Origin of the sequence: Nocardioides sp. YIM 152588 (assembly GCF_040191335.1) — a bacterium.
Lineage (GTDB): Bacteria > Actinomycetota > Actinomycetes > Propionibacteriales > Nocardioidaceae > Nocardioides.
In genome coordinates, this window is sequence record NZ_JBEGDJ010000026.1 from 1 (window position 1) to 57671 (window position 57671).

Here is a 57671-nt window from a genome sequence, read left to right on the forward strand (position 1 = left end):
GAGGTCCTTGCCGTCGGCGGCCTCGGTCCAGATGCGGGAGGCGTCGCCGCCGTGGCGCGCAGCCAGGCGCAGCGTCACCCACTCCGGCTCGGTCAGCCCCGATCCGGCCAGCTCGTGGCGCAGCAGGGCGCTCAGCGTCTTCTCGGTCGCTCCGATCAGCTGCGGTCCGAATGCGGTCATCGTGATCCTCTCCTATCATTGGGACTACCAACGATAGGTCGATCCATTGGGAATCCCAACGAGTTTCGGAGGCGCCCCGTGCCGCTGCGACTGGCCGACGCACCCTCCTGGCTGCTGAGCCGCGCCCACCTGCGCGCGCAGCGCCTCCTGTCCGACGGCTTCGCCGAGCACGACCTGCGGCCCGCGCACTACCGGGCGCTGGCGGCGCTCGCCGAGGGCGGACTCAGCCAGGCCGAGCTCGGGCGCCGCCTCATGCTCGACCGCAAGGACGTCACGCTGGCGGTCGACCACCTCGCGGAGCGGGGGCTGGTCGACCGCAGCGCCGACCCGGCGGACCGGCGGCGCAACGTCGTCACCCTCACCGACGCCGGGCGGGCGCTCCTCCCCCGGCTCGAGCACACCCTGGAGTCCGTGCAGCGCGAGGTGCTGGCGCCGCTGACGGAGGAGGAGGCGCGCACGCTGACCCATCTCCTGCGCCGCCTGGCGCCGGCCGACGAGGCCGCCGGGGTCACCGGGCCGCGGCCGCGAGGCCGGTCTCGATCCTGATCCTCGGCCCCGTCGACTCGCGGAGCGCGGCGAACTCCGCCCCGGAACCGGCCCGTCCGCCGGGGTCGGTCGGTGGCTCGGTGAGGTGCAGCGCACCGGGGTGGACGTGGAACTCGACCGAGGCCAGCGACGCTCCGCGGCCCGGGGGCACCTCGAACAGGCCCAGCATCAGGTCCGGCGAGAGCACCTCCACGCGGACCACGTCGGCCGGCGCCCCGTCCGTGCCGAGGGCGTCGACCAGGAGCCCCGGCCACTCGGAGACGATCGAGGAGCGCAGCAGGAAGCCCGCGCGTGCGGGCGGCGACAGGACGTCGGCCAGCCGCTCGTTCCGGTGGCGCTCGTCCGCCGCCGCGTCCCGGGCCAGGACCCGCCCGATGCTGAGCGCACCGTCGAGCAGGCCGTCGACCCACTGCCGGTCGAGGTGGAAGAAGCGCACCGCCTCCACCGGCAGCATCCGCTCGTCCGGGACCAGGTGGTTGAACGGCAGGTCCTCCAGGCGCGCGAGCGCGGCGAGCCAGTCGGCGACCGGCGCGGGCAGCGCCGGCTCAACGTCGGGCCACCGCGGGTGGGGGTCGAGCGCCGGGTGGAACGACGCACCCTCCGTGTCGCGCGCGAGCCGGCGCTCCTCCTCGCCGCGCTCCGCCCGCCGGTGCGCCTGGCGCCACTCGTGCAGCGCCACCGCCACGCGCTCGTTGCGCAGCGTGAGCAGCCGTCCGAGCTCCCAGGCCGAGGCGTAGGAGACGTCGAGGAGCCCGGTGCGGGGGTCGATCCGGAGCAGGTGGTCGCTGTGCCGCGCCGGCAGCCGGGGGTCCGGAGCGTCGACACCGTCGACCGCCGAGGGCATCAGCGGCCCCCGGTACCAGGAGTACGTGCTGCCGCCGTCCCGCAACAGGTGCGCCAGGGCGACGTGGCCGTGGGCGACGGGCTCGGTCCCGGGCGCCGGCTCGGCGGGCGCGGGCATCCGGAGCCCGCCACGGTCCAGGTCGCCTATCCGCTGCTCGAGGGAGAGGCCCTCGGTGCCGAACCCCCACGTGGCCAGCGACACCAGCTCGACGACGTCGTCCCCGCTCCCGAGGCCGCCCCCGGCGTCGTACAGCCCCTCGACCGAGACCAGGTGGGCGACCCAGTCGCCGGGCTCCAGCGGGCGCTCGCCGACGACGAAGGCGTGCTCCTCGGCGACGGACCCGCCACCACGGACGTGGCACCGCTCGCGCAGCACCTCCGTCGTCGCGGGGAGGAGGGAGCGCCGGACGCGGACCAGTAGGGTCGGCTGGTCGAGCGCCCCGTCCCCCGCCGGCTGCGGATGGGCCACGGCGTCGGTCCCGGGCGGGAGCGGCGTACCCGCCCCCGAGGGGGCACCGTGGTCGGCGACCGTCACCCTGCCCGCGTCGAGGACGAGCAGCGCGAGCCACGGGACGGCCGGATCGGCGTCCGGCACGGCGGACCGCTCCCACGGCAGAGTCGCCCTCCCGACCTCCACGTGGGCGTAGCAGCGGGTGTGGTGCCCCTCGGCGTGCGGCGCCGGGAAGCGAGCCACCACGTCCTCGGGGGCGAGCCGGAAGCGGGGCCCGCGCACCTCGAACGTGGTCGTCGACGCGGGGCCGACCTCGGTGTCGGCCGCCAGCCCGTGCGGTCCGCTCACGGTCTGCCGGACGACCAGGGAGTACCGGCCGGCCTGCAGCACCGGCACCCGGGCGTCGTGGAACGTCAGGGTGGTCGTCGCGGGGTCCACGGTCATCGCACGGTCCCCCTCGGTCGCAGCCCGGCGTCCGGCAGCGTGCCGACCCGGACGAAGGTCGGATCGAGGCCGAGCGCGGCGAGCGCCCGGTTGCGGGCCGGCGCGCGCGACGCCGCCCGGCCGAGCTCGTCGTCGGTGACGGCCACGAGGTCGGCGGGGGCGGCGGTCTCCGGCGCGCTCGGCAGGGCGACCCCGGCGGACGCCGCGCCACGGCCGCCGGGCACGCCCGCGTCGACGACCGGGGGCTTGGCGACGATCCGCAGACCCACGACGGCGTCGCCGACCAGTCGGCCCGACGGGTCGAGGCGGGGCCGCCCGCCCGTCGGCTCACCCCACAGGGCGGCCGGCACGCTCTTCGTGACCGGCTCCAGGTCGAACATCGTCGGCAGGTCGACCTCCGAGCCGACGGGTTCACCGGTGGCGGCGTCGAGGACCACCTCCCCCGAGGTCGGGTCGACCTCCAGCAGCATCAGGCTGACCCGGTGCGTCGAGGTGAGGTCGCCGACGGCCAGGCCGCAGGGCCCCACCCCGAGCGCCGGGTAGCTCACCTCGACGCCGGGCACGTCGCCCAGCTCCGTGCCGTTGACCGTGATCGCCGAGCACGGCACGGCGGTGCGGGTGGCGAGGCGCAGCTGGGACGGGCTCAGCACCCCGAGGTCGAGGGCGCCGCCGCCGGCGCTCACCAGCCCGCGTTCGACGGTCACGCCGTGCCGGTCGTGCGCCGGCAGGAACGAGTCCGTGAACTGCTGCCAGCCGAGGTCGCCCGGCGGCGTGGTCGCGGGGCCGAACCGGACCGAGACCTTGGCCACCGACAGGTCGAGCTCGGCATGACCGGAGAACTCCGGCCCGTGGATCGCCACCGCGGCGGCCAGGTCCACCGTGATCGTGTGGGTGCCCAGGAAGTGGAACGTGTAGCTGCCGCCGACGTGGACGCTGGCGGACGCCTCGTAGTGGAACGGCCGCCACGCGAGCAGCAGGTCGAGCGTGAGCTGGAACCAGGCGGCGAGACGGCCGTTGTGGTACGTCGCCTCCAGGTGCCCGCCGGCCATCGCGGCGTGGGGGGTCAGCGCGTAGTAGCCGGAGCCCTTGATCGTGACGTGCGGATCCACCCGCCAGTTGAAGCCCACCCGCGGTACGACGGGGTAGCCGGTCGGCGGCGAGAAGGCGGGGTGGTAGCCCCCGACGCTGACGACGAAGTCCCCGGCACGCTCCCCGGCGAACCACGTGCTGAAGGCGAACCCACCGGTGAGCCGGCAGGCGCTGGCGAGCACGTAGGAGGTCGGGGTCAGCCGCCCCTCGATGCCGAGCACCTCGCCCGGCACGAACCGCCCGCGCAGCGCGATCTCGATGTCGGCCAGCGGCGGGCTCGTCACGCCGTCCACGGGCGCGGGCGCGACGAGGTGCGACACCCCGAGCAGGTCGATCTCGGTGCGCCGACCGAACTGGACCGCCAGCAGGACGTAGGAGTCGATCTGCTGGAACGAGGTGAACGACAGCCCCACGGAGAGGAACGACTCCCCCGGCGTGACGGGGATGGCGCCGGCCAGGTGCGCGATCTCGGCGTCGAGGTCGACCGGCGCGCCGGCGCCCTGGAGCGCCTGCTCCACGAGCGGGAACTCCAGCACGCCCTCGACCGGCGGCATCCGGAGCGACCGGTTGTACCCGAACGCGGCGGACAGACCGGTCACGTACAGGAACGCCGGCCCGCCGATGGGCGCGTCGAGGACGGCCGACACGAACAGCGACGGCTGTCCGGCGACCTTCGCGTAGGCGCCGAGCGCCGACAGCGTCAGCTGCGGCGTGGTGATGGTGGCCGCGCCGGCGTAGTCGTCGGGGGCCCGCCGGAGCAGCGCGCCGCCGATCGCGATGTCGCCGTTGGCGTAGTCGATCCCGATCCCGCGGAACCGGAACGTGGGGTCGAACCGGTCGACCGGGGTCGTCACGGAGAGACCGTCGAGGCCGAGCCTGAGCCCGGCCACGTCGACGGCCGCGTCGAGGGCCAGGGTGAGGTCGCCGCCGTCGAGCGCGGCGCCGATGCGGGCGAAGTGGACCGGCCCGAAGTGCCGTTGCACCTTGATCCAGTGCACCGAGTCGGTCGGCACCGGGACGGCCGAGGGCGGCGGTGGCGGCCCGGTCGCCTCCGACGGCGCGACGACCGCACCGGAGTCGTCGAGCGGCAGGGCCAGGTCGACCTGCTCCCGCCCGACGCGCATCGAGGCGAGCAGCGAGACCCCGCGGTGCAGCGCGACCGAGGTGGCGTCGGCGCCCGCGGGCAGCTGGCGGATCTCGGGCGGCAGCACGGCGTTCACCCGGGCCACCGCGTCACCGTCGAGGTCCGCCGACGCCCCGATCGCCCGCAGGTCGAGGCCGATCGAGCCGGCGACCGGGAGCGCCTTCCCGATCATGGGCAGGTGCGACAGGTCCAGGCGCCCGCGCAGGTCCGCCCCGACGACCTCCCACCCGGTCCCGTGGGCGAAGAACGCGTCCGCGACCGCGACGTCGAGGCGCACGCGGCCGTCGTCCGCCGCCGGCGCGACGGCGGCGAGGATCTCCGCGAGGTCGATCGGCTGCCGGTCGGTGTCGACGTAGGTGCCGGCGACGATGGGTTCGTCGGCGCCTCGTTCGAGCACGAGGGAGAAGTCGTGGGCGCCGATCTCGACGCTCCCGGCGATCGCCGTGTTGGCCTTCTCGCCGTGGTGGTCGACCTGCACCGACAGGCGCAGCCCGAGCCGTTCGAGGAGGCCTCCGGTGGCGTTGGCCGGGGCGTCGAGCTCGAGCCCGAGAGCATCCAACCGGGGCGGCTCGAGCACGTAGTCCAGCGACAGGTCGGTCAGGGTGAAGGTCCGGTCGGCCAGGGCCTGCGGCACCTCGTCGCGCCAGTCCGGGCCACCGGCGACCGCGGCGACGCTGTCGGCCACGTCCCCGATCGTGCCGAGCTCGACCTGGGTAGCGCCGACCGAGACCGCCCATGGGTCGGACTCGGCGAGCCGGTGCACGGCGAGGCGGACGGCGCCCGGACCGAGGTCCAGGGTGCCGACGATGGAGCCGGTCACGACCGGCTTCGCGAGGGGGTGGTCGACCGTCAGATCGACCTCCACGGCGTCGAGGACCACGCGGGGCTCCACGGCGCCGCCGACCAGCGGCAGCGGGCTCGCCAGGCGCAGCGTCGCCGCGGTCCGCGTCAGGCCCAGCGGCGTCGGCGTCACCACGAGCCCGAGGTGCGGGACGCGGATCGCCCCGGCCAGCGCCGCGAGCGGGCCGGGCAGCGGTGCGCGCAGGAGTCCGGCGAGCGCGGCGGACCCGTGCCGGGCGTCGCCGGAGACGAGGTCGAGGTGCCAGTCGTCGCTGGTCGGCGGGAGCGGCAGGTGCACGGTGGCCGCCCCGTCGGCGAGCGCCACCTCGCCCGCGACCCCGCCGTAGGACGAGACCGCCCAGCGGCCGTCGTGCCGCGACGCGTCGAGCGTCAGCCAGCAGCTGACCTCGGTGAGCTCCAGCGCGCCGGGGACCACCTCCCAGTCCTCCACCTGCGCCGCCACGTCGGCCCGGAGCGCGGGGGACGCGCCGAACGGGTCGGCCACGGCGAGGTCGACCCGCAGGCGGCCCGCCGCGGGGACGGGGACGCCTCCCCCACCGGGCGCCCACCGGCGGTCGACGTCGAACGAGGCACCGGCGCTGCGGACCAGGCCCGAGGTCGCGCGGTCGAGCTCGAGCCGGACCGACCGCACCTCCAGCGCGGCCAGCGAGGTCAGCGGCTCGTGCAGGTGCGCCTGCACCTCGCCCATCCCCGGGCCGAGCAGTACGCCGAGGGCCGAGAGCCCGGAGACGGGCGGCCCGTCCACGGTGCCGGCGAGCCGGACGCGGGCCGGGTCGCCCGTGACCTCGCCGACCACCTCCACGGTCCGGGTGGCGGTCAGCGGGACGCCGAGCGTGAGGCCGGCGTACAGCTCGGAGCGGTCGGCGGCGCCGGGCACCTCCCGGGTGCGGAGGGCGACGACGAGCGTCACCTCTCCCAGGCCCGGCCACGTGATCACCACCGGCGCGCTCGCGCAGTCGACGCCGATGGGCGACCCGTCCGGGTGGGTGACCGCGCCCGCGATGGCGATCCGCGTGGACGCGAGGGCACCGGCCGGCAGCGGCAGGAGGGACGCGAGGTCCACCGTCGCCCGGACGTCGCTCACCTCGGGGTCGGCGGCGCGCGCCTCGACGGCGAGGTCCCCCACGTCCATCGCCGCCACCAGGTCGGCCGCGTCCTGCAGGGGCGGCGTGACCCAGCACGACGCCAGGGAGGGGAAGGCGTCGAGCAGGGGCGAGCTCGGGGTGGTGGTCGGCATCAGGATCCCTTGCTCCCGCGCGAGAGGACCATCGTGGAGTGGTTGACCAGCACCCGGTCGTGCTGGCGGGGCTCGACCGCCTGGACCGGCGTGCCGTCGTCCCCCACCGGCGCCTCGGTCGGCGGCTGGCCCGTCGGCACCAGGGTCGCCGTCCACTGCGCGTGCCAGGTCTGGGGGTAGGTCGGGTGGGCCGGGGTGATTCGACGGTCCGGGATCCCGTACATCTGGAAGAAGGACAGGCTGTTGTCGTCGCCGCCCTGGCCCTCGTGGCTGCGGCCGTAGGCCTGGATCGTCATGGCGTCCGCACCGTCCCGAGCGACCACGAGGGCCACGTGGTCCCCCCAGGTGGCGCGGCACTCGTAGGGCTGCCGGAACCGGAACTTGGGAAGCTGGCGGACCACACCGGGCCCCGACAGGTCGAAGAGGACGTCCGCATTGGCAGGATTCGATGCGCCCGGCGCGCCGTAGCCGTAGACCGAGCCCGAGTAGTACTCCTCGCCGACCGCCGGGTCCGCGTAGTGGTCGAACTTCGCCTTCCACAGCAGCCGCTCGGTGCGCAGCCGACCTCCCGCGTGCAGCCGGGCCAGCCGCGTGTACTCCGCGCGGTCCCAGGTGGCGTCCAGGGGGCGCAGCCCGTGCCGGGCGGCCAGGACCGACAGCACGCCGCCGGAGGCCTGGTGCACCAGCCCGCAGCGGTGGACCAGCGCCCGGCAGTCGGCCGGGACGCTGAGCATGAGCCCGGCGGAGGTGCTCTGGTCGGTGGCCCCCGGCTCGGGCAGCAGCGCCCCGGCCACCCTGCTGTACGTCGTCCCGGTCGCCGTGCTGAGGACCGGGACCGGGTCGATGTAGACCAACCGGACGAGCAGGTTGCGCTTGCGCAGCGCCGCGTTGGCGCGGTCGAAGGCCTTCCGCGTGGCGTAGAAGACCTTCGGCTGCCGCGTCAGCAGGTCGCAGTCCTCGATCAGCAGGCCGCCGGAGTCCGACAGCCGGAACCGGGCGGTCGTGGGGTCGGCACCCGGCGGCAGGGGGCCGCCGGGCGGCACGGCCCACGTGAACCTGCCGTAGTGCGCGACCTGAGCCAGCGGGGCGGCGCGTGCCTGGTCCGTCACCTGGAGGCCGAGCTGGGCGAGGGTCCCGACCCGGTAGCCGCGCGGCACCGCCGGCACGGGGAGCCGGGCTTCCGCCGGGCCCGCGCCGATGGGGCCGGGCGCCCGCTCGGCCCGGATCGCCTGCGCCTCGAACTCGCCCGGCCGTGCCTCGGCGCCGCCGGACCGGTGCTGGAGGACGTGGGTGAGCTCGTGGGCCAGCACCCGCTCAGCCTCGAGCGACCACCCCTCGACGGCGCCCGGCGCGAACCGGATCTGCTCGCCCTGGGCGACGGCGATCGTCCCGTGGTCGAGGGGCAGGCGGCTCTCGGCGATGTGTACCGCGGAGAGGTCGGCGCCGAGCAGGCGCTCCATCTTGTCCCGCTGGATGCTCGGCAGGGGCTCGCGGCGCTCCTGGCCGACGATGCTCCGACGTGGGCTCGGATGCGTGCTCGGCTGTGTGCTCGGCTGGGTCACGACGGCCTCCTCATCGCGGGTCGATCGTCCAGATCCGGGTGAACGTCACGCCCTCGCGCGTGACGACCTCGTAGCCGCCCAGCCGGTAGGCGTCGAGGGTCCGCCCCGAGGCCTGCTGGGTGATCGTGACCGGAGCCCCCTTGCGCAGCATCGACCGGGACAGGTCGTCCAGGCGCCGCGCCACGTCCGCGAGGGCCCGCTCGAGCGCCAGGTCCTGGCCGTCGCTGCGCTGGGCCAGGCGCTCGGCGGCCTCCCGGAGTGCCGCCAGCTCGCGAGCGAGGGCCTCGATGTCGCGGGCGGCCTCCGCGATCCGCGACTCGGTGTGGTCGAAGGCCCGCCGCAGCTCAGCGTCGAGGTGCGCCAGGGCCTCCCGGTGACCGTCGACGACCGACGCCAGCGCGGCCGCCCGCTCGGGCAGCCCGGCGCGGACGGCGGCGACGTCGTCGGCGCCCCAGACCCACGGCCTCTTCTCGATGCGCACCGTGCACCGGCCGTCCTGGAAGCCCGGCACGTTCTCGTGCTCCACGTGCAGCTCGCCGGTCCCCTCGGCCATCGTCGTGCGGAGTCCGTCCAGCTCCAGCAGGATCTCGCCGCCGGGCGCGAGCGTCACGTCCTCGTCGAGCGGGCGGAGGGTCCAGATCGTCGCGGGACCGAGCTCGTCCTTGTCGCAGAACAGGTCGGCTCGCCCCGTGGAGATCTCGGTGGCCGCGACCTCGTCGTGGGTCGCGACGGCCCACGTGAGCGGCGTCGCCCGATCGGGCGCCTCGTCGAACCGGAGCAGGAACCGGCTCACCGGGGCCGCGCCCGCAGGCCCGCGGAGCAGGACCGGCTCGGTCGGCGACGTGTTGGAGAGCACCAGGACCAGCCGGTTCGGCCGGCCGTCGTTGGTGATCGTGCCGGGGCCGACGAAGGCGACGCGCAGCGGTGGCTCGGACAGACCCCGGCGGTCGACGACCTCCAGCCGCTCGAGGCGCGAGCCGACCAGCGGGGTCCGGTCGTCGGCGTACCGCAGCGAGCCGTAGCGCAGCAACACGCGGGTGCTGCGCGCACCGCCCCCGGGGTCGGCGTCGACGTGGGCGAGCGTGATCACGTGGCGCTCCCCCGGCCTCAGGGTGAGCCCCGTGGGGAGCAGTGCGTACAGCGACTGCGTCCCGTCGTCGCCGATCCGGTGGGCGATCCGCCAGCCGGCGCTGAGCACCGCGATCGAGCTCAGCGCATCCGCGCTGAGCGTGAACGGCCGGAAGCGGAGCTCCAGGTGGTGGTGGTCCGGGCCCGGCGCCCCGTCGTGGCTCGCGGGGAACTCGATCGGCACGACGTTGTCGTTGCGCACGGCGACGTGGCACACCCGGCCGAGCGCGCCCTCCTCGACGATCGAGAGCGTGCTCCCGCCGCCGTCGTCGAAGATCCGGAGCGAGATCGGGTAGTTGAGGTCGAACGCGGCACCCGCCGCGACCCGGTCCGCGTGCAGGTCGGCGGCCACCTCCTCGCGGGAGAGCGCGCGGTCGTAGAGGCGGAGCCCGGCCAGCCGTCCGGCGTAGTGCGACGGTGTCCCGCGTGCCCCGATCCGGAGCGGAGGCTCGTCGAGGTAGGTGATCCGCGCGCTGGGCGTCCGGCCGTCGCCCTCGACCGGCACCGGCACGCCGTCGACGAGCAGGGTCACCTCCCGCACGTCGCCGTCCCAGGTGACGGCGACGTGGTGCCACGACCGGCTGGTCAGCCGCGCGGTGGCGACCGCGACGTTGTCGCCGTCGACGTACGCGCGCAGGTGTCCGCGCTCGAGGTGCAACCCGTAGCGCGGGGGGCGCCGGCCGACCGGCTCGGTCGGCAGCTCCACGATCGCGTCGACCTCGCTGACGCCCACCGGGTGCACCCACGCCTCGATCGTGAGCGCCTGCACCGGCCGCAGGTCCGCGGCGGCCGCCACCTCGAAGGAGTCGGCGTGCCCGTCGAGCTCGGTGCTGCGCCCGAGGAAGCCGTCGGCCACGGCGCGCGGCGCGCCCCGGGCGGCGGCGTGGTGCGCGTTGCCCGACTCGTCGGGCGAGAGGCCGTCGGCGCCGACGACGTGGAACGGGAGGTGCACGAGCGGGCGGGGTACGCCGGGGTCCGGCCGGACCGCGCGGTCCCGGTGCAGTCCCTCGACGATCTCGCCGGCGCCGCGCAGACGGTCGTAGACGCGCAGGCTCCCGACGCTTCCGGTGAGCCGGCGCCCGCCGTCGGCGTCGGTCCCGATCCACAGCTCCGACCACGAGGGGTCGATCGGCGGCAGCGGCGCGGGGAACGTGCCGGCCGCGACGCCGTCGAGGTAGACCAGGAACTGGCGCGCTCCCTCGTCCGCGGTGACGGCGACGTGCCGCCACCCCTCCGCCGGTGCCAGCGGCGGCGTTGTCGTGTCCCCGACCCGCACCCGCAGGCCGTCCGCCGAGACCTCGGCCTCGACGAGCGGCAGGGTCTCCTCCGAGCCGCGGCGGCGCACCCGGTGCTGCCACAGCACCCCGGCCGTCGGTGTCGGGTCCGCGGCGAACCACAGCTCGAACGAGAAGGAGCCACCGATCTCCAGCGCGGGCGCGTCGCCGTACCGGACGCCGCCGGAGCCGTCCAGGCGCAGGCACCGACCGAACCGGTCGTCCGGAACGACGACGCCACCGCCGAGCAGCACCGGCGCCCGTCCGGCGCCGGACCCGTCGGGGAAGCGGCCACCGGCGCTGAGCCGGTCGAACCTCACGCGGGCCAGCGGGCCCCTTCCGAGCGCGGTCATGGCGCGGGCTCCTGCCCCGGGGGCGCCGGCTCCAGGACGAGCCAGCCCTCGTACAGCTGCTGCGCCGTGAGGAAGGCCGGGGCGGCGGAGGGCTGCGTCACCTCGCCGGCGGGCGTGGACCGCCAGCCGCGGCCCGCCCGCTGGAGCCAGGTCCAGGCGAATCCCGGCTCGCTCGGCAGGGGAAGCTCCACGGCGTCGGCGGGCATCAGCACCGGCGAGGTCTCGAACGTGACCCGCAGGTGGCGCAGCGCGTCGTCGTACTGCTCGTGCGGGATCGTGAGGGTCCCGGTCGGCACGATGCCGCACTGGACGTTCACCGCGCCGCGCGGGTCGAGCAGCATCGTGACCCGCGCCGGCGCACCGTCCGGCACCAGCCGGAGCGGCGGTACGGCGTGGGCGCCGGCCGCGCTGTGGAACCGATCGTCGACGAAGCCGCCGGTCTCCGCGTCCTCGAGCCAGTACCCGACCGTGGCGTCGTTGACCTGGGCGTGGTCCCCGATCCGCACCGGCACGCGCAGGTGGCCGATCCCGCCGTCCGTGGACGCGGTGCCGGTGGCGACCTCGGCCGAGAAGGCCTCCCAGCTGGGGTCGACGACCGGACGGTCCCGCAGCTCGAGCGCGACCTCGGCCCGGACCACCGCGACGGGGCGGGCCATCAGCAGCGACAGCGCCTGGTGCTGCCGCGACGACTCGGGGTCGATCTCCTCCAGCGACGCCACGATCCGGGCGTGGGTCTCGGCGAGGTCCTCGACCGACCTGCTCCGCAGCCAGGCGAGCACCCGCTGGAGGTGGGGGTTGAGCCGGTCGCCGGGCCCGGGCGGGTCCAGGCCGGGCGGCACGCTCCAGCCGCCGCGGTCGTCGATGATGCCCAGCGCCCGACCGCCCTCGTCGTAGAGGACGAGCGAGGAGTCCAGCTCGTTCGGGAGGACCCACCCGCAGATCGGCGAGGTCCGGCCGCCACCCGTCGCCGGCTCGCCCTCGTGTCCGGCGGAGAGCCAGCGCAGGTCCAACCGGCTCGGCTGCAGCAGTCGCGGGCTGAGGTAGGCGTCGCCGCTGAGGTGCTCGCGCATCGACTCCGCGACGACCGGTCGTGGCTGAGCGACCTCGGTGGCACGACCGAACCGGTCCACGAGGCGCAGCCCGGAGAGCACGAGCGAGCCGGCGCGCACGGGCGTGAACGGGTCGAGCGGAAGGGGCGCCGACGACGTCTGGGTGCCGACCGCGGCGCGGACCCGCGCAACCAGGTCGTCGTAGCCGTCGACGGCCAACGGGTCCATCACCGGGAGCTGGTAGGTGCGGCGGCGGGCGAGCAGCGCGTCGTTGAACCCGCCGAGGACGGTGGAGATCGTCGGGGTGCCGGCGACCAGCGCGAGGCCGTCGACCAGCGTCGCCCACGCCTCCTCGCCGCCCCGGTCGTGGCCGCCGCTCCGGGCGACCCGCTCCTGTTCCCACACCACGAACTCCGCCAGCCCGCCCGGGTCGGAGAGGAACCGGCGGACCCGCGCCGACGCCTCCGCAGGGTCCGGGCCCTCGCCCGTCGCGCCGTCCGCCGGGGGGCCGCGGCGCGAGCGCCGCTCCGCCTCGAACAGCGCGAACAGCCCGCCCAGCTTGTCGACGAGCTCGCGGGCGACGATCTGGCCCGCGGACGTGGAGATGATCGAGCGCCCCACGTGGCGCGTCGTCCGCACCGCCCGCTCGGCGGCATCGGTCAGATAGAGGTCCGGCTCGGTGTGGCGGGCGTCGCCGGGGAGCCGGGACGGGCCAAGGAAGTACCGGTCCGCGAGATCCGTGTCGGAGGTGACCTCCGGGTCGAGGTCGGCCGCCCACTCGAGCAGCAGCGGATGGGTGGCCGGCCGGCGGTCGCGCGGGGGTGCCGGCTTGGTGTCGTGGGCGAGCACCGCGTCGATGGCGCTCCGGATGCCCGGCAGGGCGGCGGCCCTCCGGCCGCCCGCGGCCGGGACCGGGACCACCACGGCGTCCAGCGGCTCGTCGGCGGGGAGCAGCGCGCCCGGCGACGCACCGGTGACGCCCAGCACGACCGCCGGTTCGCGGGGCTGCCAGTAGCGGGCGGCCTGCACCGGCGCGAGGGAGAGGCGGCGCGCCGGGGCTGGCCCGCCGGTGGCGGCGGGGGCGCCGTCGTGGGCCAGCAGCAGCGCGGCCAGCTCGTCCCGGGCCCGGTCGCGCCGCGCCTCGGCGGCGGCGACCTCGTCGTCGCAGCCCTGGACGTCGACCAGGGAGCGCTCCTCCAGGTGGTTCCGGGCCCGGTCCGCGTCCACGACCCCGTCGCCCGAGCCGGCCGGCGGGTAGGACGCGATCAGGTAGCGGCACCAGTCGTCGAACAGGCGGCGCCCCGCCGAGTCGCGCGCCGCCCGCGCGTCGTGCAGTCGACGCTCGGCTCCGTTGAGCCTGCCCAGGGCGAGGTACAGCGCGGCCGGCACGTCGGCGTGCAGGGTCCCTGCCGCGGCGGTCGCGTCCGCCGGAGCGGTCGCGTCGGCCTCGGCCCGGATCTCCCAGCGCTGCTCCCCCGGCGCCGCGACGAAACCGCGCCGGTGGCGGGCCTGGTGGAAGCGGGCGCCGGCGTCGAGGTCGCGATGGGCGAGCTCGTCGGCCAGCAGGGCGGCCTCGATCCGCCGCTCGGCGACGTCGCGGGTGGGGTCGGCGAGCCGGTCGCCCAGGTAGGCGGCGGTCGCCTCCGGACCGCTGTGCCCCAGCGCCAGCGACGTCACCCGGACCGGGTCGGCCGGGCGCTGCTCCGCCGCGGGGAGGTCGACGCGCCCGTAGCAGACCAGCCGGGGACGGTCGGTGGCGTCCGTTCGACCGTCGAGGTGCGCCGCGACCAGGTCCAAGGCGTCGCCGTCGGGGTCGAGGTCGGGGACGAGCGCCTCCCACGGCTCGGTGTCGGCGTCGTCGTACCAGCCGAGCACCTCGTAGGAGAGGTCGGTCCCGGCGTGCTCGGCCGCGGCCTGCCGGTCGTGGTAGCCGAACACCGAGCGGCAGTGGGGGTAGAAGGCGGCGAACAGCGGGTCGCCGTGCCCCAGCGCCGTCAGGCCGTCGAGGCGCTCGACGGGTCCGACGGACCCGCCGGCATCGGTGGTCGCGTCCGCCTCACCGTCCCAGCCGTCGGGGTCCACCACCCGGCCCAGCCGGCGGACCTCGACCCGCCCGGCGGTCGTCTCGACCGGGAACGCGACGCCACGCCCCCCGGCCGTGTCGTCCGAGCCGCCGGGGCCGCCCACCGGGTCCCCCAGGAAGTCGCTCTCCACGATGGCCACCCGCTCCGGCGGCCGGTCGCCGACGCGGCGGACGACCAGCCACCGGTTGGGCGCGGGAGGGATCGTCGGTGTCGCCGAGGCGCCGGGGTCGCTCGCGGCGAAGCGGGCGTGCGAGAGCCGCGTCAGCGAGCGCGGCAGCAGCCAGTGCAGGTGCGCACCGGGCTCGAGCCGGAGTCCCGGATGCGCGAAAGGCGCCGCGACGAGCTCCTCGCCGAGCGGGGCCCGGGAGGGGTGGACGTCGCCGTGCGGCCCCGGTCTCGGCAGGCGTCCGAAGTCGAGCAGCGCGTCGAGCACGAGCGTCGGCGGGGCCGGAGGCGGGCCGGACCAGAGGACGTCCAGCTCGATCGGGACGACGACGACGGCGGTCACGGTGCCGTCTCAGGACCCGGTGCAGTGGCCATGCCCAAGCCCCCTCGGCGTTGGATCAGCGGTGGCGCAGCGGTGGTCGACGGATCGTCGGATGTGATCGAGCCGACAAAGTAGCACCGATCACAGGGCCCGACGGGGTGCGATCTCCGCCGCCTGTCACGCCGCCTCACCCACCCGCGAAATGTGACGTCCGTCACTCCTGGAGGTCTAGAGGTTTGCCCCTCACGCGGATGGGAACGAGGTCCCTCATATGCCCAGGCGGTCTAGACCAACGGAGACCGTCCGTGGCATAGCGCGGCGTCGCTCCCGACCGTGAGGGGGTCCCGGCCGGACGGGCGGCCGCGCATCACCGGGCAAGGACGCCCCGTCAGATGCACCCGAGACCTGGAGAGGTCACCCGTATGAAGAGATTGCTTGCTGCCCCTCGCACCCTTGCCCTGACCATGGGCACCGTCGTGGGGCTGAGCATCCCTGCCATCGCAGCGGGCGCCGCCGCCGGCGCCGCCGCGCCGCAGGCGGTTACCCCGCTCGCGGCGGCCCGACTCGCAGCGCCGGCCCCCACGAACGTCCGCGCGGTGGACACCACCACCAGCAGCGTCACCGTCGCCTGGACGCCTCCCGCCGGGGCCACGCGCTACCGGGTCCTGATCGCCGACAACGCGAAGATGACCGATCGACGCCGGGTGGCGACCAGGAACACCCGACACACCCTCACCGGCCTGAGTGCCGGCGCCAACAGGTGGGTGCGCGTCCGAGTCATCGAGATGTCCGGTGAACCGGCGGCGGGCACCCGGTCCCCGATCCTCAAGGTCACGGCCGCCTCCGGCGGCACCGCCACCGCACCGCTCCCCGGCAGCGGGGAGACGCTGTTCGGCGCGAACTACACCTCGACCGCCGACGTGGACGAGACCGTGTACGGAGGCCGGGCCGAGGCCGCCCGCGTCTTCTTCCAGCAGCTCGACGGGAAGAGCTTCTCCAAGAACGGACCCGTGAAGGAGGCGCTCGCCGACGGCATCGACACGTTCGTCGTGTCCTGGAGGGAGACCGACCTGGCCGCGATCAGGACCTTCCTCGCCGGCATCCCGGACGGCCTGACGGTCTACACCTCGTTCAACCACGAGCCGGAGAACGACGCAGGCGCCGCCGGCACCGCGTCGTACGACGCCTGGGCGACCGAGTTCCGGCGCCAGTGGAAGCTCCAGTCCCCGCTGATGCGCGCCGAGGGATTCATCCCGACGACCATCCTCATGCAGTACACGCTCGCGCCCAGCTCGGGCCGGGACATCGCCGACTGGACCCCGCCCCAGGGCACGGTCGACGTCTTCGCGTTCGACTCCTACCTCACCGGCGACGTCGACCCGGCCAAGATGGTCGACCGGATGACCGAGGCCGCCAGGGCCGCGGGCGTGCCCCGCACCGGCATCGCCGAGACCGGTTCGCCCGCCGACGACCCCGACCGCGTCGCGAGGACCAGGGCGCTGCGGAACGAGGTCATCGCGGCCGGCGGCTTCGACTTCGCGCTCTACTGGAACGCCGTCGACCGGTACGACCACCGGATGGACAAGAAGGTCTCGGACGCCTGGTTCGGGTGACCCTGACCCCGCACTGAACCCGCCCGTTCGCTCCCCGGAGGGGCGGGGCGGGTCAGCGCGGGTCGAGCTCGGCCACGGGAACGGCCAGCTCGGGCAGCGGGTCCCACTTCCGGCACACCACGTGCACCGCGTAGGAGGTGCCGACCTGCCGGATCACGAAGCTGCCGCGGTCCCCGGTCACCTCCCACCCGAAGGTCGGCCACGGGGGCCCCGACCTCTGGGTGAGCGTGGCGTTCTCGGCCACCTCCATGTGTGAGGCGTGGGGGACCTGCTGCGCGGCGTCGTCGAGGAGCGTGCGCGCGGCGGGCGTCACGGCGTGCTGCGCGATCGCGGTCGCCATCGTCGCGTGGTCCTGCGTGCCCGGGCTGAGCTCCACGGCGAAGAACGGGACGAGGAACGAGACGTGCGAGTCCCTGGTGTCGTTGACCGGGTACTCGCCGAGCCGGCTCGGGATCGGCGTCGACGGCGCAATCCACAGCTGGACCGTGGCCGTGTCGCCGGGGTCGAGCTCGGGCAGCCCGAAACGGGCGTGCCGGTGTCCTGCCCCACCGTCGAGGGGCGCCGTCGACGTGCGCAGGATCTGCAGCGGGTCCACCAGGACCTCCAGCAACTCGACCCCGACGGCGGTGTGGCTGTAGTTGTTCTTCACCTCGAGCGTGACGATGCGGTCCTCCGGCTCCCAGGTCTTCTTCACCGGCAGCGCGCACGGGTTCACGGCGATCTGGAGGTTGGGGACCGCCACGGTGAACGTGCCGAACCCCGGCACCGAGTAGGTGAGGTGCGCGGTCGGGTCGTCGACCCAGTGCAGGGTGGTGCCGCTCTCGCTGCACTCGTCGACCGTGACCTCGAGGTCGACCGAGTACTCGGCGCGCGCACCCGAGGGGTCGATGTCCAGCCGGTCGATCGCCGGTAGGGTCGCGGCCCCGTTCGTGACGAGCTTCGCCCACGCGGTCCCGGCGGCAGTGGTGTACGCGGCCGGGTCGGCCTGGTTCGGCGGGACCGACGGCTGGGCGGCCGCGGTCACGGTGAGCGCCGGGTTCGCGACCTCGGTGAGGACGATGTCCGAGGGCGCGACGATCTGGAGCGCGTCCTGGAAGAACGCCGTCACCGCCGAGGTGATCGCGCCCTGGAGCGATCCGGCGAACGGCGCCGCCTCGATGTCGAGGTAGGTCCCGCCCGAGCCCGTCGCCAGGTCCTGGAGCCTCTTCTTGTCCTGGTTGCCGACGCCGAGGAAGGTGTACTTCCAGCCGTTGAGCTTCGCCTGCTCCAGCAGCGATGTCGACGGGGCGCCCGCCTGGCCGTCGGTCACGATCAGCGCCGCCCTGCACTGCGGCGTCCCGGGGAGGCTCGCCATCAGCCCGTTCGCGCCCTGGATGGCTGCTGTCAGGCTCGTCGAGCCCCCCGACGACAGCTGGGCCAGGGCCTTCACGACGTCGGAGGTCGACGTCGTCCAACCCTGCAGCAGGGTGAAGCTGCCGGCGAACGATCCCACCGACATCCGGTCCGCGCCCTGGCTGAGCAGCGGCAACGACGCGGTCACCGCCGCCTTCACCTCCCCGTGCCAGAGGCCCAGGCTGCCCGAGACGTCGAGGACGACGGCGATGCCGGCGGACGAGCACAGCTTGCGCTGGTCGCCCTTCAGCTGGATCGTGACGGGAACCGGCTCGCCCCGGTCGACGACGGTCTTGCCGACGAGCTTCTTCACACCGAGGACCGGCGCTTGTCCTGGGTTCGGCATGGCTACCTCCTCGAGGAGATCACTTCCACGCTAGGTCCGGGTCGCCGGCTCGGGCAGGACCGGAAGGCTCTTCTGACCGGTCCGTCAGCCCCTACTTCCCGCTGTAGACGGGGAAGAAGCTGTGCTCCCCGTAGTCGCGGAACTCCGTGGCCCGCAGCGTGTCCATGTCCTCGTCGGAGATGACGAAGTCGACGCCGGCGTTGTCGCGCATGTGGTCCGGGTTGCCCGTCTTGGCCAGCGAGACCGTGCCGAGCTGGATCGTGTAGCGGATGCACAGCTGCGGGATGGAGACCCCGTACCGCTCCGCCATCGACGCGACCTCGGCGCTCTTCAGGATCTCCCCGTGCGCGATCGGCGAGTACGCCTCCACGAGGATGCCCTTGCTCTCGCAGAACGCGATCAGCTCGGCCGGGGTGTTGCCGATGTGCACCAGCAGCTGGTTGACCTGCGGGGCCACTGTGGCGGTCTCGAGCAGGCTCTCCAGGTCGGACTGCTCGAAGTTGGAGACGCCGATCGACCGGATCTTCCCGGCCTGGTAGGCCTCCTCGAGCGCCCGCCACGCCTCGCGGTTGCCCTCGGCGTAGTCGCCGCCCCGCCAGTCGGCCCACGGCTGCGGGCTGTGGATCAGCATCAGGTCGACGTAGTCGAGGCCCATGGTGGCGAGCGAGGCGTCGATCGCGGCCACGGCACCTTCATAGTCCTTGATCTCGGCGGCCAGCTTGGTGGCCACGAAGAGCTCCTCGCGCGGGACGCCGCTGGTGCGGACGCCCTCGCCCACGCCGCGCTCGTTGCCGTAGGCCTGGGCCGTGTCGATGTTGCGGTAGCCGGCCGCGACGGCATCGTGGACCGCCTGTGCGGCCTTGTCGTCGTCGATGAACCAGGTGCCCAGGCCGAGCTTGGGGATGGTCATTCCGTTGGACAGCGTGTACGTCTCGTTCAGGATCATGTGGTGCGTTCTTCCTTGCTGTTGCGGGTGTTCAGGGGTCAGGCGCCGTAGTCGGCGTCGGTGACGTGCTCGAGCCAGGTCGCCATCTGGCCGGTCTCGTCGGCCTCCTGGATGGCGATGTGGGACATGAAGCGGGTCGCGGTGGCGCCGTGCCAGTGCTCCTCGCCGGGCTCGATGAAGACGACGTCGCCGGGGCGGATCTCCTGGACGACGCCACCACGGGTGCCGACGTAGCCGATGCCGTCGGTGACGTAGAGGGTCTGGCCCTTCGGGTGGGTGTGCCAGGCGGTCCGGGCGCCCGGGGTGAACCGGACGTGGGCGCAGCCGACGTCGGGCTGGTCGGCGGGGTCGCCGACGCCGTCGATGAAGACGGTGCCGGTGAACCAGGCCTCGGGGCCCGGGAAGCTGGCGCCGCCGCTGGGGGTGAACTTCATGCTCGTCTCCTCTGTCTGTCTCTTCTGGGTCGTGGGTGGTCTGTGGCGTGGTCCGTCGGCTTCCGGGCAGGCGGCACCCACCCGACGCGCGCGCCGGCGCGCCGACCCGCTCGGCGTTCCTCAGCCGGTGGCGCCGGCCGTCGCGCCCTCGCCCTGGCTGGCCGCCCAGCTGGCCAGCAACCGCAGGCGCTCGGCGGTCGCCGAGTCCGGCTCGGCGGTGTAGGCGGTCAGGATCAGCCCGTCGTCGGCCGAGAGCTCCATGGCCTCGAACCGGAGGTCCAGGCGGCCGACGGCCGGGTGGTGGAAGCACTTCCCGCCGGTCTGGTGGATGCGGACGTCGTGCGCCGCCCACCGGGTCCGGAAGTCGTCGCTGCGGGTGCTGAGCTCACCGACGAGCCCGGTGAGCTCCTTGTTGTGCGGGTCGCGGCCGGCCTCGGCCCGGAGGAGCTGTACGCACGTGTTCAGCGACGCCTCATAGTCGGGGAAGCAGTCCCGAGCGGCGGGGTCGAGGAAGTTGAACCGTGCGAGGTTGGGCGGCGACATGTCGCTGGTCCGCGTCGGGCTGTCGAAGACCGGCGCGTACAGCGCGCGGCCGAGCGCGTTCGTGCCGACGATGTCGAGTCGGCCGTTGCGCACGAACGCCGGGACGTCCGACATGGAGTCGAGGATCGCCTGCACGGTCGGTCGGATCGGCTGGCGTCGGCTGCGCGCGGGCCTGCGGCCGGACGGGCGTCCGCCGGCGTTCGCGGCCCGGGCCAGATCGAAGAGGTAGCGCCGCTCGGCCTCGTCGAGCTGGAGCGCCCCGGCGACGGCCTCCAGGACGCTGTCGGAGACGCCGGCGAGGTTCCCCTTCTCCAGGCGGGTGTAGTAGTCCGCCGAGACGCCGGCCAGCATCGCGACCTCCTCGCGGCGCAGCCCCGGGACGCGGCGGTTCCCGCCGTAGAGGGTGAGGCCGGCCTGCTCCGGCGTGATCTTCGCGCGCCGCGTCACCAGGAAGTCGCGGGCCTCGGTGCTCTTGCCGCCACTCGTGGTGCCCATGAGAATCACGGTACGTCGGGTCCGCGGGGCCTGGGAGGTCCTGTTGTGACCCGGATGGCTGGACCCTCCCGGTCGACCGGCGGTGGCGTGGGTCGTGTGCCTGAGAACCCTCTATCCCGATGTCGAAGGCACACAACGCCGACGCGGCGCCGGCCGGGTGACCATGTAACACGCGGTCCGACGCACTACCCGGCCGTCCACGTTGGTCTCAGCCCGCCGCAACGGGCTCGAGGCACCGTGAACGACCGACCAGATCTGCGGTGGCCAGGATATCGACGAACAGACGGGGCCTAGGCGGTGGCTACGGCCGTCTCGGCTCAAATCAGAACCGGCCCTGATCTTGCGTTTCCGCAGATCAGAGCCGGTTCTTCGGTCGGGCTGACAGAATTTGAACCTGCGACCCCTTGTGGTTCCAAGGGCCAACCTCGACACTTGCCGGCCGTTGCGAACCTTTGCTCTGACCTGCCGATACGCTGGGAATCAGCGTCTGAATCTATGACTGGATTAGCCCCGGAAAGCGAGGTTCTGAGCGATTAAACGGTGATTAAGTGGGTCACCGACCAATTCTCCGAATCGCGACCACGCGCCGCTCCGCCAACACTACCCGCGACTCCCCCGCTCGCGAGTGGCCCGTCGAATCATTCGGGATGCGTCCTCGGCCAAGTAGATGATCTCGCGGTCGACGTCGTTGCCGTCGATGATGAACTCCAACGCGGCCGCGTCGGTGTAGTAGCGACGGATATGGGCCTCGAGTTCGGCGGGTGACGCCGACTCCAGTCCGAGCCGGAGGGCGAGCGCGACGACATCGTCAGCGTCCTTGGCGCGCTGCGCGACGAGCTTGGTGGCGAACAGGAACCCGTCGTCGGCAAAGGTGACGCGCAGGCCGGCCTCGTCGGGTACGTCGAGTACTCCGGAAGGAAGCGGCGGCATCCACATCAGCGCGTTCGAGTTCAGCCAGTTCTCCGGCAGTCCGCGTTCGCGAGCCAACGCCCGGGCTTCATCGAGGATGGTCTCGTCCCGAGTGAGGGCGTCGACGTCCTCGGTGACACGATCGCGCCGGGTCCGATTGGCGGACATCGCCGCCCCGCCCACCACGAACACGGCCGCCGCAACTCCGCGTCGCCGCAGGCGGTCATCGAGAGCATCGAGCAGTGCGGCGATCTCAACGCCAGTGAACTCGTGACGCCGCGTCATGCGGTCACCAGGTCACGGCGCGGGACGTAGATGTTTCGACTGCTGAGCCAATCCGGGGTCTGTGCCCGAACGCGCTCGGCGCTGAGGAACGGATGATCCGGCATCCACGGAACGGCCAACGGCGCCAGGCGGGTCCACGCCGGCGCCTCGAGCCCCGCGGTCTCAAACTCGTGCTCGACGACCGCAGCGAGCAGCGCATCCCACTCCGTCGATCCGACCGAACCGGGCTGCGCCTCCCACGAGTCGAGCAACGCCTGCTCGCCCTCCTCGATGATCGCGGCGAGGTGGTCACGGCCCTGGAGCAGCATCCGCCAGACCCAGGCCGTGTCGCCGGCAAGGAGGTGGGTCCGCATCGCGGCGGCGGTGACGGGGGCGGACATGAGCCCCCGATCCGCAGCCCCTCCGAGCGCGCGCCCAAGACGGCGAGCCCTGACGACGAACTGAGCGGAGGGCTTCGTGTCGCCCGACAGGTAGGTCGACAGCCGCGGCCCGGAGGTTCCGATGGCCCGCGCGAACGACGCTTGGGACAACTCGCTGGCGGTCAGCGCCTCGCGCAGCATGGCGATGACCTCGGTCGTGTCGCGATCGAGCCTGGACAACATGCCGTCCAGCCTACCGCACCAGTGTTATCGAATCCGATAACACTTTCGCCTTCCCCGTGACCCTCGGCGGCGACCAAGCCTCAGTCCGCGACATCCCGCCAGATGCGGCGACTGACCTGCACCGCCGGTAGAGCAACACCGGCGAACTGTTGCGGGACCGCGTCGACGGCTATCGGGCACGCTCGCGGCCGGGGGTGACCGGTCCGCGTCAGTTCGCCCAGTTGGACGCACCTGATGTCGGTCGTGTCGGGCGATGCCGCGCCTGGTTCGGGTCGTGTGCCTGAGAACCCGCCATACCGATGCGTGGGGCACACGACCCGAGGCGCGGCCGGAGCTGAGCGGGGTCGTGTGCCCAGCAACCCGTTGTGACGATGCCTCAGGCACACGACCCGCTTCCGGAGCGACGCGGCGAGCCGGGTAGGACGCTGCCCACCGCACTACCCGACCGTCCACGTTGCTTCCAACCCGCCACAACGGGCTCGAACAGACGTCAACGGCCGACCAGAACGGCGAACAGCGTGTTAGACGCCCGCCGCCGGACCCGCCCCACTCCGCCGCGTTTGACACGTCAAGCCCTCAGCCACGGGCGAGCGCCGCGGCCCCAACGGCGGAACTGCCGGACCCAAGACGCACCATGAGTTGCGCATCGACTTTGGAGAGCCCAACCGGGGGTCCTCCGCCGCCAGACGCTCGGGCGGCGACGGCCAGCACTCCCCCGCGCCGGAGCACGTCCACTCCGCCCAGCACGCAGTGGCGAACCTGGTCGACGCCCGCGTCGGCACCACGACCATCACGGTCGGCTGCGCTCTCTGAGCCCGGCTGCGCGACGCGGGGAACCACAGCGCCCGTTGACTTGAACTGAGGATCCTCGGTCCCGTAGTTCAAGTGCGGCCTCACGCTGTGTCGCAGTCCCGCAAGCCACGTCACGTCCACAGGGAGCTTGATCGCGAAGGTTCGGCCCCACGATCCGGCGAACAAACGGGGATACGGCAGTTCCAGCTCAAATTGGAACCGGCTCCGATCAGCGTTTCCGCAGATCAGAGCCGGTTCTTCGGTCGGGCTGACAGGATTTGAACCTGCGACCCCTTGACCCCCAGTCAAGTGCGCTACCAAGCTGCGCCACAGCCCGAAACACTCCCGGAGGAGTGCGTGGGAACACTACCGCAGGCCGACCGGTGACTCCGAATCGGGTGCCACCGTCGGACCACCGTCGACCTGGAGGCGCCGCCCGCCGTCGGCCTTGGCCAGGTACATCGCGCGGTCGGCGCGCTCGAGGAGCTCCTCGACGTCGGTGTCGGCGTCGAACTCGGTGATGCCGCAGCTGAGGCTGACCGGGGTCAGCCCGGCCGTCGCGGCGTCGAGGCCGGCGTTCACCGCACCGACGACCTCCTCGGCGCGGGTGGCGGTGCCCAGGAGCAGGGCGAACTCGTCGCCGCCGAGCCGGCCGGCGAGCTCGCCGGGCCGCAGCGTGTCGCTCACGACGGCACCGACGGTCTCCAGCGCCCGGTCGCCGGCCGCGTGACCGTCGACGTCGTTGAGCTGCTTGAGCCGGTCCAGGTCGGCCAGCGCCAGCACCCACGGGACGTCGCGGCGGCCGTGACGTTGCACGAACTCGACCCGGCGCAGGAACTGGCGGCGGTTGAACAGGCCGGTGAGGACGTCCCGGGAGGCCTCGGTGCGCAGCCGGGCGACGTACTGCGCACGGCTCAGCGTCGACATGCTGTACACCGCGATCACCAGCAGCACGATCATCAGCAGGGTGGCTGGCTGCGGCCCGAACACCGTCAGGAACACCTCGCCGTCCCGCCCCCAGATCAGCATCGCGACGGTGCGGGCCACGTAGAAGGCCGCGGTGGCGGCGGTGCCACCAGCCATCAGGGCGACGCTGACGCGGTACTGGGTGTCGTCGTACCCGGCCTCGTCCGACCGGGTCCGCGACGACCGCGCCTGCCGGTGCAACCTGCCGGCCTCGACCGCGGCGCCACCGAACCCCAGCGCCATCGACAGCAGGAACACCTCGCCGCCGGTCCACAGGTCGTGCGCGGGGTCGTCGAGGAGCGCGACGGCCAGCACGAACGCCGGTACGCCGGCCAGGACGCCCCGCGGCAGTCGCCGACCGCTCAAGGAGCGGACGCTGCCCCAGATGCACAGCGCGCTCAGCGAGCCCACCGCGTTCCCGGACGGGTTGGCGATCACCTGGAGGACGGTGCCGTTGAAGAGGAACAGCGCGGTGCTGGCGGCGGCCAGCAGCAGCGAGGCGCACCACCAGGTGCTGTAGCGGGCCCGCGCCGCTCCGTACGCCGTCACCGCGAACAGCACCAGGGCGCACGAGGCGACCATCACGAAGACGACACGCAGCGTGACCGTGTCGAGCATGCGCCGCAGGCTACCGAGCGCTCGGCGGATTTCCCCGGAGACCTGCCGAGCGTGGGACGGATCGCCCCGGTGGTCAGCGTCGGGTGCCGTCGGCGACGATCTGGCGGCCGCCGGCGGCCTTGGCCTCGTAGAGGGCGCGGTCGGCGCGCTCGAGGGCGCCCTCGTTGTCCTCGTCGGGGTCGAAGTGCGTGACGCCGAAGCTGACGCCCACGCCGTCGGGGCCGCCGGTCAGCTGGGCGAGCTCGCGGTTCATCGCCTCGGCCAGGCGGCGGGCGCGGTGCGCGTCGCTGAGCAGGAGCGCGAACTCGTCGCCGCCGAGGCGGGCCGCGAACTCGCCGGGCAGCAGGTGGCGACGGCAGATGCTGCCGATCGCCGCGAGCGCGCGGTCGCCGGCGGCGTGGCCGTGCTCGTCGTTCAGCTGCTTGAGGCGGTCGAGGTCGGCCAGCACCAGCACCCAGTTCATGTCCCGGCGACCGTGCCTGCGGATGATGTCCATCGTGCGCAGGAACTGCCGGCGGTTGTAGAGGCCGGTCAGGCTGTCGTGGGACGCCTCCTGGCGGAGCCGGGAGACGTACTGGGCACGGGTGAGCGTGGACATGCTGAAGACCGCGACCACCAGCAGGACGATCAGCAGGAGCGTCGTCGGCTGGGAGCCGAACCACGTCGTGAAGAACCGTCCGTCGGGACCGGAGATCGCGAACGCCGCCGCGCGCACGAGGTAGAAGCCGCCGGCGGCGGCCATGCCGACCGCCATCGCCAGCACGCTGGCGCGGTACTGGAAGTCGTCGTACCCGTCGGCGTCGCGGCGCGAGACCGAGGTGCGGACGTGGCGGTGCAGCAGGGCCAGGTCGGCCGAGGCGCCGACGAACCCGAGCCCCATCGCCACCAGGTAGACCACCCCGCCGGTCCAGAGGTCGTGTGCCGGGTCGTCGAGGAGCGCGACCGCCAGCACGAACGCCGGCACGCCGAGGAGGAGCTTCCACGGCAGGCTGCGCCCCGCCAGGGAGCGCGCACTCCCCCAGATGCACATCGTGCTGAGCACCCCGACCGCGTTGCCGCTCGGGTTGGCGACGACCTGCAGGTCGGTGCCGTTGAACAGGTACAGCCCGGAGCCGGCGGCGGCGAACAGCATCGCCGCGCACCACCAGACGCCATAGCGGGCTCGTGACGCTCCGTACGCCGCCACCGAGAACAGCACCGTGGCGCACGCGGCGACCACGACGAAGACGACACGAAGGGTTTCCGTGTCGAGCATGGAGGAAGGCTAACCAGCATCAGCGGAAATCCCGGGACGTTTGACGGATCTGGAGGGCGTCACCGGCCCCGGGCAGCAGTTCGTCGACGGGAGTGATCCGGTCCGCGACCAGGTTGATCACCCCGTCCTGGCGCTCCAGCAGCCCGCGGACCACGACCGCGACCCTGTTCCTCGCCGCCCGCCGGTGCACCCGCATCACCCCCTCGGAGACGACCACGTTGAGCATCCCGGACTCGTCCTCGAGGTTGAGGAAGGTGATCCCGCCGGCGGTGCCCGGCCGCTGCCGGTGGGTGACCAGCCCGGCCACGTGCACCCGCCGCCCGTGCTCCACCCCGGAGAGGTCCCCGACCGCCCTGATCCCTGCCGCGGAGAGACGCTCCCGCCAGTGCTCCACCGGGTGCCGCTCCGGCGAGATGCCGGTCGCCCACAGGTCGGCCAGGGTCAGGTCCGCCTCGCCCATCCCCGGCAGGGTCGGTGGCGCCGGGGCCGGCGTGCTCGACGGCAGGTGGGCGCCGTCCTCGGCGTACCCGGACATCCACAGCGCCTCGCGGCGGCCCAGCCCGAACCCCTCGAACGCGCCGGCGGTGGCCAGGGCCTCCAGCTGGGTGGCGGTCAGCCCGGCGCGCCGCGACAGGTCGCGGATGTCGACGTACGGCGACTCGGCCCGTGCGGCCACGATCCGCTCGGCGACGTCCTTGCCGATGCCGCGCACCTCGTCCAGCCCGAGCCGGACCGCGTGCGCCGCGTCGTACCGCTCCCGGTCGAACCACTCACGCTCCTCGCGCGGCGTGCACGGCTCCAGCCCCGCCTGCGCACCCGACAGCGCGATGTCCGGGCGACGCACCTCCACCCCGTGCCGGCGGGCGTCGGCGACCAGCGACTGCGGGGAGTAGAAGCCCATCGGCTGGTTGCGCAGCAGCCCGGCCAGGAACGCCGCCGGGTAGTGGCGCTTGAACCAGGACGAGGCGTAGACCAGCAGCGCGAAGCTGAGCGCGTGGGACTCGGCGAAGCCGAACCCGGCGAAGGAGAGGATCTTCACGTAGATCGCGTCCGCGTGGTCGCCGGTGATCCCGCGCCGCGCCATCCCCCGGTAGAGCTGGTCCTTGATCCGCTCGATCCGCTCCACCCCGCGCTTGGAGCCCATCGCCCGGCGCAGCAGGTCGGCGTCGTCGCGGGTGCAGTCCCCCAGCGTCACCGCCATCTGCATCAGCTGCTCCTGGAAGATCGGTACGCCGAGGGTGCGCTCGAGCACCGGCTGCAGCGACGGGTGGTCGTAGGTGACCGGCTCCCGCCCGGTGGCCCGGCGCACGTAGGGGTGCACGGCACCGCCCTGGATGGGGCCCGGCCGGATCAGCGCGATCTCGATCGCGAGGTCGTAGAAGCAGCGCGGCCGCAGCCGGGGCAGCGTGCCGATCTGGGCGCGGGACTCGACCTGGAAGACGCCGATCGAGTCGGCCTCGCAGAGCATGTCGTAGACGGCCGGCTCCTCCTTGGGGATCGACTCCAGCGTCCACCGACGGCCGGTGTGCTCGTCGATCAGCCGCATCATGTGGTCCAGGGCGCCGAGCATGCCGAGGCCGAGCAGGTCGAACTTGACCAGCCCCATCTCCTCGCAGCCGTCCTTGTCCCACTGCAGGATCGTGCGGCCGGGCATCCGCGCCCGCTCGATCGGGCACACCTCCGCGATCGGCTGCTCGGTGAGCACCATCCCGCCGGAGTGGATGCCGAGGTGGCGCGGGGCGCCGAGCAGCTCGGTGGCGAGGGACATCACCTGGGCGGGGATCTCCACGCCCTCGGGCGCCTCGACGGTGCTCCCCCAGCCGTCCATCTGCTTGGACCAGGCGTCCTGCTGCCCCTGGGAGAAGCCGAGCGCCTTGGCGGCGTCGCGGACCGCCATCCGCGGCCGGTAGCTGACCACGTTGGCGACCTGGGCGGCGTTGCGGCGACCGTAGGTGTCGTAGACCCACTGGATCACCTCCTCGCGCCGGTCGGAGTCGAAGTCGACGTCGATGTCCGGCTCCTCCTCGCGGTGCTCGGAGATGAACCGCTCGAACGGCAGGTTGAACTGGACGGCGTCGACGGCGGTGATGCCCAGCGCGTAGCAGACCGCCGAGCTGGCGGCCGACCCCCGGCCCTGGCAGAGGATCCCCTGCGAGCGGGCGAAGGCGACGATGTCGTGGACGATCACGAAGTAGCCGTCGAAGTCCTTGCGCGCGATCACGTCCAGCTCCCGCTCGATCCGCTCCCGGGCGCGCTGCTCGACGTCGCGGCCGGCGTACCGCTCCGCGAAGCCGCGCTCGGCGAGCACGCGCAGCCAGGTGCTGGGCGTGTGCCCTGCGGGGATCTGCTGCTTGGGCAGCTTGGGCGTGGCCTTGTGCAGGTCGAAGGCGACCTCGTTCGCGACCGTCACCGTGTGCGCCACGACGCCGGGGTAGCGGGCGAACCGGCGGGCCATCTCCTCGCCGCTGCGCAGGTGCGCGGAGCCCGACAGGTCCAGCCAGCCGTCGAGGTCGGCCACGCTGCGCCGTGCGCGGACCGCCGCCATCGCCGCGGCCAGCCGCGCCTTGTCCGGGGTGGCGTGGTGGACGTTGCCGGTCGCCACCAGCCGCAGCCCGCGGTCGGCGGCCAGCGCGGCGAGCAGGTCGTTGGCCTCGTCCTCGCCGGGGTGGTCGCGGGCGAGCAGCTCCACCACGACCTGGTCGCTGCCGAACCGGTCGGCCAGGTCGTCCAGAGCCGCGGCCGCGGCGCGCGGGCCGCCGGTGCGCAGCGCCCGTCGCACGGCACCCTTGCGGCAGCCGGTCAGCACCATCCAGTGACCGCGTCCGCGTTCGGTCAGCTCGTCGAGGTCGTGGTCGGGGCGTCCCTTCTCGTCGCCGCGCAGGTGCGCCTCGGTCAGCGCCCCGCAGAGCCGGTGGTAGCCCTCGACGCCGCGGGCCAGCACCAGCAGGTGCGTCCCCTCAGGGTCCGGGATCCCGTTCTGCGGCGCGGTCAGCCCGAGCGAGAGCTCGGCGCCGTAGACCGTGGCCATGCCCGCCTCGCGCGCCGCCTCGGCGAACAGCGGGGCACCGGCGAAGCCGTCGTGGTCGGTCAGCGCCAGCGCGTCCAGCCCGAGCCGGGTCGCCTCCGCGACCAGGTCCGGGGGGCTGCTGGCGCCGTCGAGGAAGCTGAAGTGGCTGTGGCAGTGCAGCTCCGCGTACGGCGTCACCGGCTCGTCCGGGCGACGCACCGGCGGGGGCGTCGGACGGGGCGCCTTGCGACGCGAGACCGGGGCGTCCTGGGCACCGGGCGGGCGCCCGGAGAGGCGGCGCTCCAGCTCGCGCCACGGGACCGGCGGGTTGTTCCAGCCCATGTTGGTCAGGCGGATTGGAGGGTCGGCGTGGGCATCCCTCGATCCTAATCGAACATCCGTTCGATCGCCAGGCAAAGAAATGTCGGACAACCCGCCTCCCCCGTCGCGGGTTGCCACCCTTGTGCCCATGCTCCCCTCCCGCGGCACGCTCGCGGCGCTCCTGGCGCTGCCACTCCTGGCCTCCGGCTGCTCCAGCGAGCTCGAGCCCGGCCCCCTGGTCATCGACGACGGCTTCGGGGTCGTGGCCAAGGGGCGACCGCTGCCCTTCCACGCGACCACCGAGGTGTGCGTCAAGGCCGACGGCGCCCGCCGGGTCGCGATCACCCACATCGAGGCCGTCGCCGTCTACGGCGACGGGGTGCCCGAGTTCCGGATCGCCTGGTCCTACCCGACCGACCACGGCCCCAGGAGCGCCCGCGGGTACCGGCCGATCCCGGAGGAGTACGTCTCCACCGTGGGCGAGGGCGGCACGGTCGGCCAGTGCTCCCGCACCACCGACAGCAGCGACCTCGCCTCGCTCGCGGTGATCGTGCCGAGCGACGACGACGAGCCCGTCGTCGTGAACGACGTCGAGGTGACCTATGCCATCGGCGACGAGGAGTACCGCACCGTCGCCGACATCTACGTCGCCCACTGCCCGCCCGGAGAGGACTACCGCGAGGACTGGGACGACGGCGAGCCGGATCCCTGCGAGTAGGCGACCGGGACCGCCGGTGGTGGTTTCGAGGCTCGCTTCGCTCGCACCTCAACCACCGAAGCGGGACGCGATCTCCTCGAACACCGCCGGGTCGGCGTCCCACTCGGTCCCCGGCCGCGGCCAGTGCACCGCGACGTCGGTGATCCCGAGCTCGGCGTACCGGCCCGCGAGGTCCTCGTAGGCCCCGACCGACTCCAGCCAGCGTTCGCCGCTGAACCCGGTCAGCAGCAGCTTCGGCATCGCCGCGACCTCGCCCACCGCGCGCCCCACGGCCTCGCCGGCGTCGCGCAGCCCGTCGACCTGACGCCGTACGTCGGCGAAGGGGTCGTCCCCGTGCGGGTTGGCGATCCACCCCTGGCCGAGGCGGGCGGCGAGCCGCAGGCCCCGGGGCCCGGTGGCGGCGATCCAGAACGGCGGCCGCTGCTGCACCAGGCCCGGGGCGATGGTGACCTCGCGGGCCGACCACTGCTCGCCGGCGAGGGTGACCGGGGCCGTGGTCAGCAGCGCGTCCATCTGGGTGACCCACTCGGCGAACCGGTCGGCACGCTCGCGCGGCGTCCAGTCCCGGTCGAGCACGTCGCCGTCGGAGGTGTGCGCGGCCCCGCCGGCGCCGATGCCCAGCGTGAGCCGGCCGCCGGAGATCCGGTCGATGGTGCGGGCCGCCGACGCGGTCGGGATCGGGGTGCGGAAGTTCGCCGAGGTGACCAGCGTGCCGAGCCGGATCCGGGACGTCACCGCCGCCGCGGCGGCCAGGGTCGCGTAGGCGTCGTCCCACGGCGACTGCCCCCGCCACGCCAGGTGGTCGTAGACCCAGCCGCCGGCGAAGCCGAGCTCCTCGGCGCGGCGCCAGGTGTCGCCCATCGCGGGCCACTCCTGGATCGGCCAGAGGACGACGTGCAGGTTCAGCGCGCTCACGCGCCGATTGTCTCAGCCTCCGCCGACGCAGCCTCCGACGCCTCCTCTGACGGCTCCCGGAGCCCCATCGCCGCCGCCGTGTCGTCGGTGCAGCCCGCGAAGAAGCCGCCGACGGCGTCGACCATGTGCGAGAACGACTCGGCCGCGAACAGCACCGGCTGGTAGTGGGTGATGTCGTAGTCGATGGTGGCCATCGCGGGGAAGTCCAGCGGGCGGATCACCATCGAGCGGAACTCCTCGATCTCGCCGTAGGAGGAGAGGATGCCGGCGCCGTAGGCGCGCAGGTCGCCGCCCTCGTGCAGCACGCCGAACTCGATGGTGAACCAGAAGACGTCGGCCACCATCTGCAGCCCGGCCCGGGTCTCCATCCGCCGGGCGGCCGCGCCGGCGAGGCGCTTCACCTCGGCGACCTGCGGGTCGGCGAGCAGGTTGCCGTGGCCGAGCACCTCGTGGATCACGTCGGGCTCGGGGGTGTAGAGCGGCAGGGCGTGGTGGCGCAGGTACTGGGTGGAGTGGAAGACCCCGTCGGCCAGCGACCCGTAGAACTCCTCCAGCGGCACGATGCCGGCGGCCGGGACGTAGGAGAAGCCGGTCAGCCGCTGCAGACCGGCCGTCACCTCGTCCAGCTGGGGCACCCGGTCGGCGGGCAGGTCGAGCGCGGCCTTGGCCTCGTTGAAGGCCCGACAGGCGTAGCGCTCGTGCAGCGGCGCGATGTGCCGGGAGACGGTGGCCCAGACCTCGTTCTCGACGTCCGTGTAGTCGATCCGCGGCACCGGGTCGCCGGGACGCCAGCCGAGGGCGACCTGGGCGATCTCGTTGCGGCGGGCGCGGTAGGCCGGGTCGTTCACGCCGGGGTGGTCGTCCCCGAGGTGGACGGTCACGGAGCCGTCCTCGCCGGTGGTCACCGGTGAGTAGAGCTGGCCTTCCTCGAACATCCGCGCCTCCTGCTGGCGATCGACATGTGACGTAGGTCTCTTTCTCGCCACGCTACGTCGCGCCACTATCTGCGGCAAGTCGGCGCATCCGCCGCAGATCCTCCGCACCATCCGCAGGCGAGCCGCCGCGCTAGTCGTAGGCGGCCTCGACCTCCCACCCGGTCGGCCGCCAGCGCAGCAGCCACGCGCTCCCGTCCAGGCCGACCACCTGGAACCGCGCCGAGCGGCCACCCTCGCCCGCCCCGGTCCACCAGCCCTCGTCCACCGGCCACGGCCCCGCCCAGCCGGCCACCGTGCGCCAGGTGCGCCGCTCACCGCCGACCACCCGGAACCGGTACGGCGCCCCGGTGACCACCCCGCGCTCGGTGACCGCGACGTCGTGGCCGGCGGGGTCGACCACCTCCGCGGGCAGCGGCTCGGGGAAGACGCGGGTCGGCGACGGCCCCGGGATCCTGCCCGGCCACGGCGGGCGGGCGTCGCGCAGCCCGACCGGTCGCTCGCCCCACGGCACCCACGCCTGGCGGTCGGACGCGCCGCGGCCGCCCTGCAGCACGGGCACCCGCACGGCGTCGTACCCGACCATGGCCTGGACGCGGGCCACGCCGCGGACCACCTGCTCCTCCGCGCCGCCGCCCCACAGCCCGTCGGCGTGGTCGCCGGCGGGCTCCACCGTCTCGGGCACGAACCGCACCCGCTCGATCGGGGCGCCCACCGCCCCCGCCTGCCGGCGGCTGCGCAGCCCCGACCCGGCCTGGAGCTGCCAGTGCACGCGGTCCACGAGGTCGCGGGAGGTGAAGCAGCGCGGGTGCACCCAGGTGCGGGCGCTCATCCCGCCCTCCCCCTCGGCCACCGCGGCGGCGTCGAAGATCGCCTCGACCCGGACCGCGGTGGCCACCAGCTGGCGGTCCGCGAGCCCGGCGACGAACCGCTCCGCGGTGGTCCGGACGCTGAACGTCACCGCCTCGGCCGAGTCCAGCGGCGGCTCGAACCCGATCTCGCGGACCAGCTCCGGCGGCGGCGTGCGGGCGCCAGCCAGGGCGGTCCCCTCGCCGCGCACCCGGCGCCACAGGTCAACGCCGTAGCCGCCGAACCGGTTGCTCACCTCGTCGGCGCCGAACGCCGCGAACTCCCCCAGCCGGACCAGGCCGAGCCGGCGCAGCAGGTCGACCAGGCGCCGCCCCTCCTCGCCGTCGTCGGCGAGCGCGGTCACCGGCAGGTCCCGCAGGTACGACGCCGAGCCGCCCGCCGGGACCACGGTGCACCCCTGCGGCGGCGCCGCCCGGGCGGCCCGCTCGGCGGTGTAGAGGTCGTCAGCGACGCCGGTCCGGCAGTCCCAGACCCCGAGGCCGACCAGCTGCTCGGCGAGCAGGGCGGCGGCGGCCTCCTCGCCGCCGTGGTAGCGGCCGGGGGCGCTCACCGCGAGCAGGCCGGGGCGGATCGGCGCGATGCCGGGGCGGAGCTCCTCGACCGCGGCGAGCACCGGCTCGAACCAGCGGGCGTCGCGCTCGGGGCCGTCGGCGAGCAGGAGCAGCTCGGGGCAGCGCGCCTGCGCGTCGCGGCGGCGCTGCCCGCGGCGTACCCCCTCGGCGCGGGCGGCGGCGTTGCAGACCGTCACCCGGTTGGCCGAGAGGACGGCCGCGGGCGTGGTCCGGCCCGCACGCACGCCGTCAGCGCCGTCGGGGCCGTCGGTGCCGTCGGAGTCAGCGCGCTCCATCAGCGCCGCGGTCACCGACCAGTCCGGGCACCAGACCACCAGGACCCGGGGCACGCTAGCCCGCCACCGAGCCCGAGCCGGCGCCCCAGGAGACGCCCTCTGCGTCCTCGCCGAACGGCAGCACGACCTCGCCGGCGCGCGGCCGACCGGTGCCGCGCACCGCGACGGACGCCCGATGCCGGCGCAGCCGCCCGTACCCCTGCCCCAGCCCCTCCCAGCGGGTCTCGGTGGCGGTGATCGTGGCGTCGCAGCGCGGCCACTCGCCGTGCACCACGAGGACCGCGGAGCGGGCGCGCAGCCGCGCCTCGAGGACGGAGGCGGACTTGGGGTCGATCCGCCCCGCCGGGCGCAGCACGACCACCCGGAGCACGTCCACGAGCGCCGCGCAGACCTCGACCCAGTGCTCGCCGGGCGAGGGGACCAGGACCGTGCGGGTCAGGTCGACGCCGAGCTGGTGGGCGGCCTCGACGCCGAAGTCGGACCAGCCGACGAAGCCGACCCAGTCCCCCGCCGCCGAGGCGCCGGCGGCGAGCGCCATCGCCAGGGAGGCGGTGTCGACGGCGTACGTGCCACCGGTGCGCAGCGCGACCAGCCCGTCGAGGGCGGGCGACACCGGCACGCCGAGGCGCGACGGACCTCCCTCGAGCGCCTGGATCCGCCCGCGCAGCTGCGCGAGGACGGACTCGTCGACGGCCGTTGCTCCCACCCGACCATTGTCGAACACATGTTCGATCCGGGCAAGCGGAATGGCCTAGACCGGTGGGTGTTTGGGCGTCGTCACATCCCGATTGGCCCCTTTCGGCCCGAATTCGGGGCCAATCGGGATGTGACGACGCGCCCCACGCGCAACAGCCACCCGACAGGTCAGGTGCGCTTGCGCTTCTCCCGCGGTCGCACCTGGAGGACGATCGGGGTGCCGACGAAGCCGAACTCCTCGCGCAGCCGCCGCTCGATGAACCGCTCGTACCCGGCGTCGAGCTTGCCGGTGGTGAACAGCACGAAGGTCGGCGGCGAGGTCGACGGCTGGGTGCCGAAGAGCACCCGCGGCTGCTTGCCGCCCCGCACCGGGTGCGGGTGCTCGGCCACCAGCCGGCCGAGGAACGCGTTGAGGGCGCCGGTCGGGACCCGGGTCTCCCAGCCCGCGATGGCGCGGTCCAGCGCCGGGACCAGCCGGTCGACGTGCCAGCCGGTCTTGGCGGTGATGTTGATCCGCGGCGCCCACTGGACCTGGACCAGGTCGCGCTCGATCTCGCGGTCGAGGTAGTAGCGGCGCTCGTCGTCGACGGTGTCCCACTTGTTGAAGGCGATGATCAGCGCCTTGCCGGCCTCGCGGACCTCCTGGAGGATCCGCATGTCCTGCTCGGCGACGGACTGGCCGGCGTCGAGGACCAGCACGCAGACCTCGGCCCGCTCGATCGCCGTCGTGGTGCGCAGCCAGGCGTAGTACTCGTGGCCCGACGCCTCCTTGACCCGCTTGCGGATGCCGGCGGTGTCGATGAACCGCCACTCCCGGCCGCCGAGCTCGATCAGCTCGTCCACGGGGTCGACGGTGGTGCCCGCGACGTTGTCGACGACCACCCGCTCCTCCCCGGCGAGCTTGTTGAGCAGCGAGGACTTGCCGACGTTCGGGCGGCCGACGATGGCGATCCGGCGGGGACCGCCGACCTCCTCCTCGACCTCCTCCGCCTCGGGCAGCACCGAGAGGATCGCGTCGAGCAGGTCGCCGGAGCCGCGGCCGTGCAGCGCCGAGACCGAGAGCGGCTCGCCCAGGCCGAGGTTCCACAGGCCGTAGGCCTCCGCCTCGACGCGCTCGTCGTCGACCTTGTTGGCGGCCAGCACCACCGGCTTGCCGGACTTGCGCAGCACCTTCACGACCGCCTCGTCGGCGTCCGTGATCCCGACGGCGGCGTCGACCACGAAGAGCACCGCGTCGGCCAGCGAGACGGCGATCTCGGCCTGGACCTTGATCCGCTCCGCCATCCCCTTCGCGTCGGGGTCCCAGCCGCCGGTGTCGACCAGCGTGAAGGCGCGGCCGCCCCACTCGGCGTCGTAGGAGACCCGGTCGCGGGTCACGCCCGGGATGTCCTCGACCACGGCCTCCCGGCGCCCGAGGATCCGGTTGACCAGGGACGACTTGCCAACGTTGGGGCGGCCGACCACGGCCAGGACCGGGAGGTTGATGTCAGTCATCGGATTCCTTCGCGAGCTCGATCTCCGGCAGCGGACCGGGGAGCTCCCGACCGGTCTCGCTGAGGGCGGCGGCGAGTTCCTCGCGCATCCGCCCGTGCAACAACGCGCTGAGAGCGCCCACCTGTTCCGCCGTGCGCGGCCATGAGTGGAGAGTCACAGGGATCGGGGTGCCGACCACGAGGTCGATCCTGTCACCCTTCGGCGGCAGGGAACCACTCGCGCCGCCCGGCACCCGGCTCCCCACGAACGTCAGCGGTACGACGGGGGCGCCCGTCACCATCGCCAGGTAGGCCGCGCCGCGCCGGAACGTGCGCAGCTCGCCGCCCCCGCGCGTCCCCTCCGGGAACACCCCGACCACGCCACCCTCGCGCAGCACCCGGACCGCGGTACGGACCGCGCCGGGGTCGACGCGGAACCGGTCCAGCGGCACCTGGCCGGCCAGCCGCAGGAACGCCCCGCCCAGCGGCGAGGCGAACATCTCGATCTTGGTCAGCGCGTGCACCGGCCGCGGCGCGAAGAGCGCCATCAGGGGGCCGTCGACGAGCCCGATGTGGTTGGCGGCGAGCACCACCGGCCCCGTGGCCGGGAAGCGCTCGGGGTGGTGCACCCGGACGTCGTACCGCCGCCGGACCAGCCAGCGCGCGGCCGGGCGCCCGCCCGCGAGCAGCCAGCGGGTCGGCGTGGCGACGCGGTCGCTCCGAGGGTGCTGCCGGTGGGCCCCGCGCTCGTCGGGGTCCAGTCTCATGACCCGCCGACGGCGGTCATGCCCTCCTCGACCAGGCCGGCGACCAGGTCGACGACCTGCTCCAGGGTCTGGTGCGTGGAGTCGATGTGGATCGCGCCGTGGACGCGGGTCAGCGGCGCCACCGCGCGGCCGGAGTCGATCTTGTCGCGGGCGAGCAGCGACGCCTCGGTGGCGCCGACGTCGGCGCCGCCGTTCTCCAGCGCGCGCCGCGCGGCACGGGCGGCGGGGTCGGCGGTCAGGTAGACCTTGACCTCGGCCTGCGGCCAGACCACGGAGGCGATGTCGCGGCCCTCGACGACGATGCCGCCCTCGCCCACGAGCTCGCGCTGCAGGGCGACCAGGCGCTCGCGCACCGCGGGCACCGCGCTGACCGGGGAGACGGCCGCGTTGACGGCGTCGGTGCGGATCTCCACCGACACGTCGGTCCCGTCGACGGCGATGGTCGGGCCCAGCGGGTCGGTGCCGGAGACGATGTCGGGCCGGCCGGCGGCCGCGGCGACCGCGTCGGCGTCGTGGACGTCGATCCCCTGGGCGAGCATCCACCAGGTCATCGCCCGGTACTGGGCGCCGGTGTCGAGGTAGCGCAGCCCGAGGCGGTCGGCGACCGCGCGGCAGGTGCTGGACTTGCCGGACCCGGAGGTGCCGTCGACGGCCACGACCACCCCGGAGGTCTGCGCCACGGAGGCGGGGCGGGCCGGGTCGGAGGCGGGGTGCGGGGCGTCGTTCACGGGCCGCAATCCTACCGGTGAGCGGCCCAACCCCTCGATTCGAGCGCCCCCAGCAGCTCCTCCGCGTGCTCCGCGGCGACGTCGAGCTCGACCAGGCCGACCAGGCGTCCGGGGTCGTGGTCGATCCGCACGTCCTCAATGTTGACGCCGCTGTCGCCGGCGTCGGCGAAGAGCCGGGCCAGCTCGCCCGGGTGGTCCGGTACGGCGACGACGACGGCGACCATCGGGCGCGGCGGCCCGCCGTGCTTGCCGGGGATCGCGAGGGTGCCGGCGACGCCGTGCGCGAGCAGCGACGCGAGGCCCGCGCGGTCACCGTCGCGGACAGCGTCGAGGGCGAGGTCGAGGCGGTCGCGCAGCTCGCCCAGGAGCGCCGCGACGGCCGTCGCGTTGCCGCCGATGATCTGGCTGTAGAGGCCGGGGTCGCCGGCGGCGATCCGGGTCACGTCCCGCACGCCCTGGCCCGAGAGCGCCAGGTGGTCGGCCGACGCGCCGGCCAGGGTGCCGGCGACCAGCGCCGAGACCAGGTGCGGCACGTGCGAGGTGCGGGCGACTGCACGGTCGTGTTCCTCCGGGCGCATCCGCACCACGACGCCGCCGCAGACCTCGGCCAGCGCCTCGACCAGCCGGACGCCGGCGGCCCGGGCGTCCGCGGCGGGGGTGACCGCCCACGGGCGGCCGTCGAAGAGGGCGGCCGAGGCGGCCAGCGGACCGGAACGCTCGCTGCCCGCCATCGGGTGGCTGCCGACGTACCGGTCGAGCCCGGGCTGCCCGGCCAGCGCGTCCAGGGGCGCCAGCTTCACGCTGCCGACGTCGGTGACCACGGCGTCCGGCGAGGCGACGAGGGCGGCGCGGATCGCCTCCGCGAGGTGGTCCGGCGGCACCGCGACGACGACCAGCTCCGGGGTGTCCCCCGGCTCGGCGGGGCGTCCGGCGCCGAGGCCGGAGGCGGTCCGCACGTGGTCGGGGTCGAGGTCGCTGAGCAGTACCTCGAGGCCGGCCCGGCGGCAGGCCAGCGCCACGGAGGTGCCGATCAGCCCGGTGCCGACGACCTGGACGGGTCCGGTCAGGACGGAGGTGGAGGCTTCGGGCACGGCCGACAGCGTACTCACGCGCGAGGGCCGCGCCCGCGACCGCCCGCACCCGGTGACCGGTCGGTAATGCCACGAGAACACGCCTCACCTGCGAGAATCGCCCGGTGACCGAGCTCTCCGGCGCTCCGGAGGGCGCGCGCATCCTGGCCCTCCCGGCCTTCGCGCCCGGCCCGACGCCGCCCGGCGAGGGCGCGGATCTCGTGCTCCACCTCGCCGAGGCGATCCACTCCAGCCTCGATCTCGAGGCCGTGCTGCAGTCGGTCACGGACGCCGCCACCGGCCTCGCCGGCGCCGAGTTCGGCGCCTTCTTCTACAACGCCGTCGACGGCAACGGCGACATGTACCACCTCGTCGTGCTCTCCGGCGCGGACCGGGAGGCCTTCGCCTCGATGCCGGCGCCGCGCATCACGCCGCTGTTCCACCCGACCTTCTCCGGTACCGAGACGGTCCGCATCGAGGACCTGGCGACGTACGCCGGCGACGCCGACCTGCCGCCCGGCCACCTCCCGCTGCGCAGCTACCTGGCCACCCCCGTCATCGGGCGCGACGGCGTGGTGATCGGGGCGCTGCTCTTCGGCCATGCGATGCCGGGAGCGTTCACCGCCACCAGCGAGGAGCGCGTCAAGGCGGTCGCCGCAGCCGCCGCGATCGCGGTCGAGAACGCCCGTCTGTTCGAGCGCGAGCAGGCCAGCCGCGAGCGGGCCGAGTGGCTGGTGTTCGCGACCTCGTGGCTCAACTCCGTGACGTCCGCTCTGGCGACCGCGACCACCGCGCACGAGGCGCTGCTCGCGGTCCGGAACTGCACCCTGGTGCACGGGACCCCGGGCCTGATCGGCGTCGGGTTCGCCGACCGCTCGCGGACCGTCGGCCTGCACTCGCCGCACCCGACGGACCTGGACCCGACCGCGACCTGGTCGAGCCGCGGGCCCGACCTCAGCCGGTTCGCCGCGCTCACCCGGTCCGGACCGGTCGCGTACCCGACCCGCGCCGCCCTCGAGGCCGCGCACCCGGACCTGGCCGCCGCGCTGCCGACGGTGAAGGCGCTCGCCGCCCTGCCGATGACCGGCGAGAGCCGGCGTCACGGTGCGCTCGTCTCCTGCTGGGGCGTGGAGCGCGAGTTCGGCGCCGAGAGCCTGCGGGTGATCCAGTCCGCCGCGGACCAGGTGGCCACGTCGCTGCAGCGCATCGAGCACCGCCGAGGCGAGCAGGCGGCCCGCGACCAGCTGCGCCGACGGCTCGTCGAGCTGACCGAGGTCTCCCGGCTCTTCCAGCGCTCGCTCCTCCCCCAGCACCTGGCGGAGCCGGACGGCCTGGACGTGGCGGTGCGCTACGAGCCCGCGGCGGACGACGCGGAGGTCGGCGGCGACTGGTACGACCTGGTCGCCGCGCCCGACGGATCGGTCACGCTCGTCGTCGGCGACGTCGAGGGCCACTCGTACTCGGCGGCGACCGTGATGGGCGAGGTCTCCTCGGCGCTGCGCGCCTACCTCGCCGAGGGGCACCCGGTCGACACCGCGCTCACGCTGGTGAACCCGACCGTCGAGCTGGCCGGCGTCCTGGTCACCTGCTGCCTGGTCAACATCGACCCCGCGACCGGCGCTGTCGAGATCGCCCGCGCGGGTCACGCCCACCCGGTGGTCCGCGACGCCGTCGGGACCCGCGAGCTCGAGGTCGCCGGCGGGCCGCCGCTGGGCCTCCCCGGCTCCGTCTGGCCGGTGACCACGCTGTCGGCCCGGCCGGGCGACCGTCTCGTGCTCTTCACCGACGGCCTTGTCGAGCGTCGCGGCATCGACCTGGACGACCGGATGGCGCTCCTGGTGGGGCAGGTCGCCGACTGCGACGGGGACGCGGCCTCCTGCGCCACGGCGGTGCTGGAGCGGATGGGCCGGGTCGGCGACGACGTGGCGCTCGTGGTCGCCGACCTGCTCCGCGACTGACCCCGCGGGTCGGCACACGACCCACCGAGCGGAGCGCGAGTCGGCAGAAACTTTCTGCCCACTCGCGCCGTGCGGCGTCAGCTTGTGCCGACTCGCGCCCGGGGTCAGAGCCCCGCGGACTCCAGCAGCTGCCCCAGCTCGTCGTCGGTGAGGTCGCGCAGCTGACCGGACGGCAGCGTGCCGAGCTCGACGGGACCGAACCGGGTGCGGCTCAGCCGGCGGACGGGGTGGCCGACCTGGTCCAGCAGCCGGCGGACGATGCGGTTGCGGCCCTCGTGGATCACCAGCTCGATGATCGACTTCTCGGCGCGGGTGTCGATCAGCCGCGCGCGACGCACCTCGACCGGCCCGTCCTCGAGCTCGACGCCGGCCAGGAGCTCGGCGAGCGTGCCCTTGGAGATCCGGCCGACGACCTCGGCCACGTAGGTCTTCTCGACCTCGAACGAGGGGTGCGCCATCCGGTGGGCGAACTCACCGTCGTTGGTGAGCAGCAGCAGGCCCGAGGTGTCGGTGTCGAGCCGGCCGACGTGGAAGAGCCGCTCGGGCCGGTCGGAGACCAGGTCGGTGATCGTACGGCGGCCCTCGGGGTCCGACATCGTCGAGACGACCCCGCGCGGCTTGTTGAGCACGAGGTAGACGTGCGCGGAGACCGGGGGCAGGCGCTTGCCCGACACCTTGATCACCGCGGTGCGCGGGTCGACCTTCGTGCCGAGCCGCGTCACCACCTCGCCGTCCACCTCGACCTCGCCGTCGAGCATCAGCTCCTCGCACCGGCGTCGCGAGGCGACGCCGGACTGCGCGAGCAGCTTCTGCAGCCGGATCTGGCCGTCCTCGTCGGTGACGATCTCGCGGCTCATCGGGCCGCCTCCGGACCGGGCTCGGCGGGCGGCGCGGGCGCCGGGGCGGTCACGCGCTCCAGCTCGGCCTCCAGCTCGTCGAGCTCGGGCAGGTGCGGCGCCAGGTCGGGCAGCTCGTCGAGCGAGAGGATGCCGATCCGCTCCAGGAAGTAGGTGCTGGTGCGGTAGAGCGTCGCCCCGTGCTCGCCGTCGCGGCCGGCCTCCTCCACCAGTCCGCGGTTGAGCAGGGTGCGCATCACGCCGTCGACGTTGACCCCGCGGATCGCCGAGACCCGCGCCCGGGAGACCGGCTGCTGGTAGGCCACCACCGCGAGGGTCTCCAGCGCCGCCTGCGTGAGCCGCGCCTGCTGGCCCTCGAGGACGAACGCCTCCACGACGGTGGCGAACTCGGCACGGGTGTAGAAGCGCCAGCCGCCCGCGACGTTGCGCAGGTCGAAGCCGCGGCCCTGGGCGTCGTACTCGGCGGCGAGCTCGGCGAGCGTCGCGGCGACCGCCGCGGCGGGGTGGCCGACGGCGGCGGCGAGGGCCACCTCGTCCAGCGGCTCGTCGGCGACCATCAGCACCGCCTCGAGGGCGGGCCGCAGCTCGACGACGGGTACGTCGAGCGCCTCGTCGGTCTGATCGGTCATCGGGGCTCCTCCTGGGCCGGGGCGTCGGGCCCATTCTCCGCCTCGCCACCCTCGACCGGCACGCCCGGGGTGTCGGCGGGGGTCTCCGGCGGCGCGCCGTCGAACTCGTCGGTGATCTCGATGTCCTCGTCGGTGCCGGTCCACCGCAGCGTCAGCTCGCCGAGGGGGGTCACCTGGTCGAAGGAGACCGCGCCCTCCCGGAACAGCTCGAGCAGGGACAGGAAGCGCGCGACCGTGGTCAGCGTGTCCGGCGAGTCGCCGCACAGCGCCCGGAAGGTCATGGTGCCGCTGCGGCGCAACCGGTCCATCACCACCACCGCCTGCTCCCGGACGCTGACCGCGGGCGCGTGGATGTGGTGCATCGGCAGCTGCAGCTCCGGCTTGGGGGCCAGGGCCTTGGCCGCCAGCGCCGCGAAGGCGTCCAGGCCGATGCCGATCAGCACCTCGGGCAGCAGGCCCGCGAACCTCTCTTCGAGGCCGACAGCGCGCGGGAACCGCTTCGCCTCGACCTCGACGCGCTCGCCGAGCACCGCGGCGATCTGCTTGTAGGCGCGGTACTGCAGCAGCCGCGCGAAGAGGAGGTCGCGCGCCTCGAGCAGCGCGAGGTCCTCCTCGTCCTCGACGTCGCCGGCCGGGAGCAGCCGGGCGGCCTTGAGGTCGAGCAGGGTCGCGGCGACCAGCAGGAACGAGGTGGTCTCCTCGAGGTCCGCGTCCGGCAGCTGCTTGATGTGGGCGATGAACTCGTCGGTGACCTGCGACAGCGCGATCTCGGTGACGTCCAGCTTGTGCTTGGAGATCAGGCTGAGCAGCAGGTCGAACGGGCCCTCGAAGTTGTCGAGGCGGACCTCGAACGGGTTACTCACGCAGGCGCCTGACGAGCGCGGAGTCCTCCCCCTGCGCCTCGAAGTCCGCCAGGACCAGTCCCACGGCCTCGCGCACGAGGCGGCCGCGGTCGACCACCAGGCCGTGCTCGCCGCGCAGCTGGAGCCGGGTCTGCTCCAGCTGCATCAGCTCGGCGGCGGTCACGTAGACCGTGATCTTCTCGTCGTGCCGGATGCGGCCGCTGGGCTTCTTGCCGGTCGTCTCCGCCGGCTGCTCCGACTGCTCCGGGGCGTCGGGAACCGCGCGCACCGCGGAGTTCTTCTTGCGGCCCTTCGCCGAGTCCGCGCCGTCGGACGTGGCGCGGAACAGGTCGTCGGCCGCGGGCATGCTCACGCGTCGGCCCACCGCTGCGCCACCTCCTTCGCCAGCTGCCGGTAGGCGTCCGCGCCGGCGGACGAGGACGCGTAGGAGGTGATCGGCTCGCCGGCCACGGTCGAGTCGGAGAACTTGACCGTACGACGGATGACGGTGTGGAACACCTTGTCGCCCCACGCCTGGACCAGGCGCTCGAGGACCTCGCGGCCGTGCAGGGTGCGGCCGTCGTACATGGTGCCCAGGACGCCGTCGACCTCCAGGCGCGGGTTGAGGCGCGCCTTCACCTTGTCGATGGTGGTCTTGAGCAGCGCGACGCCGCGCAGCGCGAAGTACTCGCACTCCAGCGGCACGATCACGCCGTCGGAGGCGGTCAGCGCGTTGACGGTGAGCAGGCCGAGCGAGGGCTGGCAGTCGATCAGGATGACGTCGTACTCGGCGACCGCCGGCGCGAGGACGCGCTGCAGCGTCTGCTCGCGGGCCACCTCGTGGACCAGCTGCACCTCGGCGGCGGAGAGGTCGATGTTCGACGGCAGCAGGTCGACGCCCGGGACGCCCGAGGGCACGACGACGTCGTGGAAGTCGGTCTCGGGGTCCATCAGCAGGTTGTAGACCGTCAGGTCCATCTCGTGCGGGTTGAGCCCGAGGCCGACCGAGAGGGAGCCCTGCGGGTCGAAGTCGACCAGCAGCACCTTGCGGCCGTACTCGGCCAGCGAGGCGCCGAGGTTGATCGTGGTGGTGGTCTTGCCGACGCCACCCTTCTGGTTGCACATCGAGATCACGCGGGCGTTGCCGTGCTCGGCGATCGGCTCGGGGTCGCGCAGCACGGGAATCGGCCGGCCGGTGGGGCCGAGCTGGCCCTTGGGCTTCGGCGCGGGGTCCGCGGACTCGGGCGCGGTGAACGGCAGCATCGGCATCGGCGGGGCGACCTTCTCCGCCGGGGCGGGCTCGGGCCGAGCGAACGGCAGCGGGGCCGAGGCCTCCTGCGCGCCGCCCAGCGGGGGCAGCTCCGACGAGGGGCGCGGCACCCGCGGGGGCATGTCGGGCGCGCTGCTGGAGCCGAAGTATCCACCGACCATCGCGGTTCACCTCTTGTCTGGGGGTGACGGGGTCCGTCACGGATGTCGTGGGCCCCTTCCCCAGGGCCCCGTGCACCACCGATCCAACAATGTCGACACGGAGACATTGCGGCGACGCGCCGCAGCGAGCGCGACGAATATCGACACGGCGACACCGGCGCCCCCTCGGAGTCCGCGTCAGCCGCCGAGGCAGCGCATCGCCACGGTCCGTACGACGGCCTCGCCGGCCTCGTCGGAGGCGGCCAGGTCGACCTCGGCCTCGATCACCCAGTCGTGGTGCCCCTCGGGGTCGTGGATCGTCTGGGTCGCCGACCACGTCCCGGCCCCCTTCTCCACCCGCAGCAGCGACGGGCCGCGGGCGTCGGCGTCGAGCAGCACCTTGTTGTGCTCGGCGTAGTACTCCTCCAGCGCGTCGTCCCAGTCCTGGCGGGAGAAGTCGGGCTTCTCCAGGCCGTCGACCGCGGCCAGCCCGTCGACGTCGTCGCGCGCGACCAGCTCGACGCGGCGCCACAGCGCGTTGCGCACCATCACCTCGAAGACCCGCCCCTGGGCGGAGAGCGGGCGGGGCGGCGGCGGGGGCGCGTCGAGGTGCGTGTCGGCGGTGATCCGTTCGGGGTGGGTCAGCGTCTCCCACTCGTCGAGGAGCGACGAGTCGACCTGACGCACCGTCTCCCCCAGCCAGTCGACCAGCAGCTCCAGCTCGGGGGTGCGCAGGGAGGCCGGGACGGTCTGCCGCAGCGCCCGGTAGGCGTCGGTGAGGTAGCGCAGCACCAGCCCCTCGGAGCGCGCCACGCCGTAGCGGCTGACCAGGGCCGTGAAGCCCATACCCTCCTCCCACATCTGGCGCACCACCGACTTGGGCATCAGGGCGTCGACCGCGAGCCACGGGTGCCGCTCGCGGTAGGTCTCGTAGAGCGGCTCCAGCAGGTCGGCGAGCGGCTCGGGCCAGGTGATCTCCTCGACCAGCGCCATCCGCTCGTCGTACTCCACGCCGTCGGCCTTGAGCGCCGCGATCGCCTCGCCGCGTGCCTCGTGCCGCTGGGCGAGCAGCAGCGGGCGCGGCGCCTCCAGCACCGCCTCGACCACGGAGACCAGGTCCAGCGTGTACGTCGCGGAGTCGGGGTCGAGCACCTCCAGCGCGGCCAGGGCGAAGTGGGACAGCGGCTGGTTCAGCGCGAAGTCCTCGGGCAGCGCCTCGGTGAGCACGTAGCGCCGCCCGAAGCCGTCGACCTCGTCGAGGCGGGTCAGCACCTCGGAGGCGACCAGGCTGCGCGCGAGCCGGACCGCCCGCTTGGCGAGGCGCAGCTGGGTGCGCCGGTCCTCGTGGTTGTCGGTCAGCAGCCGGCGCATCACCGCGAAGGCGTCCTCCTCGCGGGAGGCGACGTTGACCAGCATCGCGTTGTCGACCTTCATCTGGGACTTCAGCCGCTCGGGCCTGCCCTCGACCAGCTTCGTGAAGGTGGCCTCGGTCCACACCACCGAGCCCTCGGGCGCCTTCTTCAGCTGCGCCTTGGACTTCCGCTTGGCGAGCTTGGCGTCGCTCATCGCGGCGTTCTTGGCCGCAGCCTTCGCCTTCGCCTTCTCGTTCTCGATCACGAACTCGGGCGCCTGCACCACGACGTACCCGGCCGTGTCGAAGCCGGCGCGGCCGGCGCGACCGGCGATCTGGAGGAACTCCCGGGTCCGCAGCACCCGCTGCCGGCTGCCGTCGAACTTGGCCAGGCCGGTGAACAGCACGGTCCGGATCGGCACGTTGATGCCGACGCCGAGGGTGTCGGTGCCGCAGATGACGGTGAGCAGCCCGGCCTGGGCGAGCTGCTCGACGAGGCGCCGGTAGCGGGGCAGCATCCCCGCGTGGTGCACGCCGATGCCGTTGCGCAGCAGCTTGGACAGGGTGGTGCCGAAGCCGGCGGCGAACCGCACCCCGGCGAGCCGCTCGGCGATCTCCTCGCGCGGCTTCTTGAAGCCGGCGGCCAGCAGCGAGGTGCCGTGCTCGACGGCGGCGGCCTGGGTGAAGTGGACCACGTAGACGGGGCCCTGGCCGGTGCTGACCAGCTCCTCGAGCGTCTCCGCCACCGGCGTCAGCGACCACGTGAACGTCAGCGGCACCGGCCGCTCGGCCTGGTCGACGACGGCGGTCTCCCGTCCGTTGCGGCGGGTCAGGTCCTCTGCCAGCTCGGTGACGTCGCCGAGGGTGGCCGACATCAGCAGGAACTGCGCCTGCGGCAGCTCGATCAGCGGCACCTGCCACGCCCAGCCGCGTCCGGGCTCACCGTAGAAGTGGAACTCGTCCATCACGACCATGCCCACGTCGGCCTGCGCGCCCTCGCGCAGCGCGATGTTGGCCAGCACCTCGGCGGTGCAGCAGATGATCGGTGCGTCGGCGTTCACGGCGACGTCGCCGGTGAGCATGCCGACGTCCTCGGCGCCGAAGGTGGCGCACAGCTCGAAGAACTTCTCGCTGACCAGCGCCTTGATCGGCGCGGTGTAGAACGTGACCCGGTCGTCGGCCTGGGCGACCATCGCGGCCGCCATCGCGACCAGCGACTTGCCGGAGCCGGTCGGCGTCGCCAGCACGACGTTGTTGCCGGCCATCAGCTCCAGGGCCGCCTCCTCCTGGTGCGGGTAGAGCTCGAGGCCACGCTCGGCGGCGTGCTCGAGGATCCGCTCGTAGGCGCGATCGGCGGCGGTACTGCTCTGGTTCATCAGTTCCTTCAGTCGTCCCGCGCCCGCGGGTGCGCGGTGGCGAAGACCTCGCGCAGGTTGTCGACGGTCACGAGCGTGTAGATCTGGGTGGTGGTCACCGAGGCGTGGCCCAGGAGCTCCTGGACGACCCGGACGTCGGCGCCGCCGTCGAGGAGGTGCGTGGCGAACGAGTGCCGCAGGGTGTGCGGGGAGACGTCGCTGCCGAGTCCGGCCCGCTCGGCGGCCTTGACCAGCACGGCCCACGCGGACTGGCGCGACAGCCTGCCGCCGCGGGCGTTGAGGAACAGCGCCGCCCCACCCGCGGCGGACCCGACCAGGGCGGGGCGCCCCCGCACGAGGTACGCCGACAGCGCCTGCCGCGCGTAGGAGCCGACGGGCACCAGCCGCTCCTTGCCGCCCTTGCCGCGCAGCAGCACGACGGCGTCCTCGGGGTCGTCCTCCAGCACCGCCGAGACGTCGTCGACGTCCAGCCCGACGACCTCCGAGATCCGGGCGCCGGTGCCGTAGAGGATCTCCAGCAGCGCCCGGTCGCGCAGCGCGAGCGGGGTGTCGTCGGCGCCGGCGGCCTCGAGGAGCGCCTCGACGTCGGAGAGCGGCAGCGCCTTGGGCAGCCGCTTGGCCGGCGTCGGCGGCCGCACCCCGGCGGCGGGGTCGGCCACGGCCAGCCCGTCGCGGACGGCGAACTTGTGGAACCCGCGCACCGCGACCACGGTGCGGGCGGCCGAGGCCGCGCCCAGCGGCGGGTGGTCGGCGTCGCCCTCGCGCAGCCGCATCAGGAACTCGGTCACCGTCGTCGGCGTGACCGCGTCGAGCTCGTCGATCCCGGCCCGGTCCAGGAACTCGCAGTAGCGGCGCAGGTCGCGGCGGTAGGAGACCAGCGTGTTGGCCGCGAGGCCCTTCTCGACGCCGAGGTGGTCGAGGTAGGTGCGGACCGCTCGGTCGAGGGTCACGGCACTGCTCACCGCCTCAGGCTAGGGCATGTCTCCCGGGCCGGCGTCGTCACCCGGTACGACGCCGGGCCGCCGCGTGGGCGAGCACCGCCTGGACCGTGGGGCCGTCGGCGACGGTGCCGTCCAGGATCCGCTCGACCAGCGCGTCGAAGGGCACCCAGAAGGTCTCCAGCTCCGCCTCCTCGTGCTCCGGCTCGAAGCCGCCGCGGTCCGCGGGGCTGAGGCCGCGGGCGAGGAAGAAGTGGAGTCGCTCCTCGGTGTAGCCGGGCGAGCTGTAGGTGGAGAGCAGCGGGGTCCACTCGCTGGCGGCGAGCCCCGCCTCCTCGACGAGCTCGCGCCGGGCCACCTCGATCGGCTCCTCGTCCGGGGCGTCGCGCACCCCGGCGGGCAGCTCGACCAGCCGGTGGCCGGTGGCGTGCCGGTACTGGCGCTGGCAGAGCACCCGATCCTCGTCGTCGATGGCGAGCACCACCACCGCGCCCGGGTGCTCGACGACGAAGCGCCGGAAGGGCGCCTCGTCGTCGGCACCGGGTCGGGTGACCAGGTCACTGCGCAGCGCGACCACCCAGCCGCTGCGGAAGACCTCGTCGGTCTCGAGGACGGGCCAGGTCTCCGGCAGGTCCTCGGGTGCGCCGCCGGCCACGCTCAGGCGTCGACGTCGGCGGTCTCGACCTGCGCCTCGACCGGGGACTCGTCGATCTCGGCGTGCAGGTTGCTGTCGTCGATCTCGAGGCGGGTCTCCCGCTGGCGCTTGATCGCCGCCTTGACCAGGCCCGCGAACAGCGGGTGGGGGCGGGTCGGGCGCGACTTCAGCTCCGGGTGGGCCTGCGTGCCGATGTAGAACGGGTGGACGTCGCGCGGCAGCTCGACGAACTCGACCAGGTCGAGGTCCGGGTTGAGGCCGGAGAAGACCAGGCCGGCGTCCTGGAGCGCCGTGCGGTAGCCGTTGTTGACCTCGTAGCGGTGCCGGTGCCGCTCCTCGATCATCTCGGCGCCGTACAGCTCGCGGGCCAGGGTGCCGCCGCCGAGCTTGGCCGGGTAGGCGCCGAGGCGCATCGTGCCGCCGAGGTCGCCGCCGCCGTGGACGATGTCCTTCTGCTCCTCCATCGTCGCGATCACCGGCTCCGCGGTGTCGGGGTCGAACTCGGTGGAGCCGGCCGTGGCGAGGCCCAGCTCGGTGCGCGCGTACTCGATCACCATGCACTGCAGGCCGAGGCAGAGGCCCAGCGTCGGGATCTGGTGGGTGCGCGCGTAGGTCAGGGCGCCGAGCTTGCCCTCGAGGCCGCGGATGCCGAAGCCGCCCGGCACGCAGATCGCGTCCACGTCGGAGAGCTGCTTGGCGGCGCCGGCCGGGGTCTCGCACTCGTCGGAGGGGATCCAGCGCAGCTCGACCTTGGCCTCGTTGGCGAAGCCGCCGGCGCGCAGCGCCTCGGCCACCGAGAGGTAGGCGTCGTGCAGGTCGATGTACTTGCCGACCAGGGCGACGGTGACGTGCTCCTTGGGGTGGTGCACGCGGCGCAGCAGGTCGTCCCAGAGCGTCCAGTCGACGTCGCGGAACGGCAGGTTCAGGCGGCGCACGACGTAGGCGTCGAGGCCCTCGCGGTGCAGCACCTTGGGGATGTCGTAGATCGAGGGGGCGTCGGCGGCGGTGACCACCGCGTCCTCGTCGACGTCGCACATCAGCGAGATCTTGCGCTTGATGCCCTGCGGCAGCTCGCGGTCGGCGCGGCAGACGATCGCGTCGGGCTGGATGCCGACCTGGCGCAGCGCGGCCACGGAGTGCTGGGTGGGCTTCGTCTTCAGCTCGCCGGACGGGCCGATGAACGGCACCAGCGAGACGTGCAGGAAGAAGCAGTTGTCGCGGCCGATCTCGTGGCGCACCTGCCGGGCGGCCTCGAGGAACGGGAGCGACTCGATGTCGCCGACGGTGCCGCCGATCTCGGTGATCACCACGTCGACCGGGTCGGAGCCGTGGCCCATGGCCAGAATCCGGTCCTTGATCTCGTTGGTGATGTGCGGGATCACCTGGACGGTGTCGCCGAGGTACTCGCCCTTGCGCTCCTTGGCGATCACCGAGGAGTACACCTGACCGGTCGTCACGTTGGCGATCTGGTTGAGGTCGGTGTCGAGGAACCGCTCGTAGTGGCCGACGTCGAGGTCGGTCTCCGCGCCGTCGTTGGTGACGAAGACCTCGCCGTGCTGGAACGGGTTCATCGTCCCGGGGTCCACGTTCAGGTACGGGTCGAGCTTCTGCATCGTGACCCGCAGGCCGCGCGAGCGCAGCAGCCGACCGAGGCTCGAGGCCGTGAGTCCCTTGCCCAGGGAGGAGGCCACTCCTCCGGTCACGAAGAGGTGCTTTGCCTGCCGAAAAGATCCGCTACCGGGCGCCATGTTCACGGGATTCCATCCTATCCGTTCGAGGCTCAACTAGCACGCTGGCGGGACTCGTGTCGCCGGCGCGTGTCGCGAGCGGCCCCGTGTTCCTCCTGCGCGAGGTCGAGGAGCTCGCGGGCGTGCGCGAGTGCCGTGTCGGAGCCGGCGAGGCCGGCCATCATCCGGGAGAGCTCGTTCTCCCGGCCCGCGTCGTCGAGGGTGGTGAGGCCCGAGCTGGTGACCGACCCGTCGGAGGCCTTCTCCACCACCACGTGCCGGTCGGCGAAGGCGGCGACCTGGGGCAGGTGCGTGACCACCAGCACCTGGGCGTCGCGGGCGAGCCGCGCCAGCCGCCGGCCGATCTCGACCGCGGCCGCTCCGCCCACGCCCGAGTCGACCTCGTCGAAGACGAAGGTCGGGACCGGGTTGGTGCCCGCGAGGCAGACCTCCACGGCGAGCATCACGCGGGAGAGCTCGCCGCCCGACGCGCCCTTGTTCAAGGGCCGCGGCTCGGAGCCGGTGTTGGCCGCGAGCAGGAACTCGACCTCGTCGATGCCCGAGCGCCCGAAGCGGACCCAGGTGCTGTCGACCTCGAGTCCGTCCGCGGGCGGGTCGGCGGGATCGGCCGGGGCCGCGACCGGCTGGTGCCGCACGGCGATCGTGAGCCGCGCGTGGGGCATCGCCAGGCCGGTCAGCTCGTCGGAGACCGCCCCGGCGAGGCGCGTGGCGGCCTCGGCGCGGGCGGTGCTCAGCGCCGCCGCGGCGGCGGCGAGCCGTGCGCGCAGGTCGGCGCGCTCGCGCTCCAGGTCGGCGATCCGGTCGTCGGTCGAGTCCAGGTCGCCCAGACGCAGCGCGGCGGACTCGGCCCAGGCGAGCACCTCGTCGACCGTCTCCCCGTACTTGCGGGTCAGGGCGATCAGCGCCGCGCGCCGCTCGGAGACGCCGGCCAGCCGGGCCGGGTCGACCTCGATCCCGGAGGCGTAGGAGGCGACGTCGGCGGCGACGTCGGAGAGCAGGTAGCTGACCTCGGCGACCCGGTCGGCCAGCCCGGCCGCCTCCGGGTCGTGGTCCCGGACGCCGTCGAGCAGCCCGCGGGCCGCGGCCACCGCGGCCATCGCGTCGGGGCTGCCGTGCTCGCTGGAGAGGGCCTCGCGCGCCTGCTCGGCGGCGCCGCGCAGCGTGTCGGCGTGTCCCAGCCGCGCCTCCTCGGCGGCCAGGGCGTCGTCCTCGCCCGGCTGGGGGGCGACCGCGGCCACCTCCTCCACGCCGAAGCGGAGCAGGTCGGCCTCGCGGGCCCGCTCCCGGGCCTGCCCGCGCAGGTCGGCCAGGGAGCGCTCGGTGTCGACCAGCCGGGCGTGCAGCGCCCGGTAGTCGGCCAGCAGCGGGTCGAGCTCGCCGAAGCGGTCCAGGGAGTCGCGCTGGGTGCTGGGGCGCAGCAGGCGGTGCTGGTCGGACTGGCCGTGCACGGCGACGAGGGGCTCGGTGAGCGCGGACAGCGTGGAGACCGGGACGGCCGCGCCGCCGGCGTACGCGCGGGAGCGGCCCTCGGCGCTGACGTTGCGGGCGAAGACGACGCGGCCGGACTCGGCCTCTCCCCCGGCCTCGTCGACGGCGTCCTCGAGCCCGGCGATGCCGGCGGAGGCGACCAGCCCCTCCACGCGTGCCTGGCGAGCGCCGGAGCGGACGGCGCCGCTGTCGGCGCGGCCGCCGAGCAGCAGCCCGAGCGCGCTGACCACCATCGTCTTGCCGGCACCGGTCTCACCGGTGATCACCGTCAGCCCGGCCCCGAGCTCGAGCGTCGAGGACTCGATGACCCCGAGCCCACTGATCCGGATCTCCTCGATCACGGTGCCTCTCCTGCGCTTCCGTTCGTCGTGTCCTCGGCGGTCCCCTCCGCCGCGCGCTCCCGCGCGGCCGCGGCCCGGCGCTGCTCCGCGGCGCCCCGCCACCCCTCGACCGACAGCCCGAACTTGGCCACCAGCCGATCCGTGAACGGTGCCTTGTGCAACCGGACCAGCCGCACCGGCCGGAGCCCCCGGCTGACCTCGATCCGGGCACCGGGCGGCAGGTCGACGCTGCGCCGCCCGTCGCACCAGAGCACGCCCGCGCCCTGGTTGCCGGCGAGCACCTCGACGGCGATCACCGACGACGGCGCGACCACCATGGGCCGCGCGAAGAGCGCGTGCGCGTTGAGCGGGACGATGCAGAGCGCCTCGACCTGCGGCCAGACCACCGGGCCGCCGGCGCTGAAGTTGTACGCCGTGGAGCCGGTCGGCGTCGCACAGACGACGCCGTCGCAGGCCCACCGCGAGAGCGGGCGGTCGTCGATCTCGACGACGACCTCCAGCATCCGCTCAGGCGCCGCCTTCTCCACGCTGGCCTCGTTGACCGCGAACGTGGAGTAGACGAGCCGGCCGTCGTGGAACGCGCGGACGTCGAGCGTGAGCCGGTCCTCGGTGGTGTAGCGCTGGTGGATGATCGCGTCGATGGTGGCGGCGACGTCCTCGTGCTCGGCCTCGGCGAGGAAGCCGACGTGGCCGAGGTTCACGCCGAGCACGGGGGTCAGCCGCTTGTGGGTGACCTCGGCGGCGCGCAGGATGCTGCCGTCGCCGCCGATCACGACGGTCAGCTCGCAGCCGCGGCTGGCGTCGGTCTCGGAGTCGGTCACCTCGACCTGCGGGTCGTAGCCGGCCGGGTCCAGCTCCAGGTCCGCGGCCTCGCTGCGGAGCAGCCGGACCACGATGCCGTGGCCGGTCAGCTCCTTGACGAAGGCGCGCGCGACGTCCCGGGCCTCGACGCGGCCGGTGTGGGCGAGCACGAGGACGCGGCGCGGGGTCGCGTACGGCTCGCTCATGGCTCCAGCCTCTCATCCGGGGCGGACGGATCCGCCGCGGCCGTCCCTCGCCGTACGACGTCAGCGATCGTCGCGTCGTCGACCGCCGCCTCGCCGCGGCGCAGCCACAGGAAGAACTCGACGTTGCCCGACGGGCCGGGCAGCGGGCTGACGGTGACCGCCCGGGCGCCCCAGCCCCGCTCGGCGGCCGCCGCGGCCACGGTCAGCACCGCCTCCGCGCGCAGCTCGGGGTCGCGGACCACGCCGCCCTTGCCGACCCGGTCCTTGCCGACCTCGAACTGCGGCTTGACCATCAGGGCCAGGTCGCCGTCCGGCCGCGTGACGCCGAGCAGCGCGTCGAGCACCAGGGTGAGCGAGATGAAGGACAGGTCGCCGACGACGAGGTCGACCGGTCCCCCGATCTGGTCGGCCTCCAGGGTCCGCACGTTCGTCCGGTCGTGCACCCGGACCCGGTCGTCGCTCTGCAGCGACCAGTCCAGCTGTCCGTAGCCGACGTCGACGGCGACCACCTCGGCGGCTCCGGCACGGAGCAGCACGTCGGTGAAGCCACCGGTGGACGCGCCGGCGTCGAGGCAGCGGCGCCCCTCGACCACGAGGCCGGCCGGGCCGAACGCGGCGAGCGCGCCGAGCAGCTTGTGGGCGCCCCGGGAGACGTAGTCGGGGCCGTCGGCGCCCTCGAGGACCACGATCGCGACGTCGGTGGTGACGCCGGTGGCGGGCTTGGACGCGAGGGCACCGGAGACCTTCACCCGCCCGTCGGCGATCAGGCGCGCGGCACGCTCGCGGGAGGGCGCCAGGCCCCTCCGGACGAGCTCCGCGTCGAGTCGGAGTCGGCGCGGGGGCATGGTCAGGCGGGCGTGGGCGGGTCGTCGAGCGTGCGGCGCAGCACGGCGTGCGCGGCCTCGAAGGCGGCCGCGTGCTCGGCGACGGGACGGTCGTCGAGACCGGCGACGGTGGCCAGCACGGCGTCGACCTCCTCGATGTCGGTGCTCGGCGGCGCGGGTACCTCGCTCATGCCTGCAGGCTACCGCCCCGCGCGGCCCGGGGACGGCAGGGCGGACGGCAGGGCGAGGTCGGAGATGTCGGCCACGGCGCCGGACGCGTCGAGGTGCTCCCACGCGGCCGCCGCCACCGCACGCCAGGCGTCGTCGGCATCGTCCGAACCGCCGCCGGCGGCCTCGCCCGCGACGACCAGCCGTCCGTCGTCGACCCGCGCCGACCAGCCGCCGACGCGCCAGCCGCGGTCCGCCCGCTCCGGCGCCGCGTGGGCCCGGGTCAGGCCGGCCAGCCCGGAGGCGAGGTACGTCGGCCGCTGGGCGGGCTTCGCGGCGACCAGCTCGGCGAGCCCGGTGACCCCGGTCAGCACCAGCAGCGAGTCGGTGCCGGCCCGGTCGGCCCCCTCGATGTCGGTGTCGAGGCGGTCACCCACCATCAGCGGGCGCTCGCTCCCCATCCGCCGGATCGTCTCGTCCAGCAGCGGGCGCTCCGGCTTGCCGGCGACGGTCGGCAGCACGCCGGTGAAGTCGCTCAGCATCCGCACCAGCACCCCGTGGCCCGGTGCGGTGCCGGCGGCGGTCGGGATCGTGTGGTCGGTGTTGCTGGCGATCCACGGCAGCCCGTTCCGGATCCGCACCGCGACCTGCATGATGTCGCGCCAGAGCACGTCCGGGCCGTAGCCGGTGAGCACGGCGCTCGCGTCGTCCCCCGGTCCGACGGGGCGCAGCCCGACGGCGGCCAGCGCCGATCGCAGGCCGTCGCCGCCGAGGCAGACGACGGCGGCGGCCTCGGGCAGGCGGTCGGCCGCGACCCGGGCCGCCGCCTGGGCCGAGGTGACCACGTCGCCGGGCGCGGCGTCGATGCCCAGGTAGGTGAGGTGGCTGGCGACCGTCTGCGGGGTGCGCGCCGCGTTGTTGGTGATGAAGGCCAGCCGCATCCCGGCGTCGCGCACCTCGTCGAGGGCGCGCGCGGCGCCGTCGACGGCGTGGTCGCCGATGTAGACGACGCCGTCGAGGTCGAGCATCGCCAGGTCGTAGCGGGCCACGAGTGGTTCCGGGGAGGCATGCAGCACCGGTCCATCCTGTCAGGCCGCCCTCCTGCGGGGTGGTCGGTGCGGGCGCCGTTTCGCCGGCGTTCGTACGATGGCCTGATGGACGCGACGACGCTGGTCACCCCTCCGTACGTCGCGGGACCCCTGCGGCTGGAGCCGTTCGCCGCGCTGCGCCTGAAGCCCGCGCGCGTCGGGGACCCGGCCACGGGGCGCGCCTTCGCGCGCCCGTACCGGGCGGTGGCGTCGCGGTTGCAGCGCTGGCAGCAGCGCGGCCTGGTGGCGCGTGACACCGAGCCGGCGCTGTACCTGCACGAGTACACCTCGAACGGGATCACCATCCGCGGGCTGGTCGGCGCGCTGGACGTCTCCCGGCGCGCGCTGCGCCCCGAGGACCGGGTGGTCCTCCCCCACGAGGGGATCCACCCCGCGCAGGCCGACGAGCTGGCCGACCGGATGGCCGAGATGCAGCTGAACCCGGCGCCGATCCTGCTCGTCCACCACGGCTCGCCGGCCCTGCGGGACCTGACCGGGAAGGTGATGACCGGCGACCCCGACCACGACTTCACCGACCGGTCCGCGCAGCAGCACCGCCTCTGGGCGATCACCGACCCGGACACGCTGGAGCAGATCGCCGCGGAGGTGGCCACCTCCCGTGCGCTGATCGCGGACGGCCACCACCGCTACGCGGCCTACCTCCGGCTCCAGCAACGCGGCATCGGCCCCGGCTACGACTTCGGGCTGGCGATGCTGGTCGACCAGGCCGACACCCCCCTGTTCCTGGGCCCGATCCACCGGTCGCTGGCCGGGACCACGATGGAGCACCTGGAGCAGGCGACGCGACTGCTCGGCCTGGGCTTCACGCGGGTGGACCAGCAGCAGGCGGTCGCGTCGCTCGGGCCCACCCAGCTGGCCGCCACCGACGGCACGGAGTGGGCGGTGGTCACCCTCCAGGTCCCCGACGACAGCGCCGCCGTCGAGGTGCTGCACCGCACGGTGCTGCCGGCCCTGCCCCACGGGCCCTCCACCATCGGCTTCCACCACTCGGTGGAGGAGGCGCTCGACCGCGCCGCGCGCGCCAAGTGCGTCGCCGTGCTGATGCCCGCCCCGTCGGTGGACCAGGCGATGCGGATCGCCGAGGAGGACCGGCTGCTCCCGGAGAAGGCGACGTCGTTCCAGCCGAAGCCGAGCCTGGGGGTCCTGCTGCGCTCGCTCGCGGAGGGCTGACCGCGCCCGAGCGCGAGTCGGCAGAAAGTTTCTGCCGACTCGCGGCTACTCGAGCCAGACCGGCGCGAGCACCGCGGTGTGCTGGACCCGCTCGCCCGTGAAGACCCGGACGAAGAGGTACGGATTCTTCCCCGCCTTCACCGTCGGCCGCCAGACGACCCGGTGCGCGTCGAACGCGCGGCTGGCGACCACCTTGCCGTGCCTCCCGACCACCTGGATCCGGGTGATCCGGTCGTCGTGGTCGAGCACGTCGGGGTCGCGGACCCTGATCCGGAACCGCACCTGCTCCGGCGTACCGATGATCCGGCCCATCCACCGCTTGTTGGCGATGTACCGCGCCCGGAGATTCGTGTCGCGGGTGGAGAAGAGTCGCCGCGCCAGGATCGCCTTGAGCACCTCGTCCCTGCTCAGCGAGGGCGCGACCAGGCCCGTGCGGCACGGCTTCTTGTCGGTCGACTCGGGCACCACCAGCTGCTTGACCTGGTGGCTGTCGAGCGCGCAGGTCGGCGCCACCCGCCAGCCGCGGTCGAGGTGGCGCACGAACGCGTCGTAGTACGCCGACTCCGGTCCGGGCCGGTACCCGACCTGGTTGGAGACCTCGCTGAGGGCCACGATCCGGCGTACCTCCGGGGACAGGCGGTTCCGCCGGGAGGCCGGGTGGCCGCCGCGGCCCGGATGGTTGAACCCCGCGAAGACGGTCCGGGTCCGCGCCGCGCGGGTGAGCCGGCCGTACATCTCCGTGAAGTCCATCCCGGGCGCCTTCGCGTTCAGCATCCCCCAGGTGCCGAAGACCGTCAGGTGGCCCTTGTCGTCGTCGTCATCGCCGCCGTTCTCCGAGTACTCGAAGCCGGAGAGGCCGACGAACTCGCCGTCGACGGTCGCGTCCTCGGCGGCCGCCGTCGCCAGGGCCTGGTAGGCCGCCGGGTCCGTGGGACCGCTCGGCCCGGCGTGCTCGGTCAGCACCAGGAACGACATCCCTGCGCCGGGCGCGGCCGCGAAGACGTCGGCGGGGCCGGAGTCGTCCCGGCCGTGGTCGTTGTAGGCGCCCGTGTGCACGTGCGTCGTGCCGTAGAAGACCCTCATCTTCGGCGGCATCGGTCGTGACGCCGGCTCGGGCTCCTGGGCGGCGACCGGCGCCGGGCCCGCGAGGAGCGAGGCCACCAGCGCCGAGGAACCGGTCACCGTCCCGCAGAGCGCGGCCGTCCGCCGTGCCGACGCCAGCCGCAGCCCCATATGTGTCCCGCCCTCCCCGAGGTGACCACCTGAGAAACACGAAGTGGACCGAGCCTAAGCGCCGGAGAACGGCGTGGGAAGGACGGAGCTGCGCCGGCCACCCCCTCGGGGGGCCTCCGCGGAGGAGCCGATCTCGACCAGCGCTACTCCAGCCAGACCGGCGCCAGCACGGCGGTGTGAGCCGAGCGCTCGCCGTTGAACACGCGCACGAAGAGGTAGTCGTTCGAGCCGGCCGCGACCGTGGGTCGCCAGGTCACGTCGTGCGCGGAGAACGTGCGGGAGGCCAGGACGGCACC

General features: G+C 74.0%; 43 protein-coding genes, 1 tRNA gene and 1 pseudogene (1 of these 45 running past the window's edge). 5 read left to right on the top strand and 40 right to left on the bottom strand.

The annotated features are described in order from the left end of the window. A pseudogene (locus ABLM29_RS13410) lies at nucleotides 1-180 on the bottom strand (hypothetical protein); the annotation flags it as partial. A gap of 78 nt (nucleotides 181-258) precedes the next feature. Between ABLM29_RS13410 and ABLM29_RS13415 the strand changes: the two are divergent. Beyond that, a complete protein-coding gene (locus ABLM29_RS13415) occupies nucleotides 259-726 on the top strand; it encodes a MarR family winged helix-turn-helix transcriptional regulator (protein WP_349714625.1) in 468 nt (155 codons plus the stop codon). Here the strand turns inward: ABLM29_RS13415 and ABLM29_RS13420 are convergent. The 5 genes from ABLM29_RS13420 to ABLM29_RS13440 are packed head-to-tail and all read right to left on the bottom strand — an operon-like array spanning nucleotide 689 to nucleotide 14753. Then, the gene (locus tag ABLM29_RS13420; RefSeq protein WP_349714626.1) at nucleotides 689-2464 is read right to left on the bottom strand and encodes a hypothetical protein; all 1776 of its coding nucleotides are present in this window, start codon (nucleotides 2462-2464) and stop codon (nucleotides 689-691) included. The genes ABLM29_RS13415 and ABLM29_RS13420 overlap by 38 nt on opposite strands. Beyond that, nucleotides 2461-6795, bottom strand: coding sequence for a DUF6603 domain-containing protein (locus ABLM29_RS13425; protein WP_349714627.1), 4335 nt, complete (start codon nucleotides 6793-6795; stop codon nucleotides 2461-2463). Before ABLM29_RS13425 ends, ABLM29_RS13420 begins: the two co-directional genes overlap by 4 nt. Beyond that, nucleotides 6795-8357 (bottom strand): eCIS core domain-containing protein, encoded by a 1563-nt coding sequence (locus tag ABLM29_RS13430; RefSeq protein WP_349714628.1) that lies wholly within the window; start codon nucleotides 8355-8357, stop codon nucleotides 6795-6797. The genes ABLM29_RS13425 and ABLM29_RS13430 overlap by 1 nt, the downstream gene beginning before the upstream one ends. Before the next feature lie 10 nt (nucleotides 8358-8367). Then, nucleotides 8368-11112: a LamG-like jellyroll fold domain-containing protein gene (locus ABLM29_RS13435; RefSeq protein WP_349714629.1), complete on the bottom strand. Its 2745-nt coding sequence runs from the start codon at nucleotides 11110-11112 to the stop codon at nucleotides 8368-8370. Beyond that, on the bottom strand, nucleotides 11109-14753 hold the full coding sequence (locus ABLM29_RS13440; protein WP_349714630.1) for a hypothetical protein: 3645 nt from the start codon (nucleotides 14751-14753) through the stop codon (nucleotides 11109-11111). Before ABLM29_RS13440 ends, ABLM29_RS13435 begins: the two co-directional genes overlap by 4 nt. A gap of 443 nt (nucleotides 14754-15196) precedes the next feature. Between ABLM29_RS13440 and ABLM29_RS13445 the strand changes: the two genes are divergently transcribed. Beyond that, the gene (locus tag ABLM29_RS13445) at nucleotides 15197-16345 is read left to right on the top strand and encodes a fibronectin type III domain-containing protein (protein WP_349714631.1); all 1149 of its coding nucleotides are present in this window, start codon (nucleotides 15197-15199) and stop codon (nucleotides 16343-16345) included. 52 nt (nucleotides 16346-16397) lie between these two features. Here ABLM29_RS13445 and ABLM29_RS13450 read toward each other — a convergent pair whose 3' ends face one another. From ABLM29_RS13450 to ABLM29_RS13495, 10 genes are all read right to left on the bottom strand, one after another. Next, on the bottom strand, nucleotides 16398-18083 hold the full coding sequence (locus ABLM29_RS13450) for a vWA domain-containing protein (RefSeq protein ID WP_349714632.1): 1686 nt from the start codon (nucleotides 18081-18083) through the stop codon (nucleotides 16398-16400). Nucleotides 18084-18174: 91 nt separating this feature from the next. After that, the gene (locus tag ABLM29_RS13455) at nucleotides 18175-19029 is read right to left on the bottom strand and encodes an aldo/keto reductase (protein WP_349714633.1); all 855 of its coding nucleotides are present in this window, start codon (nucleotides 19027-19029) and stop codon (nucleotides 18175-18177) included. Between the two features lie 38 nt (nucleotides 19030-19067). Continuing rightward, the gene (locus tag ABLM29_RS13460; RefSeq protein ID WP_349714634.1) at nucleotides 19068-19463 is read right to left on the bottom strand and encodes a (R)-mandelonitrile lyase; all 396 of its coding nucleotides are present in this window, start codon (nucleotides 19461-19463) and stop codon (nucleotides 19068-19070) included. Nucleotides 19464-19583: 120 nt separating this feature from the next. Continuing rightward, complete coding sequence (locus ABLM29_RS13465) at nucleotides 19584-20501, bottom strand: helix-turn-helix transcriptional regulator (RefSeq protein ID WP_349714635.1); 918 nt, start codon at nucleotides 20499-20501, stop codon at nucleotides 19584-19586. Nucleotides 20502-21101: 600 nt separating this feature from the next. Further along, nucleotides 21102-21695, bottom strand: coding sequence for a hypothetical protein (locus tag ABLM29_RS13470; protein ID WP_349714636.1), 594 nt, complete (start codon nucleotides 21693-21695; stop codon nucleotides 21102-21104). Then, a complete protein-coding gene (locus ABLM29_RS13475; RefSeq protein ID WP_349714637.1) occupies nucleotides 21692-22297 on the bottom strand; it encodes a helix-turn-helix domain-containing protein in 606 nt (201 codons plus the stop codon). The genes ABLM29_RS13470 and ABLM29_RS13475 overlap by 4 nt, the downstream gene beginning before the upstream one ends. Before the next feature lie 1055 nt (nucleotides 22298-23352). Then, a tRNA-Pro gene (locus tag ABLM29_RS13480) sits at nucleotides 23353-23426 on the bottom strand. Between the two features lie 29 nt (nucleotides 23427-23455). Beyond that, nucleotides 23456-24673: a GGDEF domain-containing protein gene (locus ABLM29_RS13485; RefSeq protein WP_349714638.1), complete on the bottom strand. Its 1218-nt coding sequence runs from the start codon at nucleotides 24671-24673 to the stop codon at nucleotides 23456-23458. Nucleotides 24674-24746: 73 nt separating this feature from the next. Beyond that, nucleotides 24747-25928, bottom strand: coding sequence for a GGDEF domain-containing protein (locus ABLM29_RS13490; RefSeq protein ID WP_349714639.1), 1182 nt, complete (start codon nucleotides 25926-25928; stop codon nucleotides 24747-24749). A gap of 19 nt (nucleotides 25929-25947) precedes the next feature. Beyond that, nucleotides 25948-29277, bottom strand: a complete 3330-nt coding sequence (locus ABLM29_RS13495; protein ID WP_349714640.1) for an error-prone DNA polymerase — start codon at nucleotides 29275-29277, stop codon at nucleotides 25948-25950. A gap of 127 nt (nucleotides 29278-29404) precedes the next feature. Between ABLM29_RS13495 and ABLM29_RS13500 the strand changes: the two genes are divergently transcribed. After that, entirely contained in the window at nucleotides 29405-29974 is a 570-nt protein-coding gene (locus tag ABLM29_RS13500; RefSeq protein WP_349714641.1) for a hypothetical protein, read from the top strand. A gap of 48 nt (nucleotides 29975-30022) precedes the next feature. Here the strand turns inward: ABLM29_RS13500 and ABLM29_RS13505 are convergent, their stop codons facing one another. From ABLM29_RS13505 to ABLM29_RS13540, 8 genes are all read right to left on the bottom strand, one after another. After that, nucleotides 30023-30889: an LLM class flavin-dependent oxidoreductase gene (locus ABLM29_RS13505; RefSeq protein WP_349714642.1), complete on the bottom strand. Its 867-nt coding sequence runs from the start codon at nucleotides 30887-30889 to the stop codon at nucleotides 30023-30025. Further along, nucleotides 30886-31824 carry a phenylalanine 4-monooxygenase gene (locus tag ABLM29_RS13510; protein ID WP_349714643.1) on the bottom strand — a complete coding sequence of 313 codons (939 nt, stop codon included), beginning with the start codon at nucleotides 31822-31824 and terminating at the stop codon, nucleotides 30886-30888. Before ABLM29_RS13510 ends, ABLM29_RS13505 begins: the two co-directional genes overlap by 4 nt. A 130-nt stretch (nucleotides 31825-31954) precedes the next feature. Continuing rightward, a complete protein-coding gene (locus ABLM29_RS13515) occupies nucleotides 31955-33592 on the bottom strand; it encodes a Y-family DNA polymerase (RefSeq protein WP_349714644.1) in 1638 nt (545 codons plus the stop codon). Nucleotide 33593: 1 nt separating this feature from the next. Then, a complete protein-coding gene (gene imuA', locus ABLM29_RS13520; RefSeq protein WP_349714645.1) occupies nucleotides 33594-34244 on the bottom strand; it encodes a DnaE2-dependent mutagenesis accessory factor ImuA' in 651 nt (216 codons plus the stop codon). A 158-nt stretch (nucleotides 34245-34402) separates the two neighbouring features. Further along, the gene (der, locus tag ABLM29_RS13525; RefSeq protein ID WP_349714646.1) at nucleotides 34403-35728 is read right to left on the bottom strand and encodes a ribosome biogenesis GTPase Der; all 1326 of its coding nucleotides are present in this window, start codon (nucleotides 35726-35728) and stop codon (nucleotides 34403-34405) included. Further along, nucleotides 35721-36473: a lysophospholipid acyltransferase family protein gene (locus ABLM29_RS13530; RefSeq protein WP_349714647.1), complete on the bottom strand. Its 753-nt coding sequence runs from the start codon at nucleotides 36471-36473 to the stop codon at nucleotides 35721-35723. The genes der and ABLM29_RS13530 overlap by 8 nt, the downstream gene beginning before the upstream one ends. Next, nucleotides 36470-37201, bottom strand: coding sequence for a (d)CMP kinase (cmk, locus tag ABLM29_RS13535; RefSeq protein ID WP_349714648.1), 732 nt, complete (start codon nucleotides 37199-37201; stop codon nucleotides 36470-36472). Before cmk ends, ABLM29_RS13530 begins: the two co-directional genes overlap by 4 nt. An 11-nt stretch (nucleotides 37202-37212) precedes the next feature. Continuing rightward, the gene (locus ABLM29_RS13540; protein WP_349714649.1) at nucleotides 37213-38292 is read right to left on the bottom strand and encodes a prephenate dehydrogenase; all 1080 of its coding nucleotides are present in this window, start codon (nucleotides 38290-38292) and stop codon (nucleotides 37213-37215) included. Between the two features lie 104 nt (nucleotides 38293-38396). Between ABLM29_RS13540 and ABLM29_RS13545 the strand changes: the two genes are divergently transcribed. Further along, nucleotides 38397-40229 (top strand): GAF domain-containing SpoIIE family protein phosphatase, encoded by a 1833-nt coding sequence (locus ABLM29_RS13545; RefSeq protein WP_349714650.1) that lies wholly within the window; start codon nucleotides 38397-38399, stop codon nucleotides 40227-40229. Nucleotides 40230-40333: 104 nt separating this feature from the next. Here the strand turns inward: ABLM29_RS13545 and ABLM29_RS13550 are convergent, their stop codons facing one another. The 14 genes from ABLM29_RS13550 to ABLM29_RS13615 form a co-directional block, all read right to left on the bottom strand. After that, the gene (locus tag ABLM29_RS13550) at nucleotides 40334-41086 is read right to left on the bottom strand and encodes a pseudouridine synthase (protein ID WP_349714651.1); all 753 of its coding nucleotides are present in this window, start codon (nucleotides 41084-41086) and stop codon (nucleotides 40334-40336) included. After that, the gene (scpB, locus tag ABLM29_RS13555; protein ID WP_349714652.1) at nucleotides 41083-41715 is read right to left on the bottom strand and encodes an SMC-Scp complex subunit ScpB; all 633 of its coding nucleotides are present in this window, start codon (nucleotides 41713-41715) and stop codon (nucleotides 41083-41085) included. Before scpB ends, ABLM29_RS13550 begins: the two co-directional genes overlap by 4 nt. Continuing rightward, complete coding sequence (locus tag ABLM29_RS13560) at nucleotides 41712-42578, bottom strand: segregation and condensation protein A (protein WP_349714653.1); 867 nt, start codon at nucleotides 42576-42578, stop codon at nucleotides 41712-41714. Before ABLM29_RS13560 ends, scpB begins: the two co-directional genes overlap by 4 nt. Then, on the bottom strand, nucleotides 42571-42942 hold the full coding sequence (locus tag ABLM29_RS13565) for a hypothetical protein (RefSeq protein WP_349714654.1): 372 nt from the start codon (nucleotides 42940-42942) through the stop codon (nucleotides 42571-42573). The genes ABLM29_RS13560 and ABLM29_RS13565 overlap by 8 nt, the downstream gene beginning before the upstream one ends. Further along, nucleotides 42927-43820, bottom strand: coding sequence for a ParA family protein (locus tag ABLM29_RS13570; protein WP_349714666.1), 894 nt, complete (start codon nucleotides 43818-43820; stop codon nucleotides 42927-42929). The genes ABLM29_RS13565 and ABLM29_RS13570 overlap by 16 nt, the downstream gene beginning before the upstream one ends. Before the next feature lie 345 nt (nucleotides 43821-44165). Continuing rightward, nucleotides 44166-46694, bottom strand: a complete 2529-nt coding sequence (locus ABLM29_RS13575; RefSeq protein ID WP_349714655.1) for a DEAD/DEAH box helicase — start codon at nucleotides 46692-46694, stop codon at nucleotides 44166-44168. A gap of 8 nt (nucleotides 46695-46702) precedes the next feature. Next, nucleotides 46703-47656: a site-specific tyrosine recombinase XerD gene (gene xerD, locus ABLM29_RS13580; RefSeq protein WP_349714656.1), complete on the bottom strand. Its 954-nt coding sequence runs from the start codon at nucleotides 47654-47656 to the stop codon at nucleotides 46703-46705. 37 nt (nucleotides 47657-47693) lie between these two features. After that, entirely contained in the window at nucleotides 47694-48287 is a 594-nt protein-coding gene (locus ABLM29_RS13585; protein ID WP_349714657.1) for an NUDIX domain-containing protein, read from the bottom strand. Nucleotides 48288-48289: 2 nt separating this feature from the next. After that, on the bottom strand, nucleotides 48290-50035 hold the full coding sequence (gene pyrG, locus ABLM29_RS13590) for a CTP synthase (RefSeq protein WP_349714667.1): 1746 nt from the start codon (nucleotides 50033-50035) through the stop codon (nucleotides 48290-48292). Nucleotides 50036-50067: 32 nt separating this feature from the next. After that, entirely contained in the window at nucleotides 50068-51864 is a 1797-nt protein-coding gene (gene recN / locus ABLM29_RS13595) for a DNA repair protein RecN (protein WP_349714658.1), read from the bottom strand. Beyond that, entirely contained in the window at nucleotides 51861-52871 is a 1011-nt protein-coding gene (locus ABLM29_RS13600; RefSeq protein WP_349714659.1) for an NAD kinase, read from the bottom strand. The genes recN and ABLM29_RS13600 overlap by 4 nt, the downstream gene beginning before the upstream one ends. Then, nucleotides 52868-53716 carry a TlyA family RNA methyltransferase gene (locus ABLM29_RS13605; protein WP_349714660.1) on the bottom strand — a complete coding sequence of 283 codons (849 nt, stop codon included), beginning with the start codon at nucleotides 53714-53716 and terminating at the stop codon, nucleotides 52868-52870. Before ABLM29_RS13605 ends, ABLM29_RS13600 begins: the two co-directional genes overlap by 4 nt. A 2-nt stretch (nucleotides 53717-53718) precedes the next feature. Beyond that, a complete protein-coding gene (locus ABLM29_RS13610) occupies nucleotides 53719-53886 on the bottom strand; it encodes a hypothetical protein (protein WP_349714661.1) in 168 nt (55 codons plus the stop codon). Nucleotides 53887-53895: 9 nt separating this feature from the next. Then, nucleotides 53896-54939, bottom strand: a complete 1044-nt coding sequence (locus tag ABLM29_RS13615; RefSeq protein ID WP_349714662.1) for an HAD-IIA family hydrolase — start codon at nucleotides 54937-54939, stop codon at nucleotides 53896-53898. Nucleotides 54940-55017: 78 nt separating this feature from the next. On the opposite strand from ABLM29_RS13615, the gene ABLM29_RS13620 reads away from it, so the two are divergent. Continuing rightward, nucleotides 55018-56142, top strand: a complete 1125-nt coding sequence (locus ABLM29_RS13620; protein ID WP_349714663.1) for a DUF1015 family protein — start codon at nucleotides 55018-55020, stop codon at nucleotides 56140-56142. A gap of 45 nt (nucleotides 56143-56187) precedes the next feature. Here the strand turns inward: ABLM29_RS13620 and ABLM29_RS13625 are convergent, their stop codons facing one another. Next, nucleotides 56188-57375, bottom strand: a complete 1188-nt coding sequence (locus ABLM29_RS13625) for a hypothetical protein (protein ID WP_349714664.1) — start codon at nucleotides 57373-57375, stop codon at nucleotides 56188-56190. A 143-nt stretch (nucleotides 57376-57518) separates the two neighbouring features. Next, nucleotides 57519-57671 carry the end of a CehA/McbA family metallohydrolase domain-containing protein gene (locus tag ABLM29_RS13630; RefSeq protein WP_349714665.1) on the bottom strand. 996 nt of this gene lie beyond the right edge of the window, so 153 of the gene's 1149 nt are visible here — the last part of the coding sequence; the start codon falls outside the window, past its right edge — the gene reads right to left on this strand; its stop codon occupies nucleotides 57519-57521.

What these genes read in the sequence shown, in the direction of transcription:
- ABLM29_RS13420 (WP_349714626.1), bottom strand. Translation starts at nt 2,464, where the DNA reads ATGACCGTGGACCCCGCGACGACCACCCTGACGTTCCACGACGCCCGG.
- ABLM29_RS13425 (WP_349714627.1), bottom strand. Translation starts at nt 6,795, where the DNA reads ATGCCGACCACCACCCCGAGCTCGCCCCTGCTCGACGCCTTCCCCTCC.
- ABLM29_RS13435 (WP_349714629.1), bottom strand. Translation starts at nt 11,112, where the DNA reads ATGACCGCGCTCGGAAGGGGCCCGCTGGCCCGCGTGAGGTTCGACCGG.
- ABLM29_RS13445 (WP_349714631.1), top strand. Translation starts at nt 15,197, where the DNA reads ATGGGCACCGTCGTGGGGCTGAGCATCCCTGCCATCGCAGCGGGCGCC.
- ABLM29_RS13450 (WP_349714632.1), bottom strand. Translation starts at nt 18,083, where the DNA reads ATGCCGAACCCAGGACAAGCGCCGGTCCTCGGTGTGAAGAAGCTCGTC.
- ABLM29_RS13455 (WP_349714633.1), bottom strand. Translation starts at nt 19,029, where the DNA reads ATGATCCTGAACGAGACGTACACGCTGTCCAACGGAATGACCATCCCC.
- ABLM29_RS13460 (WP_349714634.1), bottom strand. Translation starts at nt 19,463, where the DNA reads ATGAAGTTCACCCCCAGCGGCGGCGCCAGCTTCCCGGGCCCCGAGGCC.
- ABLM29_RS13465 (WP_349714635.1), bottom strand. Translation starts at nt 20,501, where the DNA reads ATGGGCACCACGAGTGGCGGCAAGAGCACCGAGGCCCGCGACTTCCTG.
- ABLM29_RS13470 (WP_349714636.1), bottom strand. Translation starts at nt 21,695, where the DNA reads ATGACGCGGCGTCACGAGTTCACTGGCGTTGAGATCGCCGCACTGCTC.
- ABLM29_RS13475 (WP_349714637.1), bottom strand. Translation starts at nt 22,297, where the DNA reads ATGTTGTCCAGGCTCGATCGCGACACGACCGAGGTCATCGCCATGCTG.
- ABLM29_RS13485 (WP_349714638.1), bottom strand. Translation starts at nt 24,673, where the DNA reads ATGCTCGACACGGTCACGCTGCGTGTCGTCTTCGTGATGGTCGCCTCG.
- ABLM29_RS13490 (WP_349714639.1), bottom strand. Translation starts at nt 25,928, where the DNA reads ATGCTCGACACGGAAACCCTTCGTGTCGTCTTCGTCGTGGTCGCCGCG.
- ABLM29_RS13495 (WP_349714640.1), bottom strand. Translation starts at nt 29,277, where the DNA reads ATGGGCTGGAACAACCCGCCGGTCCCGTGGCGCGAGCTGGAGCGCCGC.
- ABLM29_RS13500 (WP_349714641.1), top strand. Translation starts at nt 29,405, where the DNA reads ATGCTCCCCTCCCGCGGCACGCTCGCGGCGCTCCTGGCGCTGCCACTC.
- ABLM29_RS13510 (WP_349714643.1), bottom strand. Translation starts at nt 31,824, where the DNA reads ATGTTCGAGGAAGGCCAGCTCTACTCACCGGTGACCACCGGCGAGGAC.
- der (WP_349714646.1), bottom strand. Translation starts at nt 35,728, where the DNA reads ATGACTGACATCAACCTCCCGGTCCTGGCCGTGGTCGGCCGCCCCAAC.
- ABLM29_RS13530 (WP_349714647.1), bottom strand. Translation starts at nt 36,473, where the DNA reads ATGAGACTGGACCCCGACGAGCGCGGGGCCCACCGGCAGCACCCTCGG.
- ABLM29_RS13550 (WP_349714651.1), bottom strand. Translation starts at nt 41,086, where the DNA reads ATGAGCCGCGAGATCGTCACCGACGAGGACGGCCAGATCCGGCTGCAG.
- scpB (WP_349714652.1), bottom strand. Translation starts at nt 41,715, where the DNA reads ATGACCGATCAGACCGACGAGGCGCTCGACGTACCCGTCGTCGAGCTG.
- ABLM29_RS13570 (WP_349714666.1), bottom strand. Translation starts at nt 43,820, where the DNA reads ATGCTGCCGTTCACCGCGCCCGAGTCCGCGGACCCCGCGCCGAAGCCC.
- ABLM29_RS13575 (WP_349714655.1), bottom strand. Translation starts at nt 46,694, where the DNA reads ATGAACCAGAGCAGTACCGCCGCCGATCGCGCCTACGAGCGGATCCTC.
- pyrG (WP_349714667.1), bottom strand. Translation starts at nt 50,035, where the DNA reads ATGGCGCCCGGTAGCGGATCTTTTCGGCAGGCAAAGCACCTCTTCGTG.
- ABLM29_RS13600 (WP_349714659.1), bottom strand. Translation starts at nt 52,871, where the DNA reads ATGAGCGAGCCGTACGCGACCCCGCGCCGCGTCCTCGTGCTCGCCCAC.
- ABLM29_RS13605 (WP_349714660.1), bottom strand. Translation starts at nt 53,716, where the DNA reads ATGCCCCCGCGCCGACTCCGACTCGACGCGGAGCTCGTCCGGAGGGGC.
- ABLM29_RS13610 (WP_349714661.1), bottom strand. Translation starts at nt 53,886, where the DNA reads ATGAGCGAGGTACCCGCGCCGCCGAGCACCGACATCGAGGAGGTCGAC.
- ABLM29_RS13620 (WP_349714663.1), top strand. Translation starts at nt 55,018, where the DNA reads ATGGACGCGACGACGCTGGTCACCCCTCCGTACGTCGCGGGACCCCTG.
- ABLM29_RS13625 (WP_349714664.1), bottom strand. Translation starts at nt 57,375, where the DNA reads ATGGGGCTGCGGCTGGCGTCGGCACGGCGGACGGCCGCGCTCTGCGGG.